The sequence below is a fragment of the Mucilaginibacter sp. AK015 genome, assembly GCF_014200785.1.
Lineage (GTDB): Bacteria > Bacteroidota > Bacteroidia > Sphingobacteriales > Sphingobacteriaceae > Mucilaginibacter.
In genome coordinates this window covers 690,816-748,486 of the sequence record NZ_JACHCV010000001.1, presented here as the reverse complement: position 1 = coordinate 748,486, position 57,671 = coordinate 690,816, and the positions used below count along the sequence as shown (strand labels likewise).

Sequence of the window (57,671 nt, the reverse complement as noted above, 5' to 3'; positions counted from 1 at the left end):
TGCCTAAAACCACCTCCTTCCACTTTTTGTTGGTTACTTTAACTTCTTTAAGCTCTGTAACAGAAGGTTGAAGTGCAATGATTTGTTTGTTACCGTTAATAAATCCCGCAACTTTATAGGTTTGTGCAATATAACCTATCATAGACAACCTCAGCGTGTCAGCATCGTGGCCTGCCAGGTTTATTTTATAACGGCCGAGGCTATCTGTAACGGTACCTACCGCTTTGCCAATAATACCCACGTTAACATAGGGCAGCGGCAAATTGGTTTTGGCATCTTTAACCACCCCATCAAACACCTGGGCGTTTGCAAACAACCCGGAAAAAATCAGAAAAGCGACAACTAATAAACGTTTCATACCGGCAAGACGATAAAAAGAAGCGAATGGTTACGCCATCGCGTACATTTCTTCGCGTTGTTTTTGCACCACGTCGCTATTGATATATTCATCGTAGGTCATCAGCTTATCAATAACACCGCCCGGGGTTAGTTCAATAATGCGGTTGGCAACAGTTTGCACCAGTTCATGATCTCGCGAAGTAAAGATAATGTTACCTCTAAAGTCTTTCATGCCGTTGTTTAACGCAGTGATGGATTCCAGATCAAGGTGGTTGGTTGGCTCATCCAGCAACAGCATATTGGCCGATTGCAGCATCATCCGGCTAAACATACAGCGCATTTTTTCGCCGCCCGATAATACGCTGCTCTTTTTCAACACTTCTTCACCGCTAAACAACATACGCCCCAGGAAACCACGGATAAACTGATCGTCCTTTTCGCCGGTAGAGTACTCGCGCAACCAGTCGATCAAGTTTTCGTCCTTGCCTTTAAAATATTCGGCGTTATCAATAGGGATGTCGGCCAGGTTAACTGTAACACCCCACTTAAAACTGCCTGTATAATCTTTATCCCTCCCCGTTAAAATATCGTAAAAGGCCGATGTAGCCAAACTGTTCTGAGATAGCACAGCAATTTTATCGCCTTTATTGGCCATAAAATCAATGTTGGCAAACAGCACTTCGCCATTAAGGGTTTTGCCAAGTTTTTCGGTTTGCAATACCTGGTCGCCAATTTCACGGCCCTGGTTATTAAATATAATTCCGGGGTATTTGCGGTTCGATGGCTGTATCTCGTCGAGGTTGATCTTATCCAAGGCTTTTTTACGGCTGGTGGCCTGCTTTGATTTAGAGGCATTGGCGCTAAACCTGCGGATAAACTCTTGCAGTTCCTTCACGCGGTCTTCCATTTTCTTGTTCTGATCGCTGCGTTGTTTAAGCGCCAGTTGGCTCGATTCGTACCAGAAGGTGTAGTTACCAGTGTAAATAGTCATCTTGGCAAAATCAATATCTACCACGTGTGTACACACGGTATCCAGGAAGTGCCTGTCGTGCGATACTACCAGCACAATAGCCTCGTACGATGCCAGGAAATCTTCCAGCCAGCTAATGGTGTGTATGTCAAGGTCGTTGGTTGGCTCATCCAGCAGTAAAATATCCGGCTTGCCAAAAAGCGCCTGCGCTAACAACACACGTACCTTTTGGGTATTATCAAGGTCTTTAACCAGCTTATAATGAAATTCTTCTTTAATGCCCAAATTGCTCAGCAGGGTAGCGGCGTTGCTTTCGGCATTCCAGCCATCCATTTCGGCAAAAAGGTTTTCCAGTTCCCCGGCGCGTTCGCCATCGGCATCGGTAAAATCTTCTTTAAGGTAAATAGCATCCTTTTCCTTCATCACGGCATACATTTCCTTATGGCCCATCATCACCGCTTCCAGAACGGTATATTCGTCAAAAGCGTAATGGTTTTGACTTAATACGGCCATGCGTTCGCCGGGAGTAAAGCTCACCGAGCCGCTTGTAGGGTCGATCTCGCCTGATAGTATTTTTAAAAAAGTAGATTTACCCGCGCCGTTAGCCCCAATAATGCCATAGCAATTGCCCTGGCTAAATTTAAGGTTAACATCTTCAAAGAGGGTGCGTTTTCCGTAACGTAAAGATAAATTAGATACCGTAATCATGCTGCACTTATATTTGGCGCAAAAATACGGTAAATAGTTAATTTATTTGAACCCGGGCAGCATTTAGATAGATAAATGCAACCAAGCCGGGCATTTATTCATCTATTCCGGGACGATATCGGGGCTCCTGTTCCACACTTTTCCCCGCTGCAAACAAATTATTTTAACGCGGATATTGTTTATGCACTAAAGATGCATAACTTACGTTCTGGAATAACTATTGAATTAAATTAAACCTGATTTATTAAAACCCCCTGCTTAATTATGGCTATTGTAGTTACAAGCCTGTTTATTGTGAATGCACTTGTGGTAGTGCAACACATTAAAGTGAAAAGGCCTTAAAACCCCTTACAACTAACTTAGCAGCTTTGCTAAGTTAGTTGTTTCTTCATCAGCCAGCTTTTGCAGCGGCCCGGAAGCAAGCATTTTCATCATCATATTTAAGCCGGCGGTAATGGTAAAAACAGCTTCGGTTGTATTGTCGGCCTCAGTTAACTCCCATTTCAATTCCATTTCAAACGGGGGGGGGCCGGCGGGTATTATCCTGATCAGGCTATCGGTTACACGCTCGGCGATGGTTAACGAAAGGCTGGTGATATTGGGTATGGTAAAACTGGCCTCATCCGTTGTTGATACCCAATCGGCAATATTATCGGGCATCAGCCGGTGGTGATTGTTCATATCAGCCAAAAAGGCATATACCTGCGCTGCCGGTTTATTTACGGTAACGGCACTTTCAAAAACGCTCATATTGATGTTATTGTCCCCAGGTTGAGGGTTGTGTACGCCATTGTTTCAATACTTCGGTATCTGCCGCCGAAATGTAGTTGTGCTCTTCGGCATATTTTAGCAGGGCATTGTAGTTAGACAGTGTAATAAACGGGCATTTAGCCTCTTTAAAATTCTCGGCAGCTACATCAAAACCATAGCTGAATATCGCGGCAAGGCCGGCCACATTATAACCCGCATCGCGCAGGGCGTTTACGGCCTGTAAGCTGCTTTTACCGGTAGATATCAGGTCTTCAATTACCACCACACGCTGGCCCGGGGAAATCTCGCCTTCAATTAAACTGCCGGTACCATGCTCTTTTGCCTTCGCGCGCACGTATATAAACGGCAGCCCCATTTCCTGCGCTACCAATACCCCCTGCGGAATGCCCGCTGTAGCCACCCCTGCTATACAGCCAACCGAGCCAAAAGCTTCCTGTATGGCCGACGTTAATTGCTGGCGTATATAAGTACGGATGGTAGGATGCGAAAGCGTGATGCGGTTATCGCAATATATCGGCGACTTCCAGCCTGAAGCCCATGTAAAAGGATTATTAGGTTGTAGTTTTATTGCTTTAATTTGCAGCAGAAATTCCGCTACCTGCTGTTCGGTCTCACTATTGGTAAACATGGCTCAAAAATACAGAATTTATATTAACGAAAAAGTGATTTTGCTAACAGTGAAAACACCAAAAATTGCAAAACACTATCAAAAGATTGATGCAGAGCACTTTGATCTGAAAACAGTTTATCACTGGGTTGATAAGCAACCCGGCACTTTGTTTTACGTGCTTTGTAACAATGCCAAAGCCTTTCTAAAAAGGATCATCAAAAGCAATACCCTAATAGAGGCTGCCGGCGGGCTGGTAACCAACCAGCACGGCGAACACCTGTTTATTTATCGTAATGATAAATGGGACCTGCCAAAAGGTAAGATAGAGAAAAAAGAAAAAACTAAAATTGCCGCCGTGCGCGAAGTGGAAGAGGAGTGCGGCATTAAGGTAAACAAACTGGAGCAAAAGATCTGCAAAACTTACCATACCTATATTTACAAAGGCGAGGTAGTGCTAAAAAAAACACATTGGTTTAAAATGAGCTATAACGGCAATGCCAAACTGACACCGCAACTGGAAGAAGGCATCACTGATGTACGCTGGTTCAAAGCGGAAGAGGTATCAACCATTGTAAAAAACACTTTCCCTTCTATTATTGACGTATTGGAAAAAGAGGAGCTGATTACAAGTAGGGAAGTGCTTCTTTAGGGATAAACTGGGCCACATTGCCGTTGTAACGAATAATTTCGCGTACAATGCTTGAGCTGATAGACGAGTACCCCGGCTTGCTTACTATAAAAATGCTTTCAATTTCGGGCTCAAGGGCGTGGTTCATCTGGGCGATGGCCTTTTCATATTCAAAATCTGATACTGTACGTATCCCGCGGATCATGTAATCGGCGCCTATGCTTTTACAAAAATCAACGGTTAAACCTTCGTAGGCCACAATATGTATCTTATCGTCGTTAGCAAAAACGGCGCGTAGCATATCCTCGCGTTTAGCCACACTCAGCAGCCCCTGCTTGGTACTGTTTACCCCAATGCCTATATAAACCTTATCAAATAAGCTTACCGACCGTTTTACAATATCAACGTGGGCTTTGGTAACAGGATCGAACGAGCCGGGAAAAAGGGCTATTTTCATACAAGTGATGATGTTGTTGCTTGGGTAAAAGTAGTTAATAATTTATGATAATTAACCGCAACCGTTATTAATTAAGCAATCCATTTATCTGCGCATATTGCAGCAGCATAATGGTTTTGGCATCTTTTATCTTGCCCGTTTTAACCATGTCAAGGGCTGTGGTAAAGGGCATTTCCATCACCTCTATATTTTCGGTTTCTTCTGCCAGGCCGCCGCCATCGCTTACTTTCATCTCTTTGGTATATTCTGCGGTAAAAAAGTACAAGATCTCGGTGACCGATCCTGGCGACATATATGCCTCAAATGCTTTTTGTAGCGATGTTATTTTATAGCCGGTCTCTTCTTCAGTTTCCTTACGGATGCAATCCTCCGGGTTGTCCTTGTCCAGTAAACCTGCGCAGGTTTCTATTAAATACCCGTCTTTATTTCCGTTTAAATAAGTAGGCATCCTAAACTGGCGGGTAAGCATCACCGTTTGGGCGTCTTTATTATACAGCAGTATGGTAGCCCCGTTGCCACGGTCGTAAACCTCGCGCGATTGCGGCTGCCACTTACCGTTGTTACCTAACCATTCGTAGTTCGCTTTTTTTAACGTGTACCAGTTATCTGATAGCACCGTCGTTTGCAGGTTTCTTAATTTATCATTCATTGGGGCAGATGGTTATTTTTAAAGAACGAGAACGACGAATGCCCGTATTTACGCTGCTCGGTAAATGCGGGGTGATTGCTTAGGTTTTGCATGCTTTGATGCTCTACTATCAGCATGCCGCCTTCGGCAAGCAGGTTCTTCTCAAATACAATTTTAGGTATTTCGGGTATTTTGTTCAGGTCATAGGGCGGGTCGGCAAATATCAGGTCGTACCGTTCGGTTTCCATGGCCAGGTATTTAAAAACATCGGCCTTAAAAACCTCTATCGCGGTTAATCCGTGCTGTCGCGACGCATCTTTAAGATAATGTACGCATTGTATGGCGCGGTCAACCCCGGTAACCTTTTGGGCGCCGCGCGATGCAAACTCCATGGCTATGTTGCCGGTACCGCTAAAAAGATCAAGCACTTTAATGCCTTCAAACTCAATTTGGTTTTGGAGGATGTTGAACAGCGCCTCTTTTGCAAGGTCGGTAGTAGGGCGTACGGGTAAATTTTTTGGCGGGTTAAGCCTTAAGCCTTTTAATTTTCCTCCGATAATGCGCATAGCGATAAGGCAGCAAGGGCCAGTATTTTATGAGATGGGATATTTTGTGGCAGGTTAAGCACCTGCAAGGCGTTTAATGTTACCTCGCCGAAAAAACCTTGCAGGTAGGTAAAATAGCCATCGGTATCATTGATGTCGCCGCTTATTATCAGCCTGGCATCTTCGGGCTTTATGGCTAATTCGCTGCATACCAGGGCGCAAAAATACGCGAGCTCTTCGTGGTTATTAAATTTAAAGGTATTGTAAAAGCGCAGCCTGGTATCTTTAAAATTTAATATCGATACCATACCGTTGCCCATATCCAGGTAAATATCAGCATCAGCGGGCCGGGCATCTGCTATGGCCTTTATCCAGCCAGCATTGCTATAAACTGTTTTTTGGTTGTCCAGGTCCTTAGTGGCGCGGGTTAAGGCCTCGTTGATCTTGTATACAATAATGTTTTGGTTATCCAGCACCTCGGCGCTTACTTCCTCATCATCGCTTACGTCAAGCAGGCGGGCAGCATCAGCAACACGTTCTGTATCAAACAGGCTGCTCGGAAGCAGTGTAAACCCCGTGCCGTGCAACCCGGTTACAACTTGTTTGTAGTTGGCGGTTAAAATGTCGCGCAGTTGCTTCGGGTCGCGCAATTCGTCTACCGGATGGTTCTCGGCCCAGTCCAAGAGCTGTTTGCCGTCAATTACAGCATAACTAAAGCGGTTTTCATCAACCTGTAACAACAGGGTGTAGCTATGGGCCTGTGTAAGGCTTAAATCATCGCTGGTATAGTGGTGTATGTGTTCGCTCATGCAGGTAAACAAAAGTAATATTTTTTCCTGATTAGCAAATTATCATCCGTGCTACAAATGGCCTGGTGGTACTCACCCTGACTGCGCCATCACTGCCCGACCCTCTCTGCTGCGCAAAGCGGGCGAAAAAAATGAAACGAAAAAATAAAAAGAAAATACAAAGACCCTCGTTGCGCGAAGCGGAGAGAGGGTGGTTGGGCGCAGCGATGGCCGGGTGAGTCAACCGTTATGCAAGTAATAAATTTTGAATTACCTATTTCCCATACTTATCCCCATTTTTGTGCTGTGTCGATAATAAATGATATCAGCAAAAGTTTCCCGCACGAGCCTACGCTACAGCAGCAGGAGTTGTTTGGTAAACTGCATACTTTTTTAACAAGCGGCGAAGAGGACGATTGCTTTATCCTGAAGGGTTATGCAGGCACGGGCAAAACAACTGTGCTTGGCGCGCTGGTAAAAGCATTGCCTAAGTATAACTTTAAATCGGTACTGCTGGCCCCCACAGGGCGCGCCGCAAAGGTTATAACCAATTACAGCGGCCGTAAAGCTTTTACCATTCATAAGCGCATTTACCGTAAAAAGTCGGCGTTAAACGTTGACGAATCTTTTGCCATGGCCGAAAACTTAAGCGCCAACACCCTCTTTATTATCGATGAGGCTTCTATGATATCTGATGAGCCCGGCCGTTTTCAGGGTAGCTTGCTTACCGACCTGGTAAACTACGTTTACAACACAAAAAATTGTAAGTTAATGTTGGTGGGCGATACCGCCCAGCTGCCCCCCGTGGGCGCTGATGACAGCCCCGCGTTGGATACCAAACTCATGAAAGACCGCTTTGGCCTAACCATGTACGGCTATGAACTAACCGATGTGCTGCGGCAGCAAAAGGATTCGGGGATATTGTACAATGTTACCAAAGTGCGCGAGATTATACGGCAAGGCAAAGAGGTAATGCCGCAAATTGTTACCAAAGGATACAAAGATGTTTACCGCATGGGCGGGGATATGCTGGAAGAAGGCCTGAATTACGCTTACAGCAAATACGGGCATGATAATACGCTGATCATCTGCCGCAGTAATAAAAATGCTAACCTGTATAACCGGCAAATACGCGGGCGCATACTGATGCGCGAGGAAGAGCTTACCGGCGGCGACCAATTGATGGTTGTAAAGAACAACTATTTTTGGCTGCAGGACCAGGAAGAGGGCAGCACCGGCTTTATTGCTAATGGCGATATTGCCCGTGTTAAAAAGGTGCGCCGGATAGAGGATATGTACGGCTTCAGGTTTGCCGATGTGCAGTTGGAATTTATTGATTACGCCGAAGACCCAGTGCTTGATTGTAAGATATTGCTGGATACGCTATATTCAGAAGCGCCAGCGTTGCTGGCCGATGATCAGAAGCGCTTTTACCTGGAGGCTATGAAGGATTACGAACACATACCTAACAAGCGCGCAAGGCATAACGAATTAAAATTAAACCCCTATTACAATGCTTTACAGGTAAAATTTGCCTACGCAATTACCTGCCATAAAGCGCAGGGCGGCCAGTGGGAAGCCGTATTTGTTGATCAGGGTTACCTTACCGAGGAAATGGTAAACACCGACTTTTTACGCTGGTTTTATACTGCCTGCACCCGGGCCACCAACGAGCTTTACCTGGTGAACTTTAACCGTAAGTTTTTCGCCGAGCCGCCACCCGAGGCTTTTTAAAACCAGCTGCCAACTAATTACTGCAAACCGATCACTCTGCCTGCGGCAGCACAATGGTAAAGGTGCTGCCTTTGCCTTCAACGCTGCTAACGGTTATTTTACCGCCGTGGCCTTCCACAATGTCCTTAACAATACTTAATCCAATCCCGGTAGATTGCTCGCCCCTGAGCCCCGTACGCCCTGCGCCCGAAAAGCGTTCGAACAATTTGGGGATCATCTCTTTGGGTATGCCCAGTCCATGGTCTGTCACCCTTATTGTGATATTATTTTTATCACTGTTTAAATGCACCTCGACATTATCCGTTTCTTTCGAAAACTTCAGCGCATTGCTGATCAGGTTATCAATAACCCTCGGGAATTTTTCGTGATTTATCTGGGCATAAACCGTTTTTACGTCGCTTATCAACACCACATTTGTATGGCCGCCCTGCTGTATCTTCCAGGTGTTAACTATACCATGCAGCATCTCGTTAAGTTCGGTTTTACGGGTGTCAAAACTGGTGGTATTTTCACTGCGGGCGGCCTCAAGCAGGTCGTCAATAATGGTACGGGCCTTCACACACGATTCGCGCATCATTTTTAGGTTATCCTGTGTATCCTCGTCAATATCTTCCAGTTCCATCATCATCGCTAACGACTCTACGGCGGCAATAGGGTTGCGCAGGTCGTGGGCTACCGTGCCCAGTACCTGGTTTTTAAACACGTTAGCTCTTTCAATTTCCTGGTTTTTATGGCGTATCTCCACTATCTGCCCGTAATAGCTGGCCTTATATGAGAAAAAATACCTCGAAGTTAGGTAGAAACCCGCAAGTAAAATGGCCGATATCATTTGGTTATGCGTCATTTCTGTAGGTCCAACCTGCGCGTGGAAAAGCATCATGGTAAACAGCATTTCGATGCCCAGCAGCAGCACGATGGTCTCGTAATATTCAAAAACAAACAGCACGCTTACAATACTAAGGGCTATCAGGTAAAGGGTAAGGGCGTTGCTCGGGTCGGATGTAGAAATAAAGCTGGAATACATGCCGCAGCATATAATATACAACGCAAATGCAAAAACAAATAAAGCCATGCCCGCTGTGGCGTACTTGGTTTTGCGCATTTGCTGTACCAGCATGTGGCTTATTAAATAAAAAAATGGGGTAACAACAATGAATATCCAGTTGACAAAGTTGAACTCGGGGAAATTCTGTGCTTTTGTTAAGCTCTCCGGAAAAACGTGGTAAAGTATCCTGATAACTATACTTAACGTAAGAAATATAAAACTTGCCGTACGAACGCTCTGCAGGTTTTGATAAGTATAGTAATTGCGATAGGCCACACTATACTTGGGGGGGAGTTTTGTAAAAAAGTGCGTTTCCAAGGTCGTTATTGCGTAAGGGTCCTCCAAAAATATATCAAATTGTTTATTTTTTATTAAAAATCTGAAATACTGTTAGTTGCAGCAGGGTATATTGACAAAATGGCGGTGTTGAAATTATTTTAATGACATTTATTCATTAAACAAGTTATGGCAATTATTTTGAGGCTGATAAAGTACTATGAATTTTAACAACTTTACCATAAAAGCCCAGGAGGCCGTTCAAAAGGCTTCCGAAATTGCAACCGGCAACCAGCAGCAGGCTATCGAGACGGCGCATTTGCTGAAAGGTTTGTTACTGGTTGACGAAAACGTTATAACCTATTTATTAAAAAAATTAAACGTTAACCTTAACAGGCTAAACGATACGCTGGATGCGCAGATAAAATCTTTTCCGAAAGTTAGCGGGAGCGATATTTACCTGGCATCAGCCACCAATAGCGCCTTACAAAAGGCTACCGCTTACTTAAAAGAGTTTAAGGATGAGTTTGTATCGGTTGAGCATATATTGCTTGGTATACTTGCCGGTAGTGATGCCACCGCGGGCGTTTTAAAAGACGCCGGCGTTACCGAAAAAGACTTGAAAAAAGCCATTATCAGCCTCCGCGGTGATAGCAAGGTGACCGATCAGAACGCCGAAGCTACCTATAACGCGCTTAACAAATATGCGCGTAACCTTAACGAGTATGCCGAAAGCGGCAAGCTTGACCCGGTTATTGGCCGTGATGAAGAGATAAGGCGGGTAATACAGATCCTCAGTCGCCGTACCAAAAACAACCCTATACTGGTTGGCGAGCCGGGTGTAGGTAAAACCGCCATTGCCGAAGGTATCGCCTTCCGCATCATCAAAGGAGACGTGCCCGAGAGCCTGAAAACTAAAACAGTTTACTCGCTGGATATGGGCGCGCTGATAGCAGGCGCCAAGTACAAGGGCGAGTTTGAGGAACGCCTGAAAGCCGTTATAAAAGAAGTTATCCAAAGCGATGGCGAGATCGTATTGTTTATCGACGAGATACATACCCTGGTTGGTGCTGGCGGCGGCGAAGGGGCTATGGATGCTGCTAACATCCTGAAACCGGCCCTTGCCCGCGGCGAATTACGCGCCATAGGTGCAACCACGCTAAACGAGTACCAGAAATACGTAGAGAAAGATAAGGCCCTCGAACGCCGTTTCCAAAAGGTGATGGTAGATGAGCCTGACACTGCCGATGCTATTTCTATCCTGCGTGGATTAAAAGAACGTTACGAAGCCCACCACAAGGTGCGGATAAAAGACGAAGCGATCATTGCCGCGGTAGAAATGTCGCAGCGCTATATTTCTGACAGGTTCCTGCCGGATAAGGCTATAGACCTGATGGATGAGGCTGCTTCAAAGCTGCGTTTGGAGATGGACTCGGTACCCGAAGCAGTCGACGAACTCGAGCGCCGCATTATGCAGCTGGAGATTGAGCGCGAAGCCATCAAACGCGAAAAAGATGACCATAAGGTAAAAGAACTAAGCGAAGAAATTGCCAACCTCTCGGCCGATCGCGATTCGCTGCGCGCTAAATGGCAGGGCGAAAAAGATATTGTAGACGGTATTAACCAAAAGGTTGAACAGATAGAAAACTATAAACTTGAAGCTGAGCAGGCCGAGCGGGCCGGTGATTATGGTAAAGTAGCCGAATTACGTTATGGCACCATTGTACAGGCCCAGCAGGAAGTTGATAAGCTGAAAGCAGCCTTAGCCGAAAACCAGGACGACAGCCGCATGCTGAAAGAAGAGGTTACTGCCGATGATATTGCCGGTGTTGTAAGCCGCTGGACAGGCATCCCTGTTAGTAAAATGATACAGAGCGAACGCGAAAAGCTGCTGAACCTGGAAGATGAGCTGCACAAACGCGTAGCCGGGCAGGAGGAAGCCATTGAAGCCATCAGCGATGCCATACGCCGCAGCCGCGCCGGTTTGCAGGATAAACGCAAGCCTATTGGCTCATTCATATTCCTTGGCACCACAGGCGTGGGTAAAACCGAGCTGGCCAAAGCCCTTGCCGAGTACTTATTTAATGACGAAAACTCGCTGGTGCGTATCGATATGAGTGAATACCAGGAACGCCACTCGGTGTCAAGACTGATAGGCGCGCCTCCGGGATATGTGGGTTACGATGAAGGCGGTCAGCTAACCGAAGCCGTACGCCGCAAACCTTACAGCGTAGTGTTGCTTGATGAGATTGAAAAAGCGCACCCTGATGTATTTAATATATTGTTGCAGGTATTGGATGACGGGCATTTAACCGACAACAAAGGCCGCGTGGTGAACTTTAAGAACACCATAATCATCATGACCTCGAACATCGGCTCAAACATTATACAGGAAAACTTTGCCACACTGGAAGATAACAACCGCGAGGAAATTATCGCTAAAACAAAGAACGAACTGTTTACCCTGTTACGGCAAACCATCCGCCCCGAGTTTTTGAACCGTATAGATGAGATCATCATGTTTACGCCGCTGAGCAGGGACGAAATAACCGACATCGTGAAACTGCAGTTCAGGCAGGTACAAAAAACTTTGGCCGAAATGGGCGTAACTATCGAGGCGTCTGATGAAGCGCTTGACTGGCTTGCACAGCTGGGTTACGACCCGCAATTTGGTGCAAGGCCGTTGAAACGGGTGATACAAAAGAAAATACTGAACGAGTTATCCAAACAAATACTGGCCGGGAAGGTGGATAGAGACAGCAAGATAAAGCTGGATATGTTTGATAACAACTTTGTGTTCATGAATGCCGGTGAGTAAGTTTTGATGAGTAAGATGGCATTTATGCAAAAATAGCAGCTTTAGGGCTGCTCTTTTTGTTTATGAAGATTTAGTAAGATCGCTTATTTAGCATCAATATAAGTGTAAACAGATGTAGTTTCGTAGGTGTATGGGGGTTGTCCCGGATTGGTTGTCACACTTTTAGTTTTTGTAGTTTTAGGGTATCCTTGCTCGTCATAAGTGTACGTATATTCTATTGTCTGGTTTTTATCACCTGTTATAGTAACCAATTTTAGAATATCATTTTTGTGTGCGAACGGTGCCGAAGATAAAAACAATTTATCGCCACCATACCGGAACGGATTGTTTTTATTTCCAAATTCCCTGGTTGTTTCCTGTTTATACGTACCGAAATCGGTAGTTTGTTTTATTACGTTCTCGTTCAAATATTCAAATGTTATAACGCTGTTAACCTTATCGACTCCATCGACCGTATATAACCATGTACCGCCCAAAACTTTCGAGTCGCCTGTGTTAAGCTTTATCTTATAATCATACGAAGAGTTTGAGGGCCTGGTATTGGTAACCAAAGTCGGCATTCCATTTTCATATTCAATATCGCGATATTCGTCCACTCCCTGGGATGTACGCGTTTGTCTTTTCAATGTTCCATCGGTATTATAAGTTAAAACAAAGTCGCTGTGTATAAAAGTGGGGCTGTTGCCACCCCAATGCATCTCGATAAGCTGGTTTTGGTCATTGTAAACATATTCCTCTATGACATTGCCATTAGATTGTGTTGTTACAACTTTAGATACCAGTTTATGTTTACCGGTTGAAGGGTTGGTGTTGGTACCGGGTTGCGGATCCGGATCAGGGGTACCAGGTTGGCTGTCTTTTTTACAAGCGTTAAATAACAACGCTACAAGGGCGATAACTAAAATTTTCTTCATATATGTGATAAGATCAAGGTTATAAAAGTAGCCCGCAAATACTCCTTAGCCAAATCAACAGGATGTTTTTTTGCTTATAGGTTGAAAATCAATCCAATAAAATTCAACCGTTATATTGTAAAACAACAATTCACCTTTATGGTTATTTGTGGTATAATCGTTATCACAAATTACATAACACAACTACCATGAAAAATTTTGAAACCTTAGTGGATGCCACTAACGACCTTACAAAAAGGGGATATACCGCCAATTTGAGCCTTGAAGGCGATACCATAGACGATAAATCGCAAAACGTACATATGGGCGCTGAAGACTTTGAAATAGACGAATTTTATCGTTTTGAAGGACAAAGCAATCCTTCGGATATGGCTATTGTATATGCCATCAGTTCGGCAAAGTACAACCTTAAAGGCATACTGATAAACGCGTATGGCACTTACGCCGACGACAGTTCGTCTGCAATACACGCCAAGCTACACCATCACCAGGTTAGCAATAACCTGCACGGCACAGATAGGCCAACACAGTAAGTTTGCAGTAGGCGGTTTGCGGTTAGCGTTTTAACCGCAAACCGCCTACTTATCACTGCAAACCGGCTAAAAGTTTCTTACCTCTCACCTGTATGGCCGGACCTCCACCGCGCAGCATAAATTGCACCTGGTTAGCCAATTCTTCCTTTATCCAATCGTACCGATGGCGTAAATTAAACAGCGTATCCGCCGCAAATACTTTTACGGCCACCTTTACCTTTGGGTCTATCATCCAATCAAAACATTGTTCAACCACACTTTCCATATCAATGGCCGCCAGTTTCAACCGGATAGCTTCGGGCGCGCCGGGTGCGGTAAGGTGCATCATAATACGGGTATAATGCCTTTTGCAGCTGGCATTACTTACCTCGCTCATGCGTTTTACAAAGTATTCCAGGCTGTTTACATACAGTTCGGGCGAGGCCAGCATGGTGGCGTCCAGCAGCCACGCCGCACGAAAAGCCACCCGGGCGTTGGGGTGAAAGGTAAGGTCTATCAACTTATCAAGGTCAAATTTCTCCGCTATCAACCGGGCTGATAATCGCTCAATAAACCCTTTGGCAGGGTCCGCCATTAGCAGGTGTGCAAGCTTGTCGGTGGTGAGCGGGGCGTCCATCAGAAAATATAAAATTATAAAACTTTAGCCGGTGATATCGCTTTATTATAAAAAATTAAGGGTGATGGCTGCGAAACATACAACAAAAAAGGGCGCCAAAAAATGGTCGGGTAAGGTCACCGAAACCAGCGACGCGCTCGACCTTGATCGTGAAGTTTTTAAATCGAAAGATCCGGAAGAGATCGCAGAATCGTTAAAGCACTCGGCTGATAAAAGCCATAGGCGAAAAGGCTCACCTTTTCAAAGCGCTATGTCGATGCTTAATTTTTATATCAATCGTGCAGGTAAAAACCTTACTAAAACTCAAAAGAAACCATTGGAGCGGGCTAAAAATAAGCTACGCAAGTTATATGGTCGCGACGAAAAGTAAGTGCGGCCTAAATATATTTAGCGCAACATAGCCCGCGTTTAACCGTCATAATACATAACGGCGTAAAAAGTTACGCTATTCTACAACACGGCATAACAAAAATTATACATTTGCCTACCGTTAAATAATCGTTATTACATGGTTAAATTCAATCGATTTACACTGGACAATGGCCTTAAGGTGCTTGTTCATGAAGATAATACAACCCCAATGGCCGTGCTTAACATTTTATATGATGTTGGCGCGCGCGATGAAGACCCGGAACAAACCGGTTTTGCGCATTTATTTGAGCACCTGATGTTTGGCGGCTCAATAAATATTCCAAATTACGACGGCCCGCTGCAACGGGTAGGGGGTGAAAACAACGCCTTTACCAGCAACGATATAACCAACTATTACATCACCCTGCCATCGGCTAACATCGAGACGGGCTTTTGGCTGGAGAGCGACCGTATGTTAAACCTTGCCTTTAGCGAAAAAAGCCTGGAGGTACAGCGCAACGTGGTGATAGAGGAGTTTAAACAGCGTTACCTGAACCAGCCTTACGGCGATGTTTGGTTAAAGCTTAGGCCGTTGGTTTACAAGCAGCACCCGTACCGTTGGGCCACTATAGGTAAAACCATAAAACACATCGAGGATGCCAGGATTGAGGATGTAAAGGCATTTTTTAAAAAGCATTATAACCCTCAAAACGCCATTTTGGTGGTGGGCGGCGATGTTAAGACCGAAGATATAAAGTTGCTGGCCGAAAAGTGGTTTGGCCCAATCCCGGCCGGGGAAAAATACGTGCGCAACCTGCCGCAGGAACAGGCCCAGCACGAGGAACGCCGCGAAACTGTTACCGGCAAGGTGCCGCTCAATGATGTATACATTGCCTTCCAGATGGAGGGACGTGTAGATAAGAGTTACTACGCTGTGGAGCTAATGTCTGATATTCTTTCAAGGGGAAACTCATCGCGCCTGTACCGCGGTTTGGTGAAGGAAAAGCCAATTTTTAGCGAAGTGCACGCTTATATAACCGGCAGCCTGGATAAAGGGATGTTTGTGCTGGAAGGGAAGCCGCTCGAAAATATTAGCATTGAGCAGGCCGAGGAGGCGCTTTGGGGCGAACTGGAGAAACTGAAGAACGAAGAAGTGCCCGCGGATGAGTTGACCAAGGTGAAGAACAAAACCGAATCGACCATGGTGTTTTCTGAAATGTCGCTTTTAGACAAAGCCATGAACCTGGCGTTTTACGAGCTGATGGGCGATGCGGAAAACTTTAATCACGAATCGGAAAAGTTTTTAGCAGTAACTGCCGGGCAGATAAAGGAATATGCCAATCTTATCTTCAGGAAAGACAACTCATCAACACTGATATACCTGGCAGAAAAGACTGAATTGTCTGAACCCGAATTAACAGAAAGTACAGGTCATTAGTCACTGGCTTCATTTCGTCATTCTTTCCGTTCCCGCAACGGGTATTGACTCAATGATAGTGAAGCAAATGATTCAATTATAGCAAAGTAAATAACTTAATGAGCAAAATAGACAGAACCTTAGCCCCGCAATTTAACGGGGTAGAAAATATAAACCTGATACACCCTGAAAGCACCAAGCTTGCCAATGGCTGCAACGTATTTACTTTCAATTCAGGTACGCTTGACCTGGTACGGATTGAGTGGATATTTACTAACCTGCGGTTTGACCCGGCCAAACCCCTGCTTAACGTTGCGGCGAATACGATGCTTACCGAGGGAACAACCAAACTGACCGCCGCGCAAATTGCCGAAAAAATAGACTTTTACGGCGCGTTCCTGCAGGTCGACTATAGCTACGATCAATCGCAGGTAACACTGTTTACGCTTACCAAGCACCTGGAGGCTACTTTGCCTGTCGTAAAAGATATTCTTACGGATTCCATTTTCCCTGAAAAGGAACTGGAAACCTTTGCGCGTAACCAGCAGCAAAAGTTGCAGGTTAGCCTGCAAAAGAACGACTTTGTGGCCCGGCGGGTATTTAATAAGGCACTTTACGGCGAAACTATTTATGGCCTGGCTGCCGAACCGGAGGACTTCAGATCGCTTAAAAGGGAAGACCTGCTTGCGCATTTTAAACAAATGTACCAGCCACATAACTGTAGTATTATTATTGCAGGCAAGGCCGACCCCGAAATTTTAAAAACGGTGACAGCCACTTTTGAAGGACAATGGGCAGGTGCTGCCACAGCTGCCGATACTACGCAGCCCCCGTTGCAACACGCCGCCGAACGCTTTTTTTATATTGATAAACCCGACGCGCTGCAATCGGCCATACGTATAGGTACGCCTTTTGTAAACCGCACACATCCGGATTTTCCGGCGTTGCAGGTGCTGAACACCGTGTTGGGTGGATATTTTGGTTCGCGGTTAATGGCAAACATCCGCGAGGATAAGGGATATACATACGGCATTGGTTCGGGCATGTCGTCGTTCAGGCAAACGGGCTCGTTCTTTATCGCTTCCGAAGTAGGGGCCGACGTATGTAAAGCAGCAGTTATGGAAGTAGAAAAGGAAGTAAACCGGTTAAAAACCGACCTCATCCCCGACGAAGAACTATCGTTGGTACGCAACTTTATGCTGGGTTCGCTTTTAGGCAGCCTGGAGAATGTGCTGTCGCATGCTGATAAATTCAAGAACCTGTACTTTGCCGGTTTAGATTACGATTATTATGAACGCTACACCCAAACCGTAAAACATATCACCGCCGAAGAATTGAAAACATTGGCCAATAAATACCTTGATTTTGATAGCTTTTATAAGGTGATAGTAGGGAAATATTGATTTCGGATGTTCGATTTCGGATTTATTAATGTTTTTAAATTTGTTTAATGGATAAAATTGAACTAAAAAGGCGGACCAAAAAGTTCACTATTGATGTCATTAAATTGGTGATACGCTCCCAAGTGGGAAAGCACTTAATGTTTTAGTTAATCAATTACTAAGAAGCTCGTCTTCGGTTGGAGCAAATTATAGAGCAGCTTGCAGGGGAAAATCATTACCTGATTTTATCAATAAAATTGTTATAGTCGAGGAAGAAGCTGATGAAGCTATGTTTTGGCTTGAAGTTATGCATGAGTCGGGATTAGTTTCCGCGGATAAAATCACCCCTTTACTAAACGAAGCAAATGAATTAACCGCAATATTCACAGCCATTGGTAAAACAGCTAAAGAAAATCAAAAGAACGCAAGGCAAAATATTAAATAGTTACTAATCTCAAATTAGTAAATTATGTAAATCCAAAATTGAACGTCCGAAGTTCGAAATAACAGGATAACATCTAATTGTCAGAATCACGTAAATCCGAAATCGAACATCCGAAATCCGAAATATTTTATTAGCTTTGCCCGGCAAATAATAACTCCAAATAATTATTTGCTATGCAGTTAGACCCATCCAAATTTGTCGCCGAAGGATTAACTTATGACGACGTACTGTTACTCCCCGCATATTCAGAAGTACTGCCTCGCGAGGTAAATACCAGTACTTTTTTAACAAAAAAGATTCGTTTAAATATCCCCATCATTTCGGCTGCGATGGATACCGTAACCGAAGCAGGCCTGGCTATTGCTATTGCCCAGGCAGGCGGCATCGGCATGCTGCATAAAAACATGACCATACAGGCCCAGGCGGACGAAGTGCGCAAGGTTAAACGGTCTGAAAGCGGCATGATCATGGAACCGGTTACGCTGTCGGAAGATGCTTTACTTTCCGACGCGGTTAATATTATGCGCGAAAATAGTATAGGCGGTATCCCGGTTATATCATCCGGGCGAAAATTAAAAGGCATCATTACCAACCGCGACCTTCGCTTTCAAAAGGACCTTACCGTTGCGGTTAAAGATGTAATGACCAAAACAAACCTGATAGTTGCGCCCCAGGGCACAACCTTGCAGGATGCTGCTGCTATATTGCAGGATAACAAAATAGAAAAACTGCCGGTTGTTGATAAGGATGGTAAACTGGTAGGTTTAATTACCTATAAAGATATTCAGAAAGTTAAAAACTTCCCTAATGCCTGTAAGGATGAGTTTGGCCGCCTGCGCGTTGGCGCCGCGGTTGGCGTTGCTGCGGATAATATTGATCGCGTTACGGCCCTGGTAAAGGCTGGTGTTGACGTTATTACGGTTGATACTGCCCATGGCCACTCAAAAGGGGTTATAGATATGGTAAGGGCCGTTAAACAGCTACATCCCGACTTGCAGGTAATTGCCGGTAACATTGCCACTGCAGATGCTGCCAGGGCACTTGCCGATGCTGGTGCCGATGCTGTGAAGGTAGGTATTGGCCCGGGCTCTATCTGTACAACCCGTATTATAGCCGGCGTGGGTGTGCCGCAGCTTTACGCCATTTATGAATGCGCTAAAGCCCTTGAGGGCACGGGCATCCCGGTTATTGCCGATGGCGGTATCAAACAAACCGGAGATATCGTAAAAGCCATAGCGGCAGGGGCCAGCTCTATCATGGCAGGTTCATTATTTGCCGGGGTTGAGGAATCACCTGGTGAAACCATTATATATGAAGGCCGTAAGTTTAAATCGTACCGCGGCATGGGTTCTATCGAAGCCATGGCCAAGGGCTCAAAAGACCGCTACTTTCAGGACGAGACCGATGTGGTAACCAAACTGGTTCCCGAAGGCATCGTTGGTCGCGTGCCGTTCAAAGGCAACATGGCCGAGGTAGTTTATCAGTATATTGGCGGTTTACGCGCCGGCATGCACTACTGCGGTGCGGCTAATATCGAAGATCTGCAGAAAGCAAAATTTGTGCGTATCACTGCAGCCGGCATGCGCGAAAGCCACCCGCACGATATTACCATAACTAAGGAAGCTCCGAATTATACGAGGTAGTGAATAGCGATTGGTTGATTAGGTGAGTAGTTTTAGCTGTTCATTTAATTAACCATTTTTATACCACTCCCCACTCACAAAATCAACCAATAACCATGCGCAGCATTTGCATCTTCTGCGGTGCCAACTTCAACGGCGACCCTGTACTGAAACAAGCCATTGAAACATTGGCTGATGTAATGGTGAGTAAAAAAATCACGCTTATTTACGGTGGCGGCAATGTTGGCATCATGGGTCTGCTGGCCGATGCAGTGATGGGCAGGGGCGGAGAAGTGATAGGCGTTATGCCTAAGTTTTTGATTGATAAGGAAGTGGGCCACACCGGTATCACCAAACTGCATATTGTGGACAACATGCACCAGCGCAAGCAAATGATGAACGACCTGTGCGATGGTATCATGATGCTTCCCGGCGGCATTGGTACGCTCGAAGAATTTTTTGAGGTGCTTACCTGGCTGCAGCTCGGCTTGCACAACCATCCGGTTGGCATCCTGAACGTCAACGGTTTTTACGATCTGCTTTTACAGCAGATGGATGCTATGGTTGAGCAGCGCTATCTTAAGCCCGCCAACCGTAAATTAATACTCACTTCTGCCGACCCGATAGAACTGGTCAACCTGATGGATAACATCATCATAAGACCTGAGGAAGTTTGGTTTAAAGACCAGAATTTTACGTAATTTTCTTCAATTTTCTCAAGAATTTTCTAACTTATTTATTATGCATGCATAATAAATTCATCATGGATAGGTTATCTTCTGATTAATTTTCCTAAAATTACATAACCTATTATAAAACATGTATGGATCTGGAATTCAATAAAAATGAGGATGTTAACAAACAGCTCGTTTACGAATTTAACACAAGGCTCAAAAAAATATACCTCGGCGGGGGCGAAAAAGCCGCAGCTAAGCAAAAAGAGAAGGGTAAACTGCTTGCCCGTGAGCGTATTGCCTATCTGATAGACGATGACAAACCCTGGCTTGAGGTTGGTGCCTTCACCGCCGACGGCATGTACGCCGATCATGGCGGTTGCCCCAGCGGCGGTGTAGTGTGTGGTATAGGATACATAGCTGGCCGTCAGTGCGTTATAGTAGCTAATGATGCTACCGTAAAGGCCGGAGCATGGTTCCCAATAACGGCTAAAAAGAACCTGCGCGCCCAGGAAATTGCCATGGAAAACCGCCTGCCAATCATCTATCTGGTTGACTCGGCGGGTGTGTACCTGCCTTTGCAGGACGAGATATTCCCTGATAAAGAGCACTTTGGCCGCATATTCCGTAATAATGCCATCATGAGCAGTATGGGTATCATCCAGATAGCTGCCATTATGGGATCATGTGTGGCTGGTGGGGCTTACCTGCCTATCATGAGCGATGAGGCCATGATTGTTGAAGGCACAGGTTCCGTTTTCCTTGCGGGATCATACCTGGTTAAATCTGCTATCGGCGAAGACGTTGACAATGAAACACTTGGCGGGGCGACTACACAGTGCGAGATATCGGGGGTAACCGATTACAAACAGCCCAACGATAAGGCCTGCCTGGATTCTATCCGCAATATTATGAACAAAGTGGGCGATTATAATAAGGCCGGCTTCGACCGTATAAAACCCGCTGCACCTAAGCTAAACGAAAAGGATATGTACGGAATATTGCCGGATACCCGCGAAAAGGCCTACGATATGTACGAGATCATCAAGCGCCTGATAGATAATTCGGAATTTGAAGAATATAAGGCTGGCTATGGTCAATCTATCATTTGCGGGCTGGCCCGCGTGGATGGCTGGGCGGTAGGTATTGTGGCTAACCAGCGTAAGGTTATCAAATCTAAAAAAGGCGAAATGCAGTTTGGCGGGGTTATCTATTCCGATTCGGCTGATAAGGCAACCCGCTTTATCATGAATTGTAACCAAAAGAAGATACCATTGGTGTTTTTGCAGGATGTTACCGGCTTTATGGTAGGCAGCCGCAGCGAATATGGCGGCATCATCAAAGACGGCGCTAAAATGGTGAATGCGGTATCAAACTCCGTAGTCCCTAAATTCACTATTGTTATAGGTAATTCGTACGGTGCAGGTAACTACGCCATGTGCGGCAAGGCTTACGATCCGCGGCTGATCTACGCCTGGCCATCAGCAAAAATAGCTGTAATGGGCGGCGCGCAGGCGGCTAAGGTGCTGGTGCAAATGCAATCGGCCGGTTTAAAGGCAAAAGGCGAGGTGGTTGACGAGGCAAAGGAAGCCGAGCTGCTAAAGCAAACAACCTACCGCTATAACGCGCAAACCACACCATATTACGCAGCGGCAAGGCTTTGGGTAGATGGTATTATCGACCCGTTGGAGACCCGGAAAGTAATATCAATGGGCATAGAAGCCGCTAACCACGCGCCGATAGAAAAAGCTTTTAATGTGGGGATAATACAAACGTAGTATCCCTCCACGTCATTGCGAGGCGATGCCACGTGGCAATCTTCTTAAGGAATTCATTCATGCGATTCCGCCGGGCAGTCCTAATGAGATTGCCCCGCTATCGCTCGTAATGACAGGTTTTTTTCATACCTTCAAAAAATGAAAAAGCTGCTATTACCGCTATTCCTGCTATCAGCACTAACCGCATCTGCTCAGGATGTTAATAAAATCCATCAAAAGGCTATCCTGATAGACACCCATAATGATGCTATTTCAAACCAGCTTATCACCGGGGCCGACCTGGGTAAAGCGCAAACTACAGGCAATTTCGATATACCCCGCGCTAAAACCGGCGGCTTGGATGTACAGGTTTTTTCCATCTGGTGCGGAGACCAATATGGCCACGGGACAGCGTATGCTTATGCAAATCGCGAAATAGATTCGTTAGACGCGCTTATTAAACGTTATCCAAATAAAATACAGTTGGTGCGTAATGCTGCCGACCTCCAGAAAGCCGTAAAACAAAATAAGCTGGCCGCCATGATAGGTGTAGAAGGCGGCCATATGATAGAGGACAGGCTGGATTATATTGACAGCTTGCACAAACGCGGCATGACCTACCTGACCTTGACCTGGAACAACAGCACCAGTTGGGCATCATCCGCCCGTGACGAGGTGTTACATAGTGATACCTTAAAACATAAAGGCCTTACTGATTTTGGCAAGCAGGTGGTTAAAAAACTGAATGATTTGGGCGTGATGATAGACCTGTCGCACCCCGGCGAACAAACCTTTAACGATGTTATGGCCATTACTACCAAACCGGTTATCGCATCGCATAGCTGTGTTTACGCGCTAAATCCACACCGTCGAAACTTAAAAGACTACCAGCTAAAGGCTATTGCAAAAAATGGGGGAGTGGTGTTTCTGAATTTTTACAGTGGTTTTATTGACAGTGCTTATGACGCCCGCCACGAGGCATACCTTGTAAAACATAAAACCGAGCTTGATTCGTTAATAAAAATATATAACGACTATGACCTGGCCAGCATCCGACTGAATGTGATCAACAAAGCGGAATCTGACCAGTTCAGGCCACCGCTGAGCATGCTTGTTAAGCATCTCGACTATATGGTGAAACTTATTGGGGCCGATCACGTGGGTATCGGCTCGGATTTTGACGGGGCAGAATCATACCCGCTTGGATTAAACGGCGTTACCGATTACCCTAAGATAACCGCGGAGTTGCTTAAACTGAACTACAGTAAAAAAGACATTTACAAAATATTAGGCGGTAATTTCATCAGGGTATTAAAGGCCAATGTTGGGCGTTGACACTGTAAGGTAACTCAACAAAAAGCGACAAACTATCATGAGGTATGTTGGTAAATAGTCATCAAGGTATGGCAGTATGTTGACTATTACCTATTGGCGCACTCATGTATAAATCTTAAATTCGCACTTCACTTAAAGATACAAATGTCACAAGATATTGAACACGTAAAATGCCTTATTATAGGGTCGGGCCCGGCGGGTTATACCGCAGCTATTTATGCTTCACGTGCCGACCTTCGCCCTGTTATGTACACCGGTATGCTTGCCGGCGGGCAGCTTACCCAAACCACCGAGGTAGAGAACTTTCCTGGCTATCCTGACGGTATAATGGGCCCCGAAATGATGGAAGACTTTCGTAAACAGGCCGAGCGCCTGGGTACCGACATCCGTTTTGGATATGTAAGTTCAGTTGATTTTTCGTCATTGCCGCATAAGGTGACAGTGGACGAAAGTAAAACCATCCTGGCCGATACCGTTATTATATCTACCGGCGCATCAGCAAAATGGCTGGGTTTAGAGTCTGAACAAAAATACAGTGGTTTTGGGGTATCGGCCTGCGCCGTTTGCGACGGTTTTTTCTTTAAAGGACAGGACGTAGCTATTGTAGGTGCGGGGGATACCGCTGCCGAAGAAGCAACTTATCTGGCTAAACTTTGCCGCAAGGTATACATGATCGTTCGCCGCGACGAGTTCCGCGCTTCAAAAGCAATGGTGCACCGCGTTTTAAACACGCCAAATATTGAAGTATTATACAACACCGAAACTATTGAGATATTGGGCGACGGCCAAAGCGTTAACGCGGTTAAGGTTTGCAATAATCAAACAAATGAAGGCAGGACACTTGACGTTACCGGTTTTTTTGTTGCCATAGGCCACAAACCAAATACCGATATCTTTCGCGGGGTTATAAATATGGATGAAACAGGTTACATTATCACCCGCCCCGGATCAACCGAAACAAATATAGAAGGTGTGTTTTGTTGCGGCGATGCGCAAGATCATATCTATCGCCAGGCAGTTACTGCCGCCGGCACCGGTTGCATGGCAGCTATAGATGCCGAGCGTTATCTGGCTGCTAAAGAGCATGTTGTGACAGCGTAATCAGCGATTAGTAAGAGATCGGATTTATGATCTAAATAATCTCTATTATCCAATCTCTTGTCTCTAATTAAAATATTTTAAAAAGCCGCATTCTTAATAAGGATGCGGCTTTTTTGTTTCTGTTTGTGTAATTTTTGGGTTATAATGGTACATTATTTTTAAATAATGTTAAATTACGACCTCATTTATACACCTGTTTCTATTTTTCTTATGAATAAAAAGATATCTGCAATACTGCTTGCATTTTTGATAACCTCAACAATTATTGTTAACGCCCAGGACAATGACCCATACGCAGGAATTATCCCTGCACCGGTGTCGGTGAAAAAAGCCCCCGGCGAATTTATTTTGAGCCAGGAGACCATTATACAAGCCGATACGCCAAACAATAAAGCTGTGCAGTTCTTCTCGGCCTACTTAGCCGATCATATGGCTTATAACAAGCAGGTAGCTTTAAGAAATGCACGGGTTAGTACAACCAGCATATATTTAACATCAACAGGTACAGAAAACCTGCCCGCCGAAGGCTACCGCTTAACAATTACCCCGCAGCAAATAACAGTTGCGGGCAAAGGCGCCGGTTTATTTTACGGTATACAAACATTAATTCAATTAATACCGCTTGAGCGGGGCGCTACAGCAAAATTGCCCGCCGTAACCATCGAAGATTACCCCCGTTTTGGCTACAGGGGCATGATGCTTGATGTATGCCGCCATTTTTTCTCGGTAGAGTTTGTCAAGAAATATATCGACCTGATGGCCGCTTATAAACTAAACACTTTTCACTGGCATTTAACAGACGATCAGGGATGGCGCATCGAGATCAAAAAATATCCGAAGCTAACTACTGTTGGCAGCACCCGCAAGGAAAGCGTTATAGGTAACTACCGCGACCGAACACCGCTGCAATATGATGGTGTACCGGTATCGGGTTTCTACACACAAGATCAGATACGCGATGTAATCAAATATGCTGCCGACCGCTATATTACCATTGTGCCCGAAATTGAAATGCCGGGCCACGCCCTGGCGGCATTGTCGGCTTACCCCGAGTTAAGCTGCGATCCCCGCATCAAGTATGAGGTTACAGGTAAATGGGGAGTATTTAACAACATCTATTGCCCTTCCGAAAAAACCTTTAGCTTCTTGCAGGATGTATTGACCGAGGTAATAGATCTGTTTCCAAGCAAATACATTCACATTGGCGGCGACGAAGCGCCCAAAGATGTTTGGAAACAGTCGAAGTTTTGCCAGGATCTGATAAAACGCCTTAAATTAAAAGATGAGCATGGCTTGCAAAGCTACTTCATCCAACGGATGGAGAAGTTTGTAAACAGTAAAGGCCGCAGCATTATAGGATGGGACGAAATATTGGAAGGCGGCCTTGCACCAAATGCTACTGTAATGAGCTGGCGTGGTGAAGAAGGTGGTATAGAGGCCGCCAAACAACATCATGATGTGATCATGACGCCGAGCAGCCAGGGCCTTTACCTGGATCATGCACAAGGCAAATTAAACCAGGAACCTGTAGGTATAGGCGGCAATGCGCCCATAAACAAAACTTACGCGTATAACCCCACACCTGCAGCACTAACCCCTGACCAGCAAAAGTACATAAAAGGTGTACAAGCCAACCTCTGGACAGAGTATATCACCACCGATGCAAAAGTGGAATATATGCTGTTGCCGCGCATGCTGGCCTTATCTGAAGTGGCTTGGACACCTGTAGCGAACAAAAACTTTAAGGACTTTTCGGAAACGCGCTTGCCTGATCATTTAGCACGTTTTGATAAAGAAGGATATAATTACCGGGTACCTGCTGCCATTGGCGCTGTTGATACTGTAATGATAGGTTCTTCCATGACGGTTAACCTTAAATCGCCGGTAACGGGTGCCAAGGTATATTATACTATTGATGGCTACACGCCAAGGGAAACCGAATTGTTATATACCAGGCCAATGACGTACCCGATACCGCCCGACGAATACCGCGACCTGAAAACCATTGTAATAACGCCATCCGGCAAGCGCAGCGTAGTTACCGCGGCCAAGGTGTTTAACAAGGCACCGCTGGCACCTGTACAATACACAGGTAATACGCCTGGCTTAAAGTACCAGGCATCGGCGGGCACATATGTAAATACTACTCAAATCAATCCCGCTGCCGTAATTGATACCGGTATAGCCAAAAGCTTCAGCACAGCGCTAAGCGCTTTCAAAAAGGCGTTCAATAAATATGGCGTAGTATTTTACGGGTATATCAAGGCCGACGTAGATGGTACCTACAATTTTTCAACCCAGTCATCAAATGGTTCCGTTTTACTGATCGATGACGTGCCTATTGTTGATAATGACGGCCGTACCGGTACGGTTGAGCAGCAGGGCGCTATACCATTGTTAAAAGGCTACCATAAGATCACCATTAAATATGTAGATGCCAATTCATCGGGCAGCGGCCTGCGCGTTTACATGACCATCCCGGGTAAGCCAAAAGGTGAGATATCACCGGATATGATGTATAATTAATAGCTATATTCACTGTATGAATTTTAGGAACTATTTATTCATATCAGCAGTTTGCGCATTAATTGCGGCCTGCGGCGGCGATGATAAAAAGCCTGTTAGAAGTGCGCCTGTGGCGGCAAAGCCTGCTGTTATGGCACCATTTCGTTTCCATAAGGCAATTGAAGTGTCGCCCGGGCAAACATACGATGTATTGAGCTGGGGCAGAGGGTCATCGCAAATCGGGGCGTTTGCTATTTTGCATTCCGATTCATCAGGTATGAAGTACACCACTACCACGGGCGACCTTGACGGCGAAATTACTGACGTATATAATGCTGATATGGATGTTGACGGCAACCCCGAGATACTTATTCAGGCTAAAGGGAAGGATACGGTGAATTACACTAAGATTTATGCTTTTGAGTTCAATAACAATGATGCTCATAAACTCGATTTTCCGAAGCTGACCAATACGCAACGCAGGGGATACAGGGGTAACGACGACTTTTATATACGGGAAGGCAAACTGATCCGCGAGTTCCCGGTATATGATGGCAGTAGTGCATCAGCAAAGCCAACCGGCGCGAAACGGCAGTTGGAGTATAGCTTGCGAAGCAACAATTTTACGGTAAAACAGCTTAGTACGGATTCCGCCACGATAGATGATAATAAAGCTGCTGTTGTAAAGCAACCCGAACCTGAAAAGCAGCAAACGGTTAGCAAATCAAAAAAACGTAAGCACGCCGAACCTAAAAAGAAACGTCGCAGACACAGAGGATAGGCAAATATGGTATAACAGGTGGTTTAGCTGTAATTACTAAGCCACCTGTTTTATTTACGACTGATGATATTAGAAGAATTTTTATACAGGCTTAAGTTTGAATATTATAACCTGGGAATGCTTACCACCGATATGTATTATCAGCGTCTTTCAAATTTATTTGTTGTATTGGAACTGGATGGCGATAACCTTAATAAAGAACATGACCTGCGATTAGACACCGTTCTTGATAAATTGAACGATATCAACGAAGAAGACCTGGAAAAAGGTCTTTCACCGGAAGATCTTGCCGTCCTGGTCAAGAAGGTGAAAACAGGCCTGGGGCTTCTTATAAACCGGTTAGAGGAGTAGGTAAGCCAACTATTTCCATCATTTCTTTGGCGTTGTAAACGGCGTGTGTTTCAACATCGTTATTATAGTAAAACCAGCCCTGTTTAGCTTTTGAGTTGGCTTTAACTGCATCTACAACTTTTTGCAAATAAGCTTTTGAATAACGCGACCTGTACAGATCAGGTACGCCATGAAACCGGTAATAGATAACCGGTGTGTTCTGTACCACATCATCAGGCAATAAGGGGTGGCTCATGCCACAAAAGGTAATATTGTGGTCGGCCAGTTTTTTGTAGATATCATCGCGCCACCAGCTTACGTGCCGGGGCTCCAATACATTATTAAAAGCGGGGTTTAAGGCTTTAAGTATTTTGCCAAGCTTCTCATCGGTATAATTATAGTTTGGCGGCATCTGAAAAAGCACCGGGCCAAGTTTATCCTGCAAACCATCGTTTATTGTACTGTAAAAGTCACCCAGCATTCGGGTGGTATCATTAAATTTTTTAAAATGTGTAATAGCCCGTGGCGCCTTCAGCGCGAACCGGAAATCCGCCGGGCTTTTATGATACCAGTTTTGCAGAAATGATAGCTGAGGAAAACGATAAAAGGTAACATTTAGTTCCAGGGTGCTAAAATGCTGGTAGTAAAAATCAAACCATTTGGTCATGGCCAGCTTTTGAGGGTAAAAGGTACCACGCCAATGCTTGTAATGAAAGCCCGAACAACCGATATGCCAATCCATGATAATACAAAAGTCGGGCAGACGTTTTTGTTTGCAAGGCAATTTGATTTTTGCGTCGCAGCTTAAAATCTGCTCATAAATTTGCAAATTTGTAATATACCCAATAGGCATAGCATTAATGCATTTTTTATATCCCGCTTTTTTATTTGCACTGTTAACACTGGCTATTCCGATTATTGTTCACCTGTTTAATTTCAGGCGCTACAAAAAGGTATTGTTTAGCAATGTACAGTTCTTAAAAGAGGTGCAGGAACAGCAGGCAAGCCGGCGTAATTTAAAAGAGCGTTTGATCTTAGCCTCGCGATTATTGGCGTTATTATTTTTAGTACTTGCTTTTGCAAGACCTTATATAGCGGGTAAAAGCCAGGGCAACCCGGGCAAACAGCAGGCAGTAAGTGTATTTGTGGATAATTCAAGCTCTATGCAAACCCTAAACCGCGAGGGTACATTACTTGACGAGGCTAAGCAAAAAGCCAAACAAATTGCCGCTGCTTATTCCATCAATGACCGGTTTCAACTGCTGACCCTGGATTTTGAAGGCAAGCACCAGCGAATGCTTAACCGCACGGAATTTGATGATGCGGTGGATGCTGTAAAAATAAGTCCGCGAAGCAGAGATATCAACCAAATTGTAGCAAGACAGCAAAGTTTGCTGAATATGCAGGCAGGCGCGCCAAAACATAGTTATATTATCTCCGATTTTCAAAAGAATATTAAGGGCTCATCAAGTGGTGTAAATCCCGGGTACCCGGTAAGCCTTGTGCAGCTTAAGGCGAATGCATTGCCAAATGTGGCCGTTGATTCTGTATGGATGTTGAGTGCTACACATCGTCCGAACGAAAGCGAAAAAATAGTGGTAAGATTAAAAAACTACGCCGATAAACCCGCCGAAAAAATACCGCTTAGGCTATTGATCAACGGTGTGCAAAAAGCTATCGGCAGTTTTACTATCGGCGCGCGTTCATCACAAAACGATACACTGTCATTTTCAGGCCTGCAGGGCGGATGGCAGCGTGGAGAGATACAATTGCAGGACAACCCCGTTACTTTTGATAATAAGTTCTATTTTACCTTTAAGGTCAACTACAAACTGCCCGTACTGCTTATCAATGGCGGTATACCTAATAAATATTTAAGAGCATTATTTGCTGCAGACGCTTTTTTTGAGCCAAAAGAGGTTATTGACGGGAATGTAGATTATGCCGGTTTAAACGCCTGGCCGCTTATTGTTGTAAGCGACATAAAAACCGTATCCGCCGGTTTGGCCCAACAGCTAAAAACTTATGTGAGTAAGGGTGGTACGCTACTTGTATTTCCGTCTGCTGATGCGGATATCAGCAGTTACAAAGCTTTTTTACAACCAATGGGTGCGGCATATCCTGAAGTGTTAAAAACAGAGGCTACAAAAGTATCGGCCCTTAACCTGCATAATGTGGTTTTTAAAAGCATATTTGAATCCATACCCAACAACCCCGATCTGCCGGTAGTAAAAAAGTATTATAGTTTGAATGCAGGCCGTGCTCCCGGCGAATACCTGATGAGGATGCAGGCCGGCCAAACATTTTGGCAGGGTTCAGCCTTTGCTAAAGGCAGGGTGTATGTTGCTGCCGTGGCGTTAAACGAAGATTTTAGCAATCTGCCTGTTCACGCCTTATTTGTGCCTGTAATGTTCAGAATAGCCCTGCTAAGCGGACACGATCAGCCATTGTTTTATACTTTGGGAAGTAACGACCCGATAGAAACAGTTCCGTTACAATCCACAGAAAAACAGATGGTAAAGCTGGTCAAAGGCAATGGAACCATCATTCCCGATGTTAGGCAGCAGGAGGGAAGCACTATGCTTTACTTTCCTGAACAACTTGCAGAGGCCGGAACTTATGAGCTGAGAAAGCAGGATAGCACCGCAGCAGTTTTGGCATTCAATGATAACCGTACAGAATCTGATCTATCGTACCTTACCAGGGCCGGTTTGGAAAATTTGCTGCCTAAAAACGCAGTTGTTTTAAGCGGCAACAAATTAAATGACGAGAGTATTGCCGGCGTTGCAAATTCAGGGCTTCAATTATGGAAACTTTGTATAATTTTGGCCCTGGTATTTCTGGCCGCCGAAACTTTGCTTATAAGGTATTATAAAACCAACAAAACAAGCATTTGGCAAACACGGGATACCAACTAAACCCACCATAAAACAGCGCTAATGAATTTGCTTATCAAATCCGCCACTGTTGTAGATCCAGCCTCGCCCTTCAATGATAAGGTTGCCGATATTTTAATTGAAAAAGGCACTATCACAAAAATAGACAAATCAATTGGTGCCGATGTTAAAACCATTGATGCTAAAGGTCAGTATGTTTCTCCCGGTTTTTTTGACCTTAACTGTAATATTGGAGAGTTGGGTGTTGAAACCAAGGAAGACCTGCAAACCGGTACGGCGGCAGCAGCCGCGGGTGGGTTTACCGGGATAGCCTTAATGCCAAATACTCACCCTCCCGTACATTCAAAAGCCGAAGTGGAATACCTGTTAAACCGAGCCAAGAACAACCTGGTTGATATTTATCCGCTTGGGGCTATATCCGTTAAGCGCGAAGGCAGGGATATGGCCGAAATGTTTGATATGTTTAAAAGCGGCGCCAGGGCCTTTACAGATGGTAACCGACCTGTACAGGATGCCGGACTGATGGAGCGTGCCCTTCTTTACGTGCAAAACTTTGGTGCAAAGGTTATCTCGTATCCCGAGGATACTTCAATCGCCGGTAAGGCGAAAGTGAACGAAGGCGTGGTAAGCACCATGCTGGGCATGAAGGGCATCCCGGCACTCGCCGAAGAATTAATGATAGCCCGGGACCTTTATCTTGCAGAGGACACGAACTCCGCGATACACTTTACAACCATATCTACTCATCATGCCGTAGACCTGATACGCGAGGGGAAGCGCAAGGGATTGAAAGTTACCTGCGATGTTGCGGCACATAACCTGGTACTTACCGATGAAGCCTTAGTGGGTTTCGATAGCCTGTATAAGGTGAAACCACCTCTGCGAACAAAGAGGGATGTAGATGCCTTGATAGCCGGTTTAGAAGATGGTACTATTGATGCTATTGTGAGCCAGCACACACCCCACGAAATTGAGTTTAAGGACGTAGAGTTTGAGGTGGCCGAATACGGCATTATCGGATTACAGACAGCCTTTTCGCTGGCCCTAAAGGCCGGCCTGTCCCCGCGACTGATTGTTGAAAAAATGGCTATAAACCCACGAACGATATTGAATATTGATGTACCGCAAATTACCGAAGGCGCCAATGCTAATCTGGTGTTGTTTAGTGCAGACGCAGGATGGGAATACACAAGGGACAATAACAGATCGAAAAGTTATAATTCGCCTTTTTTAGGGCAGAACTTAAAAGGAAAAGTATTGTTAACCTGTAATAACAATCAAATCTTTAAAAATTAAACCACATGACCGACCCAAAAGTAAGATCAGCCGTTACAGGCGCTTTACAGGCGTTTACACAATACGGCGGCTTTGACGCTGCCGCTCTTGAAACCAAGTTCGAGACCGTATTTTCATCCGATGATGACTTTATGAGCAAAGTAGACGCTTTGGATGCCGTTTTTGATGATGCTCCTCAACTGGAAGAGCTTCGTGAAGTATTTTTTGATCTGCTGATGATCAACTTTTTTAGCGAGGATGTTAAAAAACTGGAAGATGATTACCTGGAAACTTCTGAATGGGAGGATATTGAAGAACGGACGCTTGACAGAGGCACCGAACTGCTGAACTTGTTGTTATACTTAAATGAGTGCGAGGATGAAAATATTGAACCCGAACTGGAAGATTATCTGAAGGAATTTTTACTGGTTGATGAAGACGAGTTTCAGGACGAATACCGTATTTACGAACCGGTTATAGCACACCAGGTACTTATTGAAAGCCCTGTAAGCGAGATTAAAAAGGTAGCACAAACGCTCGCCGAAGATTCGGAAGTGAAAGAATTATTTTACCCGATGATGTGTTTTTTCCAAAACCCGGAAGCTTCTGACAACAATAAAGGTGCCGTTGCAAATAATGCCATAAATAAACCATTTGATATGGCTGTTTTAGAAATATTGTTTAGCTTTAAATAAATTAAATTTTAAACCCTATCAAATTGATTATGGAAACCAAAGCACCTAACCCCACCGCAATTGCTACCAAATGGGCATTAATTTATGTAGCAGTATCAATTGTAATTACTTATGCCTTTCAGTTGCTCAATATCGATCAAAATTCCGGCTTAAAATATATAGGTTATCTGCCTTTTATAGCATTTTGTTTTTTAGCACAAAAAGAGTATAAAGACCAGTTGGGGGGCTTTATTACATTTGGGCAGGCATTTAATCCAGGGTTTAGATATTCGTTGTTTGGTGGTTTGTTACTTGCTGTATTCATATATATTTACCTTGCCGTACTGAGTCCGGAGATGCTAACTAAAGCGATGGAGCAACAACAATCGGCGATGGCTGACAAGGGGCTGTCGCAAGACCAAATTGATAAAGCCTTAGAAATGGGTACAAAATATGGTGCTATATTTGGTGCTATTGCTACCGCCATTAGTACGCTTATATTTGGTTGCATTGTGGCATTAATAAGCGCAGCCATCTTAAAAAAGGAGCGTACTGCTTACGATGTAATTGACGAAACTCCGATAGATCCATCCGTTTAAATAACGTTGTCTATAACAAGAAAGCCGCTTCAAATTATGAAGCGGCTTTCTTGTTAACGGGCGTATGTTACGTGGTTACCTCAACCTTGTGGTAATTCTCATATGGTAATGGTTTAGAAAATGTAATACCTTACTCTTGAGGATGCGGTCGAACAAGCGGTGCCAGGCAGGGTTTTGTTACGCGCCTGCAAAACATCAGATAGGTATAATAAAAACGTATAAAGCCTATTTATTAATTTAGATAGGCTTTATACGTTTCAGAAGCGCCTCCATTAGCTAACGAAGGCCGTAGATTAAACTACTTCTTCATTACCTGCTTCACGATATCGTTGCCGAAGGCAAATACCATAAGCGATATCAACAGTACAAAACCAACTATCTGTGCGCGTTCTAAGAACTTATCGCTTAGCGGCTTGCCTTTTATCATCTCTATGATCAAGAATACAGTATGTCCGCCATCAAGGCCGGGGATAGGCAGTAAGTTTGTTAACGCTAATACCATCGAAAGAAAGCCTACAAGGCTCCAAAAACGAATCCAGTCTACATGGCTGCCAAACATTACAGCAATGCCTATAGGGCTTGATATAGCCTTACGCGCCTTGACCTGCCCGGTAAATATCTTTTTGATGCCTTTCGCGTTATCAGTAAACATTCCCCATGCTTTAGTAGCACCAACAGGCAGGGAGGCAAAAAAACCGTATCTGATGGTCGTATCTTTTGGCAATAAAGCTTTTGGTTTGAAGCCTAACACGCCATCTTTATCAATTCTGGCCTTAACCTCTTTTACCGCCGTGTCGCGCTTAATGGTTAATTCCACTTCTTTATTCTTGTTTTGACGCAGCTGCTCCTGCATCTGGTCAAAATAGGTAATCGCTTTACCGTTCACAGCTATTATGCTATCACCCTTTTTTAAGCCGGCGCTTTGGGCGCCGCTGTTTGCAGCAACCGTATCAATAGCAAATTTTACACGGGGCAGTCGGCTTATAAACTCCTCGATCCCATAGTCCGACAAATCGTTTAGTATGGTTGGAGGCACTTTTATATCTAATGTTTGGTCACCGCGCCGTACATTCAATATGGTTTTATCAAGCAAGACCTTAGAGCTTATCAGATCCTCGAAGCGCTCAACTGGTTTGCCGTTTACGGCATATATCTTATCGCCGGCCTTAAGCCCCATCTTTTGACCTATAACACCCGGCACAATACCGTTCTTGATCTCGGCGTTTGGCGTGTAGGTTTCGCCGTAACGCATGGTTAATACCCAAAATATGAAAATACCTACTATAATATTAACAATAATACCGCCAAGCATTACAATAAGGCGCTGCCAGGCTGGTTTTGAACGGAACTCCCATGGCTGCGGCGGGCCGGCCAACTGGTCGGTATCCATCGATTCATCTATCATACCGGCGATTTTAACGTAGCCGCCTAGTGGCAACCACCCAATGCCATATTCAACACCCTTATAGTTAAATTTAAAAAGGCTTACACCCCAGGCATCAAAAAACAGGTAAAATTTTTCAACCTTTATTCCGAAAGCACGGGCGGCTAAAAAATGCCCGAACTCGTGCAGTATTACTAAAATTGAAAGACCAAGTATTAGTTGGCCGGCCATTATTAAAACGCTCATCCGTTATATTATATATTTAGATCGTATTGCCTTTAACGGCATTTATTGTATTAAATTTTGCGCAAATATGCGTGTTTCTTTATCAGTATTCAAATAGTCGTGTAAAGATGGCTCTTTAATGAGACGGACCTTCTGCATACAGGTTTCGATAATATCGCTCATTGCTAAAAATCCTATTTCGTTCTTTAAAAACGCGGCCACCGCAACCTCGTTTGCGGCGTTGATAATACATGGCATATTTCCACCCTGATTCAATGCTTCGTAGGCCAGCCTTAAATTACGGAAGGTATCTATATCCGGTTTTTCGAACGAAAGGTGAGGGTAGTTGATAAAATCAAACCGTATAAAGTTTGTTGTTACCCGGTTTGGATAGGCGAGGGCATATAGTATAGGCAGCTTCATATCAGGCAAACCCATTTGTGCTTTGATAGAACCATCCTGAAACTGAACCAGCGAATGAACAATAGACTGCGGATGTACAATTACATCTATCTGGTCGGCCCGAAGGTCAAACAACCATTTAGCCTCGATAACTTCCAGGCCCTTATTCATCAGCGATGCCGAGTCTATGGTAATCTTAGCACCCATCACCCAGTTTGGGTGTTTAAGGGCCTGTTCGCGGGTAACATTGGCTAAATATTGGGTTGTCTTTCCCCTAAATGGCCCGCCCGACGCGGTAATAATTATTTTTTCGATTTTACTATAATCCTCACCGGCAAGGCACTGAAAAATAGCCGAATGCTCGCTATCTACCGGTAATATCTTTACGTTGTGCTGTTTGGCAAGCCCTGTTATTATTTCACCGGCAACCACCAAAGTTTCTTTGTTTGCCAATGCGATATCCTTACCTGCTTTTATGGCGTTTATCGTAGGCTCCAACCCGGCAAAACCAACCATCGCAGTTAACACAACATCAATTTCGGGGTGCGTAACCGTTTCTTTGATGGCCTGATGCCCGCTCATAACAGTAATGGGTAAGTGGGCGAGGGCTTCCTTTACTTCCTGATATCTGGTATCGTCACAAATAATAGCGTAGCGGGGCACAAACTCAATGGCCTGCTGTATAAGCAGGTACGCATTAGAATGCGCCGTAAGCATAAACGCGCTGAACATCTGGTTGTTATCCCTGATAACTTCAAGTGTTTGTGTGCCAATGCTACCTGTAGAACCAAGAATGGCTATACTCTTGATATTGTTGGATTGTGTTATTGTTTTATTGCTGATCAAACGGTGTGAGTATTAATTGCTTTGTTAAACCTTAAGCTTTTCGTCTGTGAACTTTATTAATTGATGGATTTCTCGGGGTAAGGCTTCCAAAGTAAACGATAATCTTGCATGCGTTTCCGGCGATATTAAATTTCTTGCTAAAGCTTTATTACACCAGTCTACACATTCTTTAACAGAACCAAAACTATAATAGTAAAACTTTATTTTATCCTTTTTATGATATCTGCCAAACCCTTCCGCGATATTTGCTGATATCGAATCAGCGGCATTGACAAACTGTTTCCCAATCGTATCCTTTGCAAAGTATTCCCATTTTAAAACTATACTCCAAACTTCATTTGTAAAAGCAAATGAAGTTTTATAACATGTCAAATCGTTTAATTGTAGATAGTTCTTTTCCATTTAATACCACAAAAGTCAACAATAAAGCAATCCACCAATTAAACAATATAATCTTTTAACTCATCCGCTATCTTCCTGTCATTAGATAATCGCGGTACTTTATTTTGCCCGCCAAGTTTTCCCTGGCTGCGCATATAGTTTATAAAGGTATCTTTTTTTAACTTTCTGACTATTAGAGGTTGTAATATGTTACCTTCAATAAGGTCAAAGTAGTAAATATTTTTTTTCTGTAAAGCTTTATCCACCTTAAGGGCAAACGCTGCAAGGTCTCGGGGTTTGGTGCCAAATTCTATGAACCACTCGTGGTAAGGTAATGCCCCTTCAGTGGGTGCCACTTGTGGGGCAACCGTAAACTCGATTATATCAATACCTTCTTTGGCAGCCACACTCATCAGGGCTTGTTCAACCTCTTCACCTATTACATGTTCGCCAAAGGCAGAGATATAATGTTTAATGCGGCCGGTTACTACAATTTTGTAAGGGTTTTTCGATACGAATTTAACCGTGTCACCCAGGCTGTATCCCCACAAACCCGCATTGGTGTTCAGGATAAGGGCATAGTTTTTATCAAGCTCTACATCCTTAAGGTTGATGCGTGTTGGTTTGTCGTTAAAATACTCGTCGGCGGGGATAAACTCGTAAAATATTCCCGCGTCAACCATCAGCAATAAGCCTTTTTCCTGTTGCGAATCCTGGAAAGCGATAAAACCTTCTGATGCGGGGTAGGTTTCTATTGAATCTATTTTGAAACCGATGCTTTCCTCCATACGGGCCCGATAGGGCTCGTAATTAACGCCACCGTGTACGTACAGCTTAAAATTTGGAAAGATATCCTTGATCTTTTTACCACCTGATACTGCCGAAAGCCTGTCGAAATACATTTGGCACCAGGGCGGTATGCCCGATATGAGGCGCATATCCTCTTTGGCGGTTTCTGTAACAATAGCATCCACTTTCTCCTCCCAGTCATCAATACAATTTGTTTGATACGAGGGCAGGCGGTTTTTTTGCAAATATCCCGGTACATGGTGTGCTACAATGCCCGATAGTCTGCCCGTTTGTATACCATGCTTTTCGGCCAGTACCGGGCTACCTTGCAAAAATATCATTTTGCCATTTACAAAGTCTGCCTTGCCGGTTTCGTGGATATAACTTAACAAAGCACTCCTGGCTGCTTTAATATGCTCGGGCATGCTTTGTTTAGAAATGGGGATGTATTTTACGCCCGATGTAGTGCCAGATGTTTTTGCCAGATATGCAGGTTTGCCGGGCCACGTTACGTTAGCCTCTCCGCTTACCACACGATCTATGTACGATCGTAATTCTTCATAATCCCGTACAGGTACGTGCCTTTTAAAATCTTCGTAATTTTTAATTGAGTCAAAATGATGATCGGTACCAAAGATGGTATTTTTAGCTTCATGTACAAGGTTACTAAACGTTTTTTGCTGCAACACAACACCGTTGCGGCGAATGTTATTTAACTGCCTGTTTACATACCATGCAAATCCTTTGCTTAATGCTGCTTTAAAACCCATAATTACGTGGTTTCGGCGATATCATCATCCACATCCTGGTGGCTGTAAACTAATTTACGGTAGGTGACCGCTAAAACAATATTCACAAAAGGGTAAGTGAACAAGATAGATAAAATTACCACCCCGTATGACTGTGCTAGCTTTGCAGGCACAGCAATCAACAAAATTATAATAACCAGTATTACTACAACTTTAAGCAAATTGCCGCGTGTAAGTTCAAAACTTTGCTTGATAGATTCAATAGGCCCCGAGGCATCGTCAACGATAAATGTGTTAAAAAACATAACTCGGAGCGCAACAAAAAGCCCAATAATACCTGCAACAACTTCTATGGCAAACTGAATGTTAGGGCTATCATCAAAATAATCAACCAAGATACCGAGATTGGTTATTACAAAAGCGAAAATGAACACCACCGCGAGGTAACTCCAAACCATTTTAGCTTTTGGTATTACCTGTATAAATTCAAAGTCGTAATATTCACTGTCTATAACAGTAAAAATCAACTTATAAAGCCCTAAAGTTGTATAGGCCTGCAACCAAACCATAATAAAGGTTACGATCATCGATATCCAATAATCCTCGGGCGAGTAAAAGACACCAATAACAACGCCAAGTATCCCGAGCAAAAGAAAAGAAACAACAGAATAAACTATTATGGTTACAAAGTTTTTTCTGAAAATTATCCATGCAGATTTAATAGTTTCTGCAACAGAAAATGGATGGTACATACTACGTTTTTAATGGCTTTTTTAATATCACGCGCTTCCAAAAATCCTGCATAAAGCCTAACCCATAGGCTATCAATTGTGTAAAAGCAGCTATAATGCTCAAAAATGCGATTTTTGCTGATTTGTTTTTAATCAGGGAGTGAAAAAATATCAACAAAATGTAAACCAATAGCAAAATATTGCACAGTTGTGCAATAGGCCACTGTGCTATGTTGGCAATTATTGTAAACACCATGCCAAGCGTGGCAAAGGCCGGAAAAAAATGCACCAGCTTAAGCTGCGAAGGGAAGAATTTATAAATGTTGATACGGGCGCGACCAAAAAAATGCAATTGCTTATAAAATTTCATAAAGTCTGTGCGGCGCTTGTGATATACAATGGCATCGGGTATAAGTCCAATTTTAAAGCCTAATGAATGTATGCGGATGCTGTACTCTATGTCTTCGCCTAACCGGGTAATAATAAAGCCACCGGCCTTTTGCCACGCCTGGCGCGAAATACCCATATTAAAGCTACGAGGATGAAACTGCCCTATACCTTTTTTATTTCCCCGGATACCGCCCGTAGTAAATGGCGATGTCATAGAGTAACTAATTGCTTTTTGTATTGCTGTAAAAGATTTGTGTGCGCCGTCGGGCCCGCCATATGCATCCAGCCAATTGTTGGCAAGCGCATTGTTAACTATTTCCAGGTAGTTGTCAGGTATCAGGCAATCCGAATCAAAAATTATGAAATAATCGCCCTTGGAGCGTTCAAAACCAAAATTGCGGGCAAATCCCTGGCCTTCGTTCGGCTTTTCGTAGTAGTGTACATCAAGCTTGCCTTCATATCCCCTTACTATATCTTCGGCCCGGTCAACAGAACCATCTTCTATAACCAAAACTTCGAACAGGGTATAGGTTTGCTTAGTTAATGTATCCAGTAGTTCTGCAATTTCCTGCGGACGGTTATATAAAGGTATGATGATGGAGAAAAACATATTTTTTAGATGTGAGATATGAGACTTGAAATATGAGAAGACGCGGAGCTATTAAAATGGGCACAATAAAGAATGTGTCGCAAATCTAATATCTCAAATCTCATATCTAAACCGTTTCCTCTATTTGATATCTGTTACGTTCGGGGGCGCTGCGGGCAACAAGTTCGGCAACAAAGCCGGTCAAAAACAGCTGCGAACCTAATATTATTGCCACCAGGGCGATATAAAACAGCGGATTATCCGTTACATCCCGATAGGGTAATTTGTGAGCTATCAAATATAGTTTTTCGCTCAGCATCCAAATGGTTATAACTATCCCAGCAAAGAAACTCAGCGTGCCCATTGCGCCAAAAAAATGCATAGGGCGTTTACCAAATTTGCCCACAAAAAATATCGACAAGAGGTCTAAAAAGCCGTTTATAAAGCGTGTCCACCCAAATTTGGTTTTGCCGTATTTACGGGCGCGGTGCTCAACCACCTGCTCGCCAATTTTGGTAAAGCCTGCCCATTTGGCAATAACGGGTATATACCGGTGCATTTCGCCATACACCTCGATATTCTTAACAACCGCTTTGCGATAGGCTTTCAGTCCACAATTAAAATCGTGCAGGTTGTGTATACCGCTCATTTTGCGTGTAGCCGCGTTAAAAAGTTTGGTGGGTACCGTTTTGGTTATCGGGTCGTAGCGTTTTGCCTTCCAGCCCGATACAAGGTCGTAATGCTCTTCAGTAATGCGGCGGTAAAGCACGGGTATCTCGTCGGGGCTATCCTGCAGGTCGGCATCCATGGTAATAACCACATTGCCCTGCGCCGCCTCGAAACCAATGTTTAACGCAGCAGATTTACCATAATTACGCCTGAATTTGAACGCTTTAATAAAAGGGTTAGCCTGCTTTAATTTCAGGATCATATCCCAGGAGCCATCACGGCTGCCATCGTCTATAAGGATGATCTCGTAACTATAACGGTTCTCGTCCATTACGCGGCTTATCCACGAGGTAAGCTCCGGCAATGATTCTACTTCATCGTAAAGTGGTACTACTACTGATATATCCATTTATTAAGGAACCTGTTAGGTTTGCTGCAAAAATATAAAATTTGAGCGATGGTTATTACAATAAGATTTAAGTAGAAATATTAGCTGATAAGGTCCGGTAATTTTTATAACTTTATACGCAGATGAAACCCTATTCTAAAATGAACCTTATCCTATTCCCCCATACCGTCCATTCGCTAATACTCAGTTATTCCGGCAGTCTCTAAATTTATATAAACTTCTTTTCTATACGCTGTTGAAAAAGCTCATTTTACTGGTGTTTTTATGTATTACCATCCCTGCCATTGCTCAAAAGCAGGGCAATATTTGGTATTTTGGAAATTATGCCGGAGTAGATTTCAATACTTCTCCACCAACTGCTTTAACGGATGGTAAACTGTCTACAAGCGAAGGGTGTTCAAGTATATCCGATGCCGATGGAAAACTTTTATTTTATACCGATGGCATAACGGTTTATAATAAACAGCACGATGTAATGACAAACGGTACCGGACTTTACGGAGATCCATCGTCTACTCAGTCAGGAGTAATAGTACCGCATCCTGGTAACCCTAACCTGTATTATGTATTTACTGTGCAGTTGCAGGGCGGTTCACTTTATTATTCGGTTATTGACATTTCCAAACAAAGCGGTTTAGGCGAAGTCATTGAAAAAAATACAATGTTATTAATCGGTTCTACTGAAAAAATAACGGCCGTAAGGCATAAGACCAATCAGGCTATTTGGGTTATCACCCACGAATATCCGTCGCAAAATTTTGTAACCTATTTAATTGATAAAAACGGTTTACAGGCAGTACCTGTAGTTTCAAAAATAGGCACTTTCATGGGGCAATCCCCGTTGAGTACTATTGGGTATCTTAAAGCATCACCAAAAGGCGATAAACTGGCCGCAGCGATGGACTATAATGAACGTATTGTAGAAATTTATGATTTTGACGCGGCAACAGGCAAAATATCAAATCCGGTTACACTAACAGGTTTTGGCAGCACCGGGCCATACGGTGTTGAATTTTCACCAAACGGAAAATTTCTGTATGTTTCGGAAGAAGGATTTTTTGACGCTAAGCTTTATCAAATCAAGTTACCTGTCCAGTCAAATAATGTAAATAATGTCAGTTATGTAGTTTCTCAAGAAGGCAATATATTCGCATTACAACTTGCAACGGACGGTAAAATATACGCATCCAGATCGAGTAACACTTTTTTAGCCGCTATTGAAGAGCCGAACCTTGAAGGGCCACTTTGTAAATTCAATTTATCGGCTATTGATCTTAAAGGGAGATATACCGTATTTGGCTTGCCTACTTTCATTCAAAGCTTTTTTGCGGAAGTATCATTTACAGCAAACGGAACATGTATTGGTAACATAACGCAATTTGCCGCCAAATCGTCTTTGGAGGGGATCGACAGTTTAAGATGGGACTTTGGCGATGCCAAATCGCTGCCGCAAAACAATACCTTAGCATTGGAAACCCCCAGTCATAAATATACGGATACCGGAAGTTATAATGTTGTACTTAAGGCCTATTCAAAAGGTGTAATGACACCTTATCAAAAAACTATCGTAATATCGCCTATACCATCAATAGATTTTGGCAAAGACACCACATTGTTTTATGGCCAAACACTTTTACTTGATGCCAAATGGCCCGGCAGTACTTATAAATGGAACACCGGCACCACAGGTCAAACCCTGCTGGTTACTTCTCCGGGCACTTACAGTGTAGATGTTACCAGCAGCGCGGGGTGTAGCGGTAGTGGAAGTATAAAGGTTAGTTACGACCAGGTAATTGACGTAACCCTGCCTGCCGATACTACAATATGTGCTTTTGAAACAATTAAGCTGGATGCTACGCTTTCAGGAGGAAGTTACTTATGGTCAAACGGGAGTACGTCGTCATCAATAATGGTAAGCCAGGAGGGACAATACTCGGTGAAAATAACCAATGCGTATCATAGCCGTGAGAAACACTCAGTATCAATGTTCATTTTTTCCGGTTCAATCCTATAACGGTAACCAGTGATACGATACTTTGTGAGGCAGGAAGCACAAGCATAGGCGTTGCCGGCGGCAAAATCGGTGAAAAATATCATTGGTTTGATGCCCAACAAAATTTCATTGAAGAAAACTCGGGCACATTATATACGGGCATCATAAAAAGGGACACAGTATTATTTGTACAACTTACCAATGGTAAGTGCTTAAGTGATTTACAACCTGTTCATTTGATATTTGACAAGCCTACCGCTAAGATTTTGAACAAGGACACCGTAATTACCATTGGTTCTAATGTAAACTTACAAGGTTCGGGAGCTAAATATTATCGTTGGTTGCCTGACACGTACCTGGATAATCCTAATATTGCAAACCCAGTCGCTTCGCCTGGAGACGATGTTACCTATCAACTAATAGTGTTGAATGATAATGGTTGCAGCGATACTGCATACGTAACCATACGTGTAAAAAAGAAGGTGCTGATACCTAATACGTTTACCCCAAACGGAGATGGTGTTAACGATACCTGGGCTATTAAGTACCTTGACCGTTTGCCGGGGAACCATATGTTTATCTATACCCGTTCAGGCCGGTTGGTTCGCCAGTTTAAAGGTTATTACAACAGTTGGGATGGCACCAGCAGTAAAGGGGAGCAATTACCTCCGGAGTATATTATTATGTACTGGAGATAGATGAAACTAACAGACAGTCGGGCTACGTAACGCTGATAAGATAGGTTAAAGATCGGTTTAACAAATATTTTTATTAAATCAACCCAAGCACTTTACTGGTGCGCTCCCGGGTAGCGTTGGCTAAAGCTTCGTCATTAATAAGCGACTGCCCATACGAGGGTATCATCTGTTTGAACTTTTCCTGCCATTCAGCTGTGTTAGCTTTATCCTTAAAGCATCGGCATATCAGGTCAACCATAATAGGCACGGATGTTGAAGCGCCGGGGGATGCCCCTAACAGAGCCGAGATGCTGCCATCAGCACTGGTAACTACCTCGGTACCAAATTCAAGCACACCTGTACGCCTCGCATCTTTTTTTATGATCTGTACGCGTTGCCCGGCAATATCCAATACCCATTCGTCTGCCTTAGCAGCCGGGAAATATTCCTGCAGGGCTTTTAACCTGTCGCCGGGTGATTGTAGCACCTGGCTAATAAGATATTTGGTAAGTGGCCAATTATCGCGCCCAACAGCAAGCAATGGTAATATATTATTAAACTTTATGGAAGTAAACAGATCAAGCAGCGACCCCTTTTTTAAGAACCGGGTTGAAAACCCTGCGTAAGGGCCAAAAAGCAGCGCCTTTTTTCCGTCGATAATTCTCGTATCCAGGTGCGGAACCGACATTGGCGGCGAACCAACCGAGGCTTTACCATAAACCTTGGCAGAATGTTTATTGATAACCTCCTGATTTGTACAAACCAGCCACTGCCCGCTCACCGGGAAACCGCCAAAGCCTTTACTCTCTGGTATGTCTGATTTTTGTAGCAGGGGCAGGGCACCGCCACCGGCGCCCACAAAAACAAATTTAGCGTCAAGTTTTCGGCTGCTGCCACTTTTAGCATCGTTAACTTTTACCTGCCAGGTGTTATCTTTATTACGCTTTATATCATCTACTTCGTGGTTAAGGCTTAAGGTAACACCTGGCTTTTGTTTTAACTTGTCAACAAGGCTACGGGTAAGGGTGCCAAAGTTTACATCGGTACCAATATCCATATAAGTAGCCGATACTTTTTGCTCGGGATCGCGGTTTTCCATAACCAGCGGCATCCATTTATTAAGCTGCTCCTTATCCTCAGCATATTGCATACCCTTAAAAAAGTGATGATGAACCAATGCGTCACAGCGTTTTTTTAGGTAATCTACATTGTCATTACCCCAAACAAAACTTATGTGAGGTACTTTGCTGATAAAGGTTTGCGGTTCGCCAACATAGCCATTTTCTACTAAAAAGGCCCAAAACTGCTTGGTTATTTCAAATTGTTCGGCAATTTTTATAGCCTTTGTAATTTCAATACTGCCATCCTGGCGTTGTGGGGTGTAGTTAAGTTCACAAAATGCGGAGTGGCCTGTACCGGCATTATTCATGGCATCAGAGCTTTCGGCTGCAACGGTATCCAAACGTTCAAAAATCTCGATGGTAAGATCGGGCTGCAGCTGTTTAAGCATTACCCCAAGTGTTGCGCTCATGATGCCTGCGCCAACTAAAACTACATCAACCGTTGTATTTGAAATATTACTGCCTTTATTCATGATATTATTGAATGTAAAGATACATTCAAATAAATTATTAGATAGATTAATACCTTTTTGTAAACTAATAAATGATACAGAGGTTACACTAATGCGCAATAAGCCCGCTCTGTAATGTTGTGTTATACCCCTTTTATATGCAGACGCAATTTTAGTAAAAAATATTGCAAAATCACCCATTAAAACCCTGCTAAATACAAATAACAGTACAAATTTTATATAGAACTACTTACCACAAAACCCTAAGCATGTAAACACAAAATACCGCTAACGGTGTTTAACGTTAAACAGCCGCCATCATGAAAAAGCCAATACTGATAATAGGTATATCACTATGTATAGCAAGTATATCGTGCAATAACCATAAAGCCAAACCGGTTTCTAACGATATCGCTAAAACCGCCGTTACCGTAAATGGCAAAAAGGACAGTGTAATAAACAACCCACAAAAAAACTATGGCAATGCCACTGTGGCGGAGCCCTGTGTTAAATGCGTGTTAGATATCATTCAAAAAACAACAGATTACAAAAGCCTTGTTGCATCACGACAGGCGAAAAACATTACCTACAAGATCAACTGGGTTGAAAGCTCGCAGCCGCAGGATACTACAAATAAGCGCCCGGCCACCAATGGCTTAAAGGTGGATATTATGGAAAAAAGCGCCCGGAGCCCCAAAATTGCATCATTTATTTACGACAATAGCTCGGCTAAACTTTTTTTTGAGGTAAATAAAAGGAAAACTGAAGTAAAAGTTGATAACCCGGGCTTAAAGATGATCAGGCAAAAGTGCTTTTGGAATGTTGCTTCGAGTAATTGATGTAACTTATCGCCACAACATAAGCGGGGGAGCAGCAAATAGTTTCCCCGCTTTTTTATTTTATAATTTTCGGGCGAAAAGGTTATAATGCGAACATTAAATCCTCTCAATTGCGCATTTTAACTCTTAAAATTTGATTTGGTTATTAATTTTTATAAAATTTATCAACAATTATATGAATTTTATAAAAATAATTTAAATTCGCACTGTAAATGTAAATGATATTGCAATTAACGATAATAAAAAACTTAAAAATTCAAACTAATCATTAAAAATGGCAACTAAACTTGAGTACATCTGGCTTGACGGCTATAAACCTACACAAAGCCTGCGCAGTAAAACAAAAATTGTTAAATCTTTTAGCGGTAAAGTAGAAGATTTGGATAACTGGAGCTTTGATGGTTCGTCAACAGAGCAGGCACCGGGCGGTTCTTCAGATTGCGTTTTAAAACCGGTTTACGTTTGCCCGGATCCGCAACGTAAAGATGCGTACCTGGTTATGTGCGAGGTTTTAGATTCAAAAGGCCAGCCACACGAGTCGAACGGACGCGCTTTGATCGAAGATGATGACAATGATTTTTGGTTTGGATTTGAGCAGGAGTACTTTCTATGGGATCCTGAAACAAATAAACCGCTTGGTTTTCCTAAAGGTGGTTACCCAGGACCGCAAGGCCCATACTACTGCTCGGTAGGTGCTAACAATGCATTTGGCCGTGACATTGTAGAGGAGCACTTAGACGCTTGTTTAGAAGCAGGCTTAAACGTTGAAGGCATTAATGCTGAGGTTGCTGCCGGTCAGTGGGAGTTTCAGATATTTGCCAAAGGCGCTAAAGAAGCAGGTGACCAAATTTGGGTTGCTCGTTACCTTTTAGAAAGAATAGGCGAAAGCTACGGTGTAGCTATAAACTGGCATTGCAAACCGTTAGGTACCTTAGATTGGAACGGGTCTGGTATGCATGCTAACTTTTCAAATAGCACTTTACGTACAGCAAACAGCAAAGAAACATTTACCGCAATTTGCGAAGCATTCCGCCCGGCGGTTGATGAGTGTGTTGCAGTTTACGGTGCCCATAACGAATTGCGCTTAACAGGTAAACACGAAACCGCTTCGATAACCGATTTCAGCTATGGTGTATCTGACCGCGGAGCTTCTATCCGTATCCCGTTATATACTGTTGATCATGACTGGAGCGGTTATCTTGAAGATCGCCGCCCTAACTCGGCTGCCGATCCTTATAAAGTAGCGGCCGTTATTATAAAGACGGTGAAGTCTGCTAAAGTATAATCTTTTTTATACCTCTGAAATCCCCCGTGTTAACACCGGGGGATTTTTTTTTGCGTTGATATTTCTTTTAAAGATTGATCAACGCAAACTATCCGGCGGTAATTTATGCTACTTATTAGTTATCTTGCTTAAATTGGCATTTTATATCATCACCCATGAATTCCGAACAGGCTATAGCTTATTTAAGAGAAAATAACGTCAACAAAGTAAAGTTCGCTTTTGCTGATATCGATGGTATACTACGGGGTAAGGTTATTAGCACCCAAAAGTTTGTAGATGGCCTGCAGCATGGCTACGGCTTTTGCGATGTTGTTTTTGGATGGGACAGCGGCGATGCAACTTATGACAATGTTGACCTTACCGGCTGGCATAGCGGTTATCCGGATAGGCAGTGTTATGTAGATCTTAGTACTTTCCGTACAGTTCCGTGGGAAGGGGATATCCCTTTCTTTCTGGCTGATTTCACAGGTCCTAAAGGCGATACTGTCGCAGCTTGTCCGCGTAGCCTGCTTAAACAAATTGCAGGTGAATGCACAGATATGGGTTACCATGCCGCATTTACGCAGGAGTTTGAATGGTTCAATTTTAAAGAATCGCCGCAAACGTTACAGCAAAAAAGCTTTACCAATCTCGAGCCTTTATCGCCGGGTATGTTTGGTTATTCTATATTGCGCACTTCGCAAAACAGTGCGTTTTATTACGATCTTTTTAATTTATTGACTCAATTTAATATACCAATAGAAGGCCTGCATACCGAAACCGGACCGGGGGTTTACGAAGCCGCTATAACCCACTCGGACGTTTTAGATGCAGCTGATAAAGCTGTTTTATTTAAGGCGGCAGTTAAAGATATAGCTGCCAGGCATGGCATAACCGCGTCGTTCATGGCCAAATGGAACCAGGACTTGCCTGGCTGCGGAGGTCATATCCACCAAAGCTTATGGAGTAGTGACCAGTCCGATAATCTATTTTATGACGATGGTGATGCCGGCAAAATGAGCGATACCTTTAAACAATACCTTGCAGGCCAGTTATATTGTTTACCGCATTTGCTACCTATGTATGCGCCAACTATTAATAGCTATAAGCGCCTGGTAGAAGGTGCATGGGCCCCAACCACCATAACCTGGGGTATAGATAACCGCACTACAGCTATGCGTATTATCAACTCGTCAAAATCATCCACCCGTTTAGAAACCCGCATCCCCGGTTCCGATACGAATGCCTACCTGGCTATGGCCGCTGCGTTGGCGTCAGGCTTATACGGTATTAAAAACAAATTAAAGCTGCATATAACGGCAACTACAGGTAACGGCTATCAGGATATAAGCAATGGCGTTCTGCACACCGGTTTGTACGACGCAGCTGTTGCCATGCAAAAATCTAATATTGCCAACGAACTTTTTGGAGAGGGTTTTGTACAGCACTTTACCAACACCCGCATATGGGAGCATCGCCAATATGCCAGAAGTGTTAGCGATTGGGAGTTGAAGAGGTATTTTGAAAGTATATAAACTATATTAGCCCCGTAAATTAAAGATCGTAATCGAACAAACAGAACAGGACCATAATCCTGTAAATAGCGAAAACCAGCTTAATCCCGGTAATGGACTTTCATCTAATTATAAAATCGGCCTGGGAAGGCTACGATAAATCAAAAACCATAAGGGATATCGAGGATATCAGCGCTATGGTTTCTACAAACCATGTATACCGTATAACGTTTGATGACGAAGATATTATTATTGCCAAACTTTCGTTTTTTGGGAAGTTTGAACATTTCAAAGAGGATCATCGTATCATTCAATCGTTATCAAACAACTTGCTTTACCCGTTCGAGAACCTGTTATCAAAGTCACTCTTGAAGAATAACCGGGTGTATGTGTACCGTTACAAACACGGTAAAGACGATGCGTGGGTGGTTTTTTACAACCCAACCCGCATTTTAAACAGGCTTCCGCGCCGCCTTAACGATGAACAGATAAAAAAGCTGGGCATACAATTAGGTAAATTTCATAAAGCTTGTTCGCGGGTAAAAAACGTTTTACCTAAATCATCAAAAACATTGCGTACAGATATTTATGATCTGCAGCGGCAGTTGGATAAAAACGGAAGCAAATTTGGCACACCTGCCCAGGTTGAACTATTAAAACACCATTGTGAAGAGTTCTTAAAGAACAGATCAAGGTACGATATGAAATCTTTCGAGATCATACCGGTTTTTATCGATTGGAATATCGGGAACTTTTCGGTGACGCCCGATCTTGAGCTCTACTCGCGCTGGGATTACGATTGGTTCAGGATGAGTTATCGCCTGCTCGATTTTTACTTTTTTAGCCGTGTGGTATCTGATGCCGGCGATCGTACCGTATTCAGTTATGTGATAGGGCCAATGATGGAAGACAGGTTTATCACCTTTCTGAAAGAATATCACCGGGTTAACCCTGTAACTGCCGACGAAATACGGTTTTTAAAAGAAGCTTATCGTTTTTTCATTCTTAATTACGTGATTAAGGACGGGAAATACTTTTTTAATGAACAATACGCTAAAAAGCTGCAGGCCGAAGCGCTGGAAATATATTTACCATCGGTTGACCGGGAATTTGATGGCGAAAAAATAATTAAAGCACTGGGGTTGAATTAAAAGTATATTAACGCTATAAATGTTTATCAAACATTTATATTTTAGCATTTTCCTATAGTACTAAACGTTTGTGATACTAATAATTGCTGCCCGTTAACACACAAGAGTAAATGAAGCGCATTGAAGATTTTAAATCGATAATTGACCGTTACGAAATTATTTTTTTTGATGCGTTTGGTGTTTTAAAAACTCATAGCGGCCTGGTGCCGGGTATAGAGCGGACATTTGATTACCTGCTATCACAAAAAAAAGAATACTATATAGTAACCAACGATGCATCGCGCAGCACTGGCCAGTTAGCGCAATCATATCATGACAAGGGCTTGTATACAGTAACTGCCGACAGGATCATATCCTCGGGTATGCTGACCAAGGAATATCTTGACCTTAAAGTAAACGACGGCATCGTAGCCTTTCTGGGTACCGACGATTCTGCACATTACCTGGAAAGCGCCGGATTGGCTACCCTGCCGGTACGCGATATCAATAGCACCAATATTGATAAAGTAAACGTGCTGGTTTTTATGGACGATGAAGGCTTCGACTGGTGCGACGACCTGAATAAAACAGTTAACCTGCTGCGTAAACGCACTATACCGGCTATCGTGGCCAACACTGATTACGCCTATCCTGTATCAAAAAATGATGTTGGCATCGCCATCGGGGGCCTGGCAGGCATGATCGAAGCTATAGTAGGCAAACAGTTTATTCGTTTTGGTAAGCCCGATTCGCAGATGTTTATGTTTGCTTACGACCTGATACGCGATTACCGCCAGATAAGCAAAAAACAGATAGTAATGGTCGGGGATACGCTTCAGACCGACATTATTGGAGGTAACAAGTTTGGGCTTGACACGGTGTTGGTTTTAACTGGGAACACACAACCCGCCGATGCGGACAACCGCATAGCGGCCACCGGCATAGTGCCTACATATATTTGTAACAGCGCCGTATTAGGGCCGGATGTTTTGGCGTTTTAAGATGATGAATATGAAGAGACAAACCTCAAATTTTTTGCTATTTATACTCATGTTGCTTGCTATACCCGCATTTAGCCAGTACAAAAAAACATTTACCAATCCATTGCTTCCGTCCGGCGCGGACCCATGGGTTATATATCAGGGAGGGTATTACTATTACACCAATTCGCTGCAAAATAAGCTGGTAATATGGAAGACCAAAAACCTGGCGGATTTGAAAACCGCCAGGCAAAAAACAATTTGGACACCGCCTGCAAATACTTTATACTCTAAAGAAATTTGGGCGCCCGAATTGCACTACATAAACCATAAGTGGTATATGTATTTTGCTGCAGACGACGGCAACAACAACCATCACCGGTTGTATGTATTAGAAAATGCTTCGGCCGACCCTTTGGAAGGTGAGTGGACATTAAAGGGCAAACTAAGCGACCCATCAGATAAATGGGCTATAGATGGTTCGGTATTTAGTCACAAAGGGCAGCTTTATTTGATATGGGCCGGATGGGAAGGCGACGAGAACGGGCAGCAGGATATTTATATTGCCAAAATGAAAAACCCATGGACGGTTGATGGTAACAGAGTAAAAATATCCAGCCCATTGTATGAGTGGGAAAAATACGGAGACCTGCACGACGCCAACAACCCACCGCATGTTAATGTTAACGAGGGCCCCGAGATATTAAAGCACAATAATAAGATTTTCCTGGTTTACTCAGCCAGCGGCTGTTGGACAGACTTTTATGCGCTGGGTATGCTTACTGCGTCGGCAAACAGCAATTTGCTTGATGCACGTTCCTGGAAGAAATCTGCAAAGCCGGTTTTTAAAATGTCTGGTAAGAATAGCGTATATGCGCCCGGGCACAACTCGTTCTTCAAATCTCCTGATGGGCAGGAAGACTGGATACTGTATCACGCCAATTCAAAACCAGGGCAAGGTTGCGGTGGCTACCGTTCGCCGCGGATGCAAAAGTTTACCTGGAACAAAGACGGCTCGCCAAATTTTGGCGAACCGGTTAAAGAAGGCGTTGCTTTACCTATACCATCACAAAGAAAGTAAACCAATAATTATAAATATTATGCGAAATACACTTAAAAAACCAACTTTGGCACTAGTGGTAGCAGGCAGTTTACTTATTATGGCCTGCAACCAATCTGCTAAAAAAAATACACCTATCATGACAGACAGTACCGCCACTACACCACATTTACCACAGGCATCAGCGTTCGAAAAAACCATTAATGGCAAACAGACTCATTTATACATCCTAAAAAATAAAAATGGGGTGGAGGCAGCTGTTACCAATTATGGTGGACGCATAGTAAGCCTTTTAGTGCCCGATAAGAATGGCAAACTGACAGACGTGGTTTTAGGATTCGAGAATGTAGACGGCTTTATCAACTCAAAAGAACCTTATTACGGCGCTACCATAGGCCGTTACGGTAACCGGATAGCTAAAGGCAAGTTTAAGTTAGATGGCAAAGAATATACGCTAGCTACCAACAACGGGCCAAATACGCTGCACGGCGGCCATCCAGGTTTTCAGGAGGTAGTTTGGGATGCCAAACAGACAGACAGCGCTACCTTAGAGCTGAGCTACCTGGCCAAAGATATGGAGGGCGGTTTCCCGGGCAACCTTAAGGTGAAAGTCACTTACCAGATTACCAATGATAACGCCATGAAGGTAAGTTACTCGGCGACTACCGATAAGAACACCGTTGTTAACCTAACCAACCACGCTTTTTTTAACCTGAATGGCGAAGGCAGCGGCACCATACTTGATCATGTGGTACAGATCAATGCGGATAATTATACACCGGTAGACAGCACGCTTATACCAACAGGTAAAATAGAGGCCGTTGCCGGTACTCCTTTCGATTTTACAAAGCCTGCTACCATTGGGGCACGAATCAATACCGATAACGTGCAGTTAAAAGACGGCAAAGGCTACGACCATAATTTTGTATTAAGCCAGCATGATATCACCACGCCGGTTGCCACCGTTATTGGCGACAAAAGCGGTATCAAAATGGAAATTTTTACCGAAGAACCTGCTTTACAGTTTTACAGCGGTAACTTTATGCAGGCACAAAACGTGATGAAGGGTGGTAAAAAGGACGAGTTTCGTACCTCGTTCGCGATGGAAACCCAGCACTATCCTGATTCGCCTAACCAGCCTACGTTCCCGTCGACCGAATTAAAGCCGGGACAAACGTATAAAACACAATCTATCTATAAGTTTTCGGTAGTCAAATAAAGAACCCCGACAATTAAAACAAAAAGAGACGCGATATTTAGCGTCTCTTTTTGTTTTAGACAGATTTGTGTTGGTTAAACATCTCCCAATCTTTCACCGTATCAATATCAACACTCCCTAGCGGGAATGGCACGGGTAATACATCATCTGTATGTTGCTGCAAAAGTTTTTTGGCGCCTTCCTTACCCTTTAACGCCAGCAGATAAGGGAAATACTTTTGCTTGAATAAAGCCGGCACACCAACCGTACCGTTATATACTGACGCAACAATGCCTTTATTGTCATCCCGGGCGACCGTGATAAATCGTTCTAATAGTATTTTATCTGCAAACGGCTGATCGCAAAGCATGAAAATTATGGATTTTACATTCTGGTAGTCGCGAAGCAATGTTTCAACCGCAAGGCTGATGGATGTAGCCATCCCCGCATGCCAGTTGGAGTTATACAGGATATTAACCGGCTGATCTTTGATGGAATATTCGATATCCCCATGATTAGCGCCTAAAACTACCATCACCGTTTCGGTAACAGATAAAGCGTTAGCTATAGCGTGTTGTAAAAGTGTTTGACCTTTATATACCAAATTTTGTTTTGGTGAACCCATCCGTGTAGATGCGCCCGCTGCGAGGATAACAATGGCTGTCATGGTCTTTAAGCGTCTGTGGATAAAGGGCTCTGTACCATTTGCAGGTTTTGAGTGCTGTGGGCAGATGTTTTGTATCGCAATGACGACCCGTTTCGTCTCATTAAAACCGCTTGAATCTCGGCAATGATAGATAAAGCGATCTCTTCGGCATTTTCCGACCCTATGTCTAAGCCGGCTGGGCCATAAACGTTATTTAATTGATGAGGTGTTATATCAAGGCCATCTTCCTGAAGTTCTTCTATTATACGAATAAGGCGCTTTTTAGGGCCTAACGCGCCGATGTATGACAATTGCAATGGCAGTAGCTGTTTCAGCATCTCCCTATCATAATTGTAGTTATGGGTCATTAACACAAAAACGGTGCGATTATCTAAATGAAGTTGAGCCAAAGCCTGGTCGGGCCTGCTTACTATTAAGGTATGCGCCATGGGGAAACGATCTGCCACGACATAATTTGCCCGGCCATCTATAACTGTAATTTGCCAGCCTAAAACGCCGGCCAGTTTGGTAAGCGGTATGGCATCGTTACCGGCCCCAACTATAATCAGCGATACAGCCGGTTGAAGCAACTCGATAAAACAAGTGAACCTGTTTGCGTAAATGTAAGTTTTGGTAACCGAATCGCCCTTTTTTAGCACATCGGCAGCATCCGTTAAAATAACATCTTCAATTATACCATCCGGAAAGGCGCCAGTTACTTTTCCATCTCCGGTCATTAAAGCGCAGGTACCGGGTTGCGCCGCTTGTTTATCGTTCAGGGCAAAAACAGTAATTAGTACAACCGGTTTTCGTTCGCTTAAAAACCGTCTGAAATAGTTTATAGGGTTATTAGGCAAAACCACATTTAACGGCTCAATCAATATGTGAATAATGCCATTACAGCCTAACCCGACACCAAATTTTGCGTCATCATCGTCCGTAGTATCGTACGTAACCAACATAGGTGCTTGCCGGGCTATGGCCAGCCGGGCTTTGCGTAGCGCATCGCCTTCCAGGCAGCCACCGCTTATAGCACCGGTAAGCTGCCCATCATCGGTGATAAGCATACGCGCACCGGCACGCCTGTACGATGAACCCTCTACATGCACTACCGTTGCCAACGCGCTTTGCATACCTGCGTTTTGCGCGGCGTCAAATGCCTGTACTATGTCCTCTAATTCCTTCACAAAGTATCTTTCTTCAAAAATAAGTTTCTGAAGCCATTTATTAGCCACATTAACAACAATTAAAAAGCTTTGTAATCCTTACCTTTACCAAACTCCAGCTCATTGCCGGGGTTAACAAAATAAACATCATTTGCTTTTAGATAACCACGGACGAAAAATAAACTATCTGCGGCTGGCTGTTACCGACCGCTGTAACCTGCGTTGCTTCTATTGCATGCCTGCAGAAGGCTTAGACTGGCTGTCGCGAACAGAGTTAATGACCTACGAAGAAATACTGCATATATGTACTTTGATGGTTAAGATGGGCATCGAAAAGGTACGTATAACTGGTGGCGAGCCATTTGTGCGCAAGGATATTATGCAACTGCTCAAAGCCCTGTCAAAACTGGATGGTTTAAAAGAACTTACCCTTACCACCAACGGCATTTTAACCGCGCCCTACGTAGGAGAGTTAAAACGTATAGGCGTGCGCTCGGTAAACCTGAGTCTGGATACATTGGATGCTAACCGCTTTTTTGCCATTACCCGCCGCGATGAGTTTGCTGCGGTAACGGAAACCATGGAGCAACTGTTAAAGCACGATATAGATGTGAAGATAAACACCGTGGTAATGGCGGGTAAAAACACGCAGGATATTATTCCATTGGTCGAGTTAACCAGGCAATTGCCGGTAAGTGTGCGCTTTATTGAAGAAATGCCATTTAACGGCGAGGGGCATAGCTACAGCGGCATTGTGTGGGATTATGTAAAGATATTGGAGGCGATAAAGCAGGCGTTCCCCGGCATACAAAAAACGCCCGACCCGCTATATTCCACAGCTTATAATTACCACGTGCCGGGCCACCAGGGTAGCGTAGGTATCATCGCCGCATACTCACGTACCTTTTGCGGCACCTGTAACCGCATACGGATAACGCCGCAGGGTATTTTAAAAAATTGCCTTTATGATGATGGCGTATTAAATATTAAAGATTTGATGCGCCTGGGTGTAAAGGACGCAGAACTGGAAGAAACCTTGCGCCTCACCTTTAATACCCGCGAAAAGGACGGCTGGCAAGCCGAGCAAAAGCGGTTAGAAAACCCTAACTTTCACGAATCTATGGCCACTATTGGCGGTTAAAAAGGGAATATATGATAACGGTAGAAGAAGCCGAGCAACTTATACTCGACCAATTAAATGATTATGGTAACGAAACCGTTCCTTTTGAATTGGCTTTAGGCCGTGTCCTGGCTGAAGATATAAAAACCGACCGTGATCTGCCGCCATTTAACAGGGTTACCATGGATGGCATCGCGATAGCATATGAGGCAATTGAAATGGGTATCACAACATTTGCCATAAAAGCTACCCAGGCGGCGGGCGATGAACCTGTTAATATTGATACCGTATACGAATGTATTGAGATCATGACCGGAGCGGCATTATCATCAACCGCAGATACCGTGATTCGCTACGAGGATATTATTATATCAGATGGTATGGCAAAGGTTTTAACCATCGATGTAAAACCGGGGCAAAACATCCATCAAAAAGGAAAAGATAAGAAGAAGGGTGAAGTGGTTGCTGCCGCAAACCGGGTAATAACGCCCGCTATTTCAGGTTTGGCTGCATCAGTAGGCAAGCCCGTGTTACGCGTTAAAACTATGCCGAGGGTGGTGATCATATCATCGGGAGATGAGCTTGTAGATGTTGCCGATAACCCGTCTGATTTTCAGATCAGACGATCAAATAACTATACCATTAAAGCTGTGTTAAAGCGATATGGCATAAACGCAGATATGGAGCATATCGCAGAGGACGCTGATGTCACTAAACAGCAGATACAAAACTGCTTGCAAAATTACGATGTAATACTGCTAAGTGGTGGCATAAGCATGGGTAAGTTCGACTACATACCGCAGGCGTTAGAAGATCTGCAGGTAAAAAAACTGTTTCATAGAGTATCGCAGCGCCCCGGCAAACCATTTTGGTTTGGCAAGCATAACAATGGCGTGTTGGTGTTCGCATTCCCCGGTAATCCGGTGGCAACGTTTATGTGCGTGCACCGCTATTTTTTGCTGTGGCTGAACGCTTGCCTTGGCATATCCGGAAAACCTCTTGTGTATGCGCAGCTAACTAAAGACGTAACTTTTACGCCGCCGCTAAAATACTTTTTGCAGGTAAAACTTAACATTACAAAACAAGGGATAATAACTGCCGAACCTGTAGAAGGCAACGGCTCGGGAGATTTTGCTAACTTAGCTGATACCGACGCGTTTATGGAACTGCCCATGGAACCCAGTGTGTTTAAGGCAGGAGAGGCTTTCCCGGTAATAAAATTTTAAGATATGCTCAGTCATTTAGATAGCCAAAATAACCCCGCCATGGTTGATGTATCCGAAAAGCCGGTTACATACCGTACGGCCACGGCGCAAAGTGTTATGGTGCTACCTGCCGAAGTTTTACAGCACCTGGTAGATGGCGAATTGCAAAGCAAAAAAGGTTCGGTATTTCAAACGGCTATCGTAGCTGGTATCATGG

General features: G+C 43.9%; 54 protein-coding genes (2 of these 54 cut by a window edge). 32 read left to right on the top strand and 22 right to left on the bottom strand.

Translation table 11 applies throughout. From position 1 onward, the window contains the following. The 4 genes from HDC91_RS03285 to pyrE form a co-directional block, all read right to left on the bottom strand. On the bottom strand, positions 1-358 hold the 5' end (the start) of the coding sequence (locus HDC91_RS03285) for a carboxypeptidase-like regulatory domain-containing protein (RefSeq protein WP_183548421.1). It extends 467 nt beyond the left edge of the window; 358 of the gene's 825 nt are visible here — the first part of the coding sequence; it begins with the start codon at positions 356-358; its stop codon lies beyond the left edge, outside the window. Between the two features lie 30 nt (positions 359-388). Further along, a complete protein-coding gene (locus tag HDC91_RS03280) occupies positions 389-2,017 on the bottom strand; it encodes an ABC-F family ATP-binding cassette domain-containing protein (RefSeq protein ID WP_183548419.1) in 1,629 nt (542 codons plus the stop codon). Positions 2,018-2,371: 354 nt separating this feature from the next. Then, a complete protein-coding gene (locus tag HDC91_RS03275; RefSeq protein ID WP_183548418.1) occupies positions 2,372-2,767 on the bottom strand; it encodes an SRPBCC family protein in 396 nt (131 codons plus the stop codon). Positions 2,768-2,774: 7 nt separating this feature from the next. Beyond that, positions 2,775-3,416: an orotate phosphoribosyltransferase gene (gene pyrE, locus HDC91_RS03270; protein WP_183548416.1), complete on the bottom strand. Its 642-nt coding sequence runs from the start codon at positions 3,414-3,416 to the stop codon at positions 2,775-2,777. A gap of 49 nt (positions 3,417-3,465) precedes the next feature. Here pyrE and HDC91_RS03265 point away from each other — a divergent pair, with 49 nt between their 5' ends. Further along, on the top strand, positions 3,466-4,047 hold the full coding sequence (locus HDC91_RS03265) for an NUDIX hydrolase (RefSeq protein ID WP_370576786.1): 582 nt from the start codon (positions 3,466-3,468) through the stop codon (positions 4,045-4,047). On the opposite strand, the gene coaD is transcribed toward HDC91_RS03265, so the two are convergent. The 4 genes from coaD to HDC91_RS03245 form a co-directional block, all read right to left on the bottom strand. Next, positions 4,022-4,483: a pantetheine-phosphate adenylyltransferase gene (gene coaD / locus HDC91_RS03260; RefSeq protein WP_183548412.1), complete on the bottom strand. Its 462-nt coding sequence runs from the start codon at positions 4,481-4,483 to the stop codon at positions 4,022-4,024. The genes HDC91_RS03265 and coaD overlap by 26 nt on opposite strands. A 67-nt stretch (positions 4,484-4,550) precedes the next feature. Beyond that, positions 4,551-5,132 (bottom strand): GDP-mannose pyrophosphatase NudK, encoded by a 582-nt coding sequence (nudK, locus tag HDC91_RS03255; RefSeq protein WP_183548410.1) that lies wholly within the window; start codon positions 5,130-5,132, stop codon positions 4,551-4,553. Then, positions 5,129-5,677 (bottom strand): 16S rRNA (guanine(966)-N(2))-methyltransferase RsmD, encoded by a 549-nt coding sequence (rsmD, locus tag HDC91_RS03250; protein ID WP_183548408.1) that lies wholly within the window; start codon positions 5,675-5,677, stop codon positions 5,129-5,131. The genes nudK and rsmD overlap by 4 nt, the downstream gene beginning before the upstream one ends. Then, positions 5,653-6,465, bottom strand: a complete 813-nt coding sequence (locus HDC91_RS03245) for a DUF3822 family protein (RefSeq protein ID WP_183548406.1) — start codon at positions 6,463-6,465, stop codon at positions 5,653-5,655. The genes rsmD and HDC91_RS03245 overlap by 25 nt, the downstream gene beginning before the upstream one ends. 285 nt (positions 6,466-6,750) lie before the next feature. Between HDC91_RS03245 and HDC91_RS03240 the strand changes: the two genes are divergently transcribed. After that, a complete protein-coding gene (locus tag HDC91_RS03240; protein WP_370576785.1) occupies positions 6,751-8,178 on the top strand; it encodes an ATP-dependent RecD-like DNA helicase in 1,428 nt (475 codons plus the stop codon). A gap of 31 nt (positions 8,179-8,209) precedes the next feature. On the opposite strand, the gene HDC91_RS03235 is transcribed toward HDC91_RS03240, so the two are convergent. Next, positions 8,210-9,541, bottom strand: coding sequence for a sensor histidine kinase KdpD (locus HDC91_RS03235; RefSeq protein ID WP_183548401.1), 1,332 nt, complete (start codon positions 9,539-9,541; stop codon positions 8,210-8,212). Between the two features lie 178 nt (positions 9,542-9,719). Here HDC91_RS03235 and clpB point away from each other — a divergent pair, with 178 nt between their 5' ends. Further along, on the top strand, positions 9,720-12,317 hold the full coding sequence (clpB, locus tag HDC91_RS03230; protein ID WP_183548399.1) for an ATP-dependent chaperone ClpB: 2,598 nt from the start codon (positions 9,720-9,722) through the stop codon (positions 12,315-12,317). An 83-nt stretch (positions 12,318-12,400) separates the two neighbouring features. On the opposite strand, the gene HDC91_RS03225 is transcribed toward clpB, so the two are convergent. After that, positions 12,401-13,231, bottom strand: a complete 831-nt coding sequence (locus HDC91_RS03225; RefSeq protein WP_183548397.1) for a hypothetical protein — start codon at positions 13,229-13,231, stop codon at positions 12,401-12,403. A 188-nt stretch (positions 13,232-13,419) separates the two neighbouring features. On the opposite strand from HDC91_RS03225, the gene HDC91_RS03220 reads away from it, so the two are divergent. After that, positions 13,420-13,764: a phosphoribosylpyrophosphate synthetase gene (locus tag HDC91_RS03220; protein WP_183548395.1), complete on the top strand. Its 345-nt coding sequence runs from the start codon at positions 13,420-13,422 to the stop codon at positions 13,762-13,764. 52 nt (positions 13,765-13,816) lie between these two features. On the opposite strand, the gene HDC91_RS03215 is transcribed toward HDC91_RS03220, so the two are convergent. Continuing rightward, on the bottom strand, positions 13,817-14,380 hold the full coding sequence (locus HDC91_RS03215) for a hypothetical protein (protein WP_183548393.1): 564 nt from the start codon (positions 14,378-14,380) through the stop codon (positions 13,817-13,819). Positions 14,381-14,444: 64 nt separating this feature from the next. Here HDC91_RS03215 and HDC91_RS03210 point away from each other — a divergent pair, with 64 nt between their 5' ends. From HDC91_RS03210 to HDC91_RS03155, 12 genes are all read left to right on the top strand, one after another. Further along, positions 14,445-14,750 (top strand): DUF3175 domain-containing protein, encoded by a 306-nt coding sequence (locus HDC91_RS03210; RefSeq protein WP_162432250.1) that lies wholly within the window; start codon positions 14,445-14,447, stop codon positions 14,748-14,750. 138 nt (positions 14,751-14,888) lie between these two features. Further along, positions 14,889-16,169 carry a pitrilysin family protein gene (locus HDC91_RS03205; protein WP_183548392.1) on the top strand — a complete coding sequence of 427 codons (1,281 nt, stop codon included), beginning with the start codon at positions 14,889-14,891 and terminating at the stop codon, positions 16,167-16,169. A 98-nt stretch (positions 16,170-16,267) separates the two neighbouring features. After that, the gene (locus HDC91_RS03200) at positions 16,268-17,551 is read left to right on the top strand and encodes a pitrilysin family protein (RefSeq protein ID WP_183548390.1); all 1,284 of its coding nucleotides are present in this window, start codon (positions 16,268-16,270) and stop codon (positions 17,549-17,551) included. 103 nt (positions 17,552-17,654) lie between these two features. Then, positions 17,655-17,975, top strand: coding sequence for a four helix bundle protein (locus HDC91_RS03195; protein WP_370576804.1), 321 nt, complete (start codon positions 17,655-17,657; stop codon positions 17,973-17,975). A gap of 173 nt (positions 17,976-18,148) precedes the next feature. Beyond that, positions 18,149-19,618, top strand: coding sequence for an IMP dehydrogenase (gene guaB / locus HDC91_RS03190; protein WP_183548388.1), 1,470 nt, complete (start codon positions 18,149-18,151; stop codon positions 19,616-19,618). Between the two features lie 95 nt (positions 19,619-19,713). Then, positions 19,714-20,298 carry a TIGR00730 family Rossman fold protein gene (locus HDC91_RS03185; protein WP_183548386.1) on the top strand — a complete coding sequence of 195 codons (585 nt, stop codon included), beginning with the start codon at positions 19,714-19,716 and terminating at the stop codon, positions 20,296-20,298. A 122-nt stretch (positions 20,299-20,420) separates the two neighbouring features. Further along, the gene (locus HDC91_RS03180) at positions 20,421-22,049 is read left to right on the top strand and encodes an acyl-CoA carboxylase subunit beta (RefSeq protein WP_183548384.1); all 1,629 of its coding nucleotides are present in this window, start codon (positions 20,421-20,423) and stop codon (positions 22,047-22,049) included. A 138-nt stretch (positions 22,050-22,187) separates the two neighbouring features. After that, positions 22,188-23,363: a dipeptidase gene (locus HDC91_RS03175; RefSeq protein WP_183548382.1), complete on the top strand. Its 1,176-nt coding sequence runs from the start codon at positions 22,188-22,190 to the stop codon at positions 23,361-23,363. 144 nt (positions 23,364-23,507) lie between these two features. Beyond that, positions 23,508-24,464, top strand: coding sequence for a thioredoxin-disulfide reductase (gene trxB, locus HDC91_RS03170; protein WP_183548380.1), 957 nt, complete (start codon positions 23,508-23,510; stop codon positions 24,462-24,464). A 210-nt stretch (positions 24,465-24,674) separates the two neighbouring features. Continuing rightward, positions 24,675-26,990 (top strand): family 20 glycosylhydrolase, encoded by a 2,316-nt coding sequence (locus HDC91_RS03165; RefSeq protein WP_183548378.1) that lies wholly within the window; start codon positions 24,675-24,677, stop codon positions 26,988-26,990. Between the two features lie 16 nt (positions 26,991-27,006). Then, the gene (locus HDC91_RS03160; protein ID WP_183548376.1) at positions 27,007-27,750 is read left to right on the top strand and encodes a hypothetical protein; all 744 of its coding nucleotides are present in this window, start codon (positions 27,007-27,009) and stop codon (positions 27,748-27,750) included. A gap of 63 nt (positions 27,751-27,813) precedes the next feature. Beyond that, positions 27,814-28,101, top strand: coding sequence for a hypothetical protein (locus tag HDC91_RS03155; RefSeq protein WP_183548374.1), 288 nt, complete (start codon positions 27,814-27,816; stop codon positions 28,099-28,101). Here HDC91_RS03155 and HDC91_RS03150 read toward each other — a convergent pair. Continuing rightward, positions 28,079-28,822, bottom strand: a complete 744-nt coding sequence (locus tag HDC91_RS03150) for a DUF72 domain-containing protein (protein WP_221262095.1) — start codon at positions 28,820-28,822, stop codon at positions 28,079-28,081. The genes HDC91_RS03155 and HDC91_RS03150 overlap by 23 nt on opposite strands. Positions 28,823-28,940: 118 nt before the next feature. On the opposite strand from HDC91_RS03150, the gene HDC91_RS03145 reads away from it, so the two are divergent. From HDC91_RS03145 to HDC91_RS03130, 4 genes are read left to right on the top strand one after another with little or no spacing between them, the layout of a single operon-like run. Next, the gene (locus tag HDC91_RS03145) at positions 28,941-30,998 is read left to right on the top strand and encodes a BatA domain-containing protein (protein WP_183548372.1); all 2,058 of its coding nucleotides are present in this window, start codon (positions 28,941-28,943) and stop codon (positions 30,996-30,998) included. 21 nt (positions 30,999-31,019) lie between these two features. After that, positions 31,020-32,273, top strand: coding sequence for a dihydroorotase family protein (locus HDC91_RS03140; protein WP_183548370.1), 1,254 nt, complete (start codon positions 31,020-31,022; stop codon positions 32,271-32,273). A gap of 5 nt (positions 32,274-32,278) precedes the next feature. Further along, positions 32,279-32,947, top strand: coding sequence for a hypothetical protein (locus HDC91_RS03135; RefSeq protein ID WP_183548368.1), 669 nt, complete (start codon positions 32,279-32,281; stop codon positions 32,945-32,947). Positions 32,948-32,976: 29 nt separating this feature from the next. Next, entirely contained in the window at positions 32,977-33,525 is a 549-nt protein-coding gene (locus HDC91_RS03130; protein WP_183548366.1) for a DUF4199 domain-containing protein, read from the top strand. 298 nt (positions 33,526-33,823) lie between these two features. Here HDC91_RS03130 and rseP read toward each other — a convergent pair whose 3' ends face one another. From rseP to HDC91_RS03095, 7 genes are all read right to left on the bottom strand, one after another. Beyond that, complete coding sequence (gene rseP / locus HDC91_RS03125) at positions 33,824-35,155, bottom strand: RIP metalloprotease RseP (RefSeq protein WP_183548364.1); 1,332 nt, start codon at positions 35,153-35,155, stop codon at positions 33,824-33,826. Positions 35,156-35,197: 42 nt separating this feature from the next. Beyond that, positions 35,198-36,346, bottom strand: coding sequence for a 1-deoxy-D-xylulose-5-phosphate reductoisomerase (locus HDC91_RS03120; RefSeq protein WP_183550868.1), 1,149 nt, complete (start codon positions 36,344-36,346; stop codon positions 35,198-35,200). 60 nt (positions 36,347-36,406) lie between these two features. Further along, positions 36,407-36,784 carry a four helix bundle protein gene (locus HDC91_RS03115; RefSeq protein ID WP_183548362.1) on the bottom strand — a complete coding sequence of 126 codons (378 nt, stop codon included), beginning with the start codon at positions 36,782-36,784 and terminating at the stop codon, positions 36,407-36,409. 38 nt (positions 36,785-36,822) lie between these two features. Next, positions 36,823-38,322 (bottom strand): GH3 auxin-responsive promoter family protein, encoded by a 1,500-nt coding sequence (locus tag HDC91_RS03110; protein ID WP_183548361.1) that lies wholly within the window; start codon positions 38,320-38,322, stop codon positions 36,823-36,825. A gap of 2 nt (positions 38,323-38,324) precedes the next feature. Then, positions 38,325-39,053: a hypothetical protein gene (locus HDC91_RS03105; RefSeq protein WP_183548358.1), complete on the bottom strand. Its 729-nt coding sequence runs from the start codon at positions 39,051-39,053 to the stop codon at positions 38,325-38,327. A 1-nt stretch (position 39,054) separates the two neighbouring features. Further along, positions 39,055-40,032 carry a glycosyltransferase family 2 protein gene (locus HDC91_RS03100; RefSeq protein WP_183548356.1) on the bottom strand — a complete coding sequence of 326 codons (978 nt, stop codon included), beginning with the start codon at positions 40,030-40,032 and terminating at the stop codon, positions 39,055-39,057. 106 nt (positions 40,033-40,138) lie between these two features. Continuing rightward, positions 40,139-41,089 carry a glycosyltransferase family 2 protein gene (locus tag HDC91_RS03095; RefSeq protein WP_183548354.1) on the bottom strand — a complete coding sequence of 317 codons (951 nt, stop codon included), beginning with the start codon at positions 41,087-41,089 and terminating at the stop codon, positions 40,139-40,141. 235 nt (positions 41,090-41,324) lie between these two features. On the opposite strand from HDC91_RS03095, the gene HDC91_RS03090 reads away from it, so the two are divergent. Together HDC91_RS03090 and HDC91_RS03085 are read left to right on the top strand one after the other, a co-directional pair. Further along, on the top strand, positions 41,325-43,103 hold the full coding sequence (locus HDC91_RS03090) for a PKD domain-containing protein (RefSeq protein WP_183548352.1): 1,779 nt from the start codon (positions 41,325-41,327) through the stop codon (positions 43,101-43,103). Between the two features lie 215 nt (positions 43,104-43,318). Continuing rightward, a complete protein-coding gene (locus HDC91_RS03085; protein WP_221262093.1) occupies positions 43,319-43,780 on the top strand; it encodes a gliding motility-associated C-terminal domain-containing protein in 462 nt (153 codons plus the stop codon). 73 nt (positions 43,781-43,853) lie between these two features. Here HDC91_RS03085 and HDC91_RS03080 read toward each other — a convergent pair whose 3' ends face one another. Next, on the bottom strand, positions 43,854-45,353 hold the full coding sequence (locus tag HDC91_RS03080) for a malate:quinone oxidoreductase (RefSeq protein ID WP_183548348.1): 1,500 nt from the start codon (positions 45,351-45,353) through the stop codon (positions 43,854-43,856). A gap of 299 nt (positions 45,354-45,652) precedes the next feature. Between HDC91_RS03080 and HDC91_RS03075 the strand changes: the two genes are divergently transcribed. From HDC91_RS03075 to HDC91_RS03045, 7 genes are all read left to right on the top strand, one after another. Beyond that, complete coding sequence (locus tag HDC91_RS03075; RefSeq protein WP_183548346.1) at positions 45,653-46,171, top strand: hypothetical protein; 519 nt, start codon at positions 45,653-45,655, stop codon at positions 46,169-46,171. Positions 46,172-46,445: 274 nt separating this feature from the next. Continuing rightward, complete coding sequence (locus HDC91_RS03070; RefSeq protein ID WP_183548344.1) at positions 46,446-47,456, top strand: glutamine synthetase beta-grasp domain-containing protein; 1,011 nt, start codon at positions 46,446-46,448, stop codon at positions 47,454-47,456. Between the two features lie 155 nt (positions 47,457-47,611). Beyond that, positions 47,612-48,970 carry a glutamine synthetase family protein gene (locus tag HDC91_RS03065; protein WP_183548342.1) on the top strand — a complete coding sequence of 453 codons (1,359 nt, stop codon included), beginning with the start codon at positions 47,612-47,614 and terminating at the stop codon, positions 48,968-48,970. Positions 48,971-49,062: 92 nt separating this feature from the next. Then, positions 49,063-50,100, top strand: coding sequence for a hypothetical protein (locus tag HDC91_RS03060; RefSeq protein WP_202925339.1), 1,038 nt, complete (start codon positions 49,063-49,065; stop codon positions 50,098-50,100). Between the two features lie 110 nt (positions 50,101-50,210). Next, entirely contained in the window at positions 50,211-51,080 is an 870-nt protein-coding gene (locus HDC91_RS03055) for an HAD-IIA family hydrolase (RefSeq protein WP_183548340.1), read from the top strand. Positions 51,081-51,090: 10 nt separating this feature from the next. Beyond that, the gene (locus tag HDC91_RS03050; RefSeq protein WP_183548338.1) at positions 51,091-52,140 is read left to right on the top strand and encodes a family 43 glycosylhydrolase; all 1,050 of its coding nucleotides are present in this window, start codon (positions 51,091-51,093) and stop codon (positions 52,138-52,140) included. 19 nt (positions 52,141-52,159) lie between these two features. Then, positions 52,160-53,338 (top strand): aldose epimerase family protein, encoded by a 1,179-nt coding sequence (locus HDC91_RS03045; RefSeq protein ID WP_183548336.1) that lies wholly within the window; start codon positions 52,160-52,162, stop codon positions 53,336-53,338. 55 nt (positions 53,339-53,393) lie between these two features. Here the strand turns inward: HDC91_RS03045 and HDC91_RS03040 are convergent, their stop codons facing one another. Beyond that, on the bottom strand, positions 53,394-53,984 hold the full coding sequence (locus tag HDC91_RS03040) for an NTP transferase domain-containing protein (RefSeq protein ID WP_183548334.1): 591 nt from the start codon (positions 53,982-53,984) through the stop codon (positions 53,394-53,396). Between the two features lie 5 nt (positions 53,985-53,989). Beyond that, positions 53,990-55,198, bottom strand: coding sequence for an XdhC family protein (locus tag HDC91_RS03035; protein ID WP_370576784.1), 1,209 nt, complete (start codon positions 55,196-55,198; stop codon positions 53,990-53,992). Positions 55,199-55,280: 82 nt separating this feature from the next. On the opposite strand from HDC91_RS03035, the gene moaA reads away from it, so the two are divergent. The 3 genes in view from moaA to moaC are tightly spaced (at most 11 nt apart) and all read left to right on the top strand, a layout consistent with a single transcriptional unit that may run on beyond the window. Next, complete coding sequence (gene moaA, locus HDC91_RS03030; protein ID WP_183548332.1) at positions 55,281-56,270, top strand: GTP 3',8-cyclase MoaA; 990 nt, start codon at positions 55,281-55,283, stop codon at positions 56,268-56,270. Positions 56,271-56,281: 11 nt separating this feature from the next. Then, on the top strand, positions 56,282-57,475 hold the full coding sequence (locus HDC91_RS03025) for a molybdopterin molybdotransferase MoeA (protein WP_183548330.1): 1,194 nt from the start codon (positions 56,282-56,284) through the stop codon (positions 57,473-57,475). Positions 57,476-57,478: 3 nt separating this feature from the next. Beyond that, positions 57,479-57,671 carry the 5' portion of a cyclic pyranopterin monophosphate synthase MoaC gene (moaC, locus tag HDC91_RS03020; protein ID WP_183548328.1) on the top strand. Its footprint extends 278 nt past the window's final position, so 193 of the gene's 471 nt are visible here — the first part of the coding sequence; its start codon is at positions 57,479-57,481; its stop codon lies off the right edge, out of view.

Bases quoted from the DNA above. Each gene is read 5' to 3' on its own strand.
- HDC91_RS03280 (WP_183548419.1), bottom strand. From the start codon at position 2,017: ATGATTACGGTATCTAATTTATCTTTACGTTACGGAAAACGCACCCTC.
- HDC91_RS03275 (WP_183548418.1), bottom strand. From the start codon at position 2,767: ATGAGCGTTTTTGAAAGTGCCGTTACCGTAAATAAACCGGCAGCGCAG.
- pyrE (WP_183548416.1), bottom strand. From the start codon at position 3,416: ATGTTTACCAATAGTGAGACCGAACAGCAGGTAGCGGAATTTCTGCTG.
- coaD (WP_183548412.1), bottom strand. From the start codon at position 4,483: ATGAAAATAGCCCTTTTTCCCGGCTCGTTCGATCCTGTTACCAAAGCC.
- nudK (WP_183548410.1), bottom strand. From the start codon at position 5,132: ATGAATGATAAATTAAGAAACCTGCAAACGACGGTGCTATCAGATAAC.
- rsmD (WP_183548408.1), bottom strand. From the start codon at position 5,677: ATGCGCATTATCGGAGGAAAATTAAAAGGCTTAAGGCTTAACCCGCCA.
- HDC91_RS03245 (WP_183548406.1), bottom strand. From the start codon at position 6,465: ATGAGCGAACACATACACCACTATACCAGCGATGATTTAAGCCTTACA.
- clpB (WP_183548399.1), top strand. From the start codon at position 9,720: ATGAATTTTAACAACTTTACCATAAAAGCCCAGGAGGCCGTTCAAAAG.
- HDC91_RS03225 (WP_183548397.1), bottom strand. From the start codon at position 13,231: ATGAAGAAAATTTTAGTTATCGCCCTTGTAGCGTTGTTATTTAACGCT.
- HDC91_RS03220 (WP_183548395.1), top strand. From the start codon at position 13,420: ATGAAAAATTTTGAAACCTTAGTGGATGCCACTAACGACCTTACAAAA.
- HDC91_RS03215 (WP_183548393.1), bottom strand. From the start codon at position 14,380: ATGGACGCCCCGCTCACCACCGACAAGCTTGCACACCTGCTAATGGCG.
- HDC91_RS03210 (WP_162432250.1), top strand. From the start codon at position 14,445: ATGGCTGCGAAACATACAACAAAAAAGGGCGCCAAAAAATGGTCGGGT.
- HDC91_RS03205 (WP_183548392.1), top strand. From the start codon at position 14,889: ATGGTTAAATTCAATCGATTTACACTGGACAATGGCCTTAAGGTGCTT.
- HDC91_RS03200 (WP_183548390.1), top strand. From the start codon at position 16,268: ATGAGCAAAATAGACAGAACCTTAGCCCCGCAATTTAACGGGGTAGAA.
- guaB (WP_183548388.1), top strand. From the start codon at position 18,149: ATGCAGTTAGACCCATCCAAATTTGTCGCCGAAGGATTAACTTATGAC.
- HDC91_RS03185 (WP_183548386.1), top strand. From the start codon at position 19,714: ATGCGCAGCATTTGCATCTTCTGCGGTGCCAACTTCAACGGCGACCCT.
- HDC91_RS03180 (WP_183548384.1), top strand. From the start codon at position 20,421: ATGGATCTGGAATTCAATAAAAATGAGGATGTTAACAAACAGCTCGTT.
- HDC91_RS03175 (WP_183548382.1), top strand. From the start codon at position 22,188: ATGAAAAAGCTGCTATTACCGCTATTCCTGCTATCAGCACTAACCGCA.
- trxB (WP_183548380.1), top strand. From the start codon at position 23,508: ATGTCACAAGATATTGAACACGTAAAATGCCTTATTATAGGGTCGGGC.
- HDC91_RS03165 (WP_183548378.1), top strand. From the start codon at position 24,675: ATGAATAAAAAGATATCTGCAATACTGCTTGCATTTTTGATAACCTCA.
- HDC91_RS03160 (WP_183548376.1), top strand. From the start codon at position 27,007: ATGAATTTTAGGAACTATTTATTCATATCAGCAGTTTGCGCATTAATT.
- HDC91_RS03155 (WP_183548374.1), top strand. From the start codon at position 27,814: ATGATATTAGAAGAATTTTTATACAGGCTTAAGTTTGAATATTATAAC.
- HDC91_RS03150 (WP_221262095.1), bottom strand. From the start codon at position 28,822: ATGGATTGGCATATCGGTTGTTCGGGCTTTCATTACAAGCATTGGCGT.
- HDC91_RS03145 (WP_183548372.1), top strand. From the start codon at position 28,941: ATGCATTTTTTATATCCCGCTTTTTTATTTGCACTGTTAACACTGGCT.
- HDC91_RS03140 (WP_183548370.1), top strand. From the start codon at position 31,020: ATGAATTTGCTTATCAAATCCGCCACTGTTGTAGATCCAGCCTCGCCC.
- HDC91_RS03135 (WP_183548368.1), top strand. From the start codon at position 32,279: ATGACCGACCCAAAAGTAAGATCAGCCGTTACAGGCGCTTTACAGGCG.
- HDC91_RS03130 (WP_183548366.1), top strand. From the start codon at position 32,977: ATGGAAACCAAAGCACCTAACCCCACCGCAATTGCTACCAAATGGGCA.
- rseP (WP_183548364.1), bottom strand. From the start codon at position 35,155: ATGAGCGTTTTAATAATGGCCGGCCAACTAATACTTGGTCTTTCAATT.
- HDC91_RS03115 (WP_183548362.1), bottom strand. From the start codon at position 36,784: ATGGAAAAGAACTATCTACAATTAAACGATTTGACATGTTATAAAACT.
- HDC91_RS03110 (WP_183548361.1), bottom strand. From the start codon at position 38,322: ATGGGTTTTAAAGCAGCATTAAGCAAAGGATTTGCATGGTATGTAAAC.
- HDC91_RS03105 (WP_183548358.1), bottom strand. From the start codon at position 39,053: ATGTACCATCCATTTTCTGTTGCAGAAACTATTAAATCTGCATGGATA.
- HDC91_RS03100 (WP_183548356.1), bottom strand. From the start codon at position 40,032: ATGTTTTTCTCCATCATCATACCTTTATATAACCGTCCGCAGGAAATT.
- HDC91_RS03095 (WP_183548354.1), bottom strand. From the start codon at position 41,089: ATGGATATATCAGTAGTAGTACCACTTTACGATGAAGTAGAATCATTG.
- HDC91_RS03080 (WP_183548348.1), bottom strand. From the start codon at position 45,353: ATGAATAAAGGCAGTAATATTTCAAATACAACGGTTGATGTAGTTTTA.
- HDC91_RS03075 (WP_183548346.1), top strand. From the start codon at position 45,653: ATGAAAAAGCCAATACTGATAATAGGTATATCACTATGTATAGCAAGT.
- HDC91_RS03070 (WP_183548344.1), top strand. From the start codon at position 46,446: ATGGCAACTAAACTTGAGTACATCTGGCTTGACGGCTATAAACCTACA.
- HDC91_RS03065 (WP_183548342.1), top strand. From the start codon at position 47,612: ATGAATTCCGAACAGGCTATAGCTTATTTAAGAGAAAATAACGTCAAC.
- HDC91_RS03060 (WP_202925339.1), top strand. From the start codon at position 49,063: ATGGACTTTCATCTAATTATAAAATCGGCCTGGGAAGGCTACGATAAA.
- HDC91_RS03055 (WP_183548340.1), top strand. From the start codon at position 50,211: ATGAAGCGCATTGAAGATTTTAAATCGATAATTGACCGTTACGAAATT.
- HDC91_RS03050 (WP_183548338.1), top strand. From the start codon at position 51,091: ATGAAGAGACAAACCTCAAATTTTTTGCTATTTATACTCATGTTGCTT.
- HDC91_RS03045 (WP_183548336.1), top strand. From the start codon at position 52,160: ATGCGAAATACACTTAAAAAACCAACTTTGGCACTAGTGGTAGCAGGC.
- HDC91_RS03040 (WP_183548334.1), bottom strand. From the start codon at position 53,984: ATGACAGCCATTGTTATCCTCGCAGCGGGCGCATCTACACGGATGGGT.
- HDC91_RS03025 (WP_183548330.1), top strand. From the start codon at position 56,282: ATGATAACGGTAGAAGAAGCCGAGCAACTTATACTCGACCAATTAAAT.